Source organism: Domibacillus robiginosus (assembly GCF_000966195.1).
Taxonomy (GTDB): domain Bacteria; phylum Bacillota; class Bacilli; order Bacillales; family Domibacillaceae; genus Domibacillus; species Domibacillus robiginosus.
The window spans coordinates 1-41,513 of sequence record NZ_LAHL01000060.1 but is presented as its reverse complement, the minus strand read 5'-3'; the positions used below and the strand labels follow the sequence as shown (position 1 = coordinate 41,513).

The 41,513-nt window shown below is 38.3% G+C and carries 28 protein-coding genes; 8 read left to right on the top strand and 20 right to left on the bottom strand.

Annotation, left to right across the window (positions count from 1 at the left end; genetic code table 11):
- Window positions 1-217 precede the first annotated feature (217 nt).
- The 3 genes from VP97_RS20880 (at window position 218) to VP97_RS20870 (ending at window position 3,161) form a co-directional block, all read left to right on the top strand.
- Window positions 218-994 (top strand): IclR family transcriptional regulator, encoded by a 777-nt coding sequence (locus VP97_RS20880; protein ID WP_050184097.1) that lies wholly within the window; start codon window positions 218-220, stop codon window positions 992-994.
- Window positions 994-1,764, top strand: a complete 771-nt coding sequence (locus tag VP97_RS20875; protein WP_050184096.1) for an IclR family transcriptional regulator — start codon at window positions 994-996, stop codon at window positions 1,762-1,764. Before VP97_RS20880 ends, VP97_RS20875 begins: the two co-directional genes overlap by 1 nt.
- A 116-nt stretch (window positions 1,765-1,880) precedes the next feature.
- Complete coding sequence (locus tag VP97_RS20870) at window positions 1,881-3,161, top strand: phenylacetate--CoA ligase family protein (protein WP_050184095.1); 1,281 nt, start codon at window positions 1,881-1,883, stop codon at window positions 3,159-3,161.
- 227 nt (window positions 3,162-3,388) lie between these two features.
- On the opposite strand, the gene VP97_RS20865 is transcribed toward VP97_RS20870, so the two are convergent.
- From VP97_RS20865 to VP97_RS20815, 11 genes are all read right to left on the bottom strand, one after another.
- Window positions 3,389-3,808 carry an acyl-CoA thioesterase gene (locus tag VP97_RS20865; protein WP_050184094.1) on the bottom strand — a complete coding sequence of 140 codons (420 nt, stop codon included), beginning with the start codon at window positions 3,806-3,808 and terminating at the stop codon, window positions 3,389-3,391.
- Between the two features lie 16 nt (window positions 3,809-3,824).
- Entirely contained in the window at window positions 3,825-4,937 is a 1,113-nt protein-coding gene (locus tag VP97_RS20860) for a cupin domain-containing protein (protein ID WP_050184093.1), read from the bottom strand.
- A gap of 19 nt (window positions 4,938-4,956) precedes the next feature.
- Entirely contained in the window at window positions 4,957-5,448 is a 492-nt protein-coding gene (locus VP97_RS20855; protein WP_050184092.1) for a DinB family protein, read from the bottom strand.
- On the bottom strand, window positions 5,448-6,392 hold the full coding sequence (locus tag VP97_RS20850) for a fumarylacetoacetate hydrolase family protein (protein ID WP_050184091.1): 945 nt from the start codon (window positions 6,390-6,392) through the stop codon (window positions 5,448-5,450). Before VP97_RS20850 ends, VP97_RS20855 begins: the two co-directional genes overlap by 1 nt.
- 28 nt (window positions 6,393-6,420) lie before the next feature.
- The gene (locus VP97_RS20845; RefSeq protein WP_050184090.1) at window positions 6,421-6,972 is read right to left on the bottom strand and encodes a hypothetical protein; all 552 of its coding nucleotides are present in this window, start codon (window positions 6,970-6,972) and stop codon (window positions 6,421-6,423) included.
- A 37-nt stretch (window positions 6,973-7,009) separates the two neighbouring features.
- Window positions 7,010-8,245, bottom strand: a complete 1,236-nt coding sequence (locus VP97_RS20840) for an FAD-dependent monooxygenase (RefSeq protein WP_050184089.1) — start codon at window positions 8,243-8,245, stop codon at window positions 7,010-7,012.
- Between the two features lie 1,075 nt (window positions 8,246-9,320).
- The gene (locus VP97_RS20835) at window positions 9,321-10,664 is read right to left on the bottom strand and encodes an aspartate aminotransferase family protein (protein ID WP_050184088.1); all 1,344 of its coding nucleotides are present in this window, start codon (window positions 10,662-10,664) and stop codon (window positions 9,321-9,323) included.
- A gap of 710 nt (window positions 10,665-11,374) precedes the next feature.
- On the bottom strand, window positions 11,375-12,226 hold the full coding sequence (locus VP97_RS20830) for a TIM barrel protein (RefSeq protein WP_050184087.1): 852 nt from the start codon (window positions 12,224-12,226) through the stop codon (window positions 11,375-11,377).
- A gap of 43 nt (window positions 12,227-12,269) precedes the next feature.
- On the bottom strand, window positions 12,270-12,644 hold the full coding sequence (locus tag VP97_RS20825; RefSeq protein WP_050184086.1) for a VOC family protein: 375 nt from the start codon (window positions 12,642-12,644) through the stop codon (window positions 12,270-12,272).
- Window positions 12,645-12,725: 81 nt separating this feature from the next.
- The gene (locus VP97_RS20820; protein ID WP_050184085.1) at window positions 12,726-14,102 is read right to left on the bottom strand and encodes a Na+/H+ antiporter NhaC family protein; all 1,377 of its coding nucleotides are present in this window, start codon (window positions 14,100-14,102) and stop codon (window positions 12,726-12,728) included.
- A gap of 438 nt (window positions 14,103-14,540) precedes the next feature.
- Window positions 14,541-17,579: a family 78 glycoside hydrolase catalytic domain gene (locus VP97_RS20815; protein ID WP_050184084.1), complete on the bottom strand. Its 3,039-nt coding sequence runs from the start codon at window positions 17,577-17,579 to the stop codon at window positions 14,541-14,543.
- A gap of 796 nt (window positions 17,580-18,375) precedes the next feature.
- On the opposite strand from VP97_RS20815, the gene VP97_RS20810 reads away from it, so the two are divergent.
- Both VP97_RS20810 and VP97_RS20805 read left to right on the top strand, forming a co-directional pair.
- On the top strand, window positions 18,376-19,134 hold the full coding sequence (locus tag VP97_RS20810) for an MBL fold metallo-hydrolase (protein WP_050184099.1): 759 nt from the start codon (window positions 18,376-18,378) through the stop codon (window positions 19,132-19,134).
- 283 nt (window positions 19,135-19,417) lie between these two features.
- The gene (locus VP97_RS20805) at window positions 19,418-20,623 is read left to right on the top strand and encodes an MFS transporter (RefSeq protein ID WP_050184083.1); all 1,206 of its coding nucleotides are present in this window, start codon (window positions 19,418-19,420) and stop codon (window positions 20,621-20,623) included.
- A 541-nt stretch (window positions 20,624-21,164) separates the two neighbouring features.
- Here VP97_RS20805 and VP97_RS20800 read toward each other — a convergent pair.
- Window positions 21,165-22,184, bottom strand: a complete 1,020-nt coding sequence (locus tag VP97_RS20800; RefSeq protein ID WP_050184082.1) for an AraC family transcriptional regulator — start codon at window positions 22,182-22,184, stop codon at window positions 21,165-21,167.
- 730 nt (window positions 22,185-22,914) lie between these two features.
- Here VP97_RS20800 and VP97_RS20795 point away from each other — a divergent pair.
- From VP97_RS20795 to VP97_RS20785, 3 genes are all read left to right on the top strand, one after another.
- The gene (locus VP97_RS20795; RefSeq protein ID WP_050184081.1) at window positions 22,915-24,309 is read left to right on the top strand and encodes an MFS transporter; all 1,395 of its coding nucleotides are present in this window, start codon (window positions 22,915-22,917) and stop codon (window positions 24,307-24,309) included.
- Between the two features lie 282 nt (window positions 24,310-24,591).
- Window positions 24,592-25,662 (top strand): family 43 glycosylhydrolase, encoded by a 1,071-nt coding sequence (locus tag VP97_RS20790; RefSeq protein ID WP_050184080.1) that lies wholly within the window; start codon window positions 24,592-24,594, stop codon window positions 25,660-25,662.
- Window positions 25,663-25,975: 313 nt separating this feature from the next.
- Window positions 25,976-28,855: an alpha-L-rhamnosidase gene (locus VP97_RS20785; RefSeq protein ID WP_050184079.1), complete on the top strand. Its 2,880-nt coding sequence runs from the start codon at window positions 25,976-25,978 to the stop codon at window positions 28,853-28,855.
- A gap of 597 nt (window positions 28,856-29,452) precedes the next feature.
- On the opposite strand, the gene VP97_RS20780 is transcribed toward VP97_RS20785, so the two are convergent.
- The 8 genes from VP97_RS20780 to VP97_RS20745 form a co-directional block, all read right to left on the bottom strand.
- On the bottom strand, window positions 29,453-30,202 hold the full coding sequence (locus VP97_RS20780) for a response regulator transcription factor (RefSeq protein ID WP_050184078.1): 750 nt from the start codon (window positions 30,200-30,202) through the stop codon (window positions 29,453-29,455).
- Between the two features lie 14 nt (window positions 30,203-30,216).
- Window positions 30,217-31,974: a cache domain-containing sensor histidine kinase gene (locus VP97_RS20775; RefSeq protein WP_050184077.1), complete on the bottom strand. Its 1,758-nt coding sequence runs from the start codon at window positions 31,972-31,974 to the stop codon at window positions 30,217-30,219.
- Window positions 31,964-32,920, bottom strand: a complete 957-nt coding sequence (locus VP97_RS20770) for an autoinducer 2 ABC transporter substrate-binding protein (RefSeq protein ID WP_245629951.1) — start codon at window positions 32,918-32,920, stop codon at window positions 31,964-31,966. The genes VP97_RS20775 and VP97_RS20770 overlap by 11 nt, the downstream gene beginning before the upstream one ends.
- Window positions 32,921-33,808: 888 nt before the next feature.
- Complete coding sequence (locus VP97_RS20765; RefSeq protein WP_050184075.1) at window positions 33,809-35,545, bottom strand: methyl-accepting chemotaxis protein; 1,737 nt, start codon at window positions 35,543-35,545, stop codon at window positions 33,809-33,811.
- 624 nt (window positions 35,546-36,169) lie between these two features.
- Entirely contained in the window at window positions 36,170-37,303 is a 1,134-nt protein-coding gene (ald, locus tag VP97_RS20760) for an alanine dehydrogenase (protein WP_050184098.1), read from the bottom strand.
- A 47-nt stretch (window positions 37,304-37,350) separates the two neighbouring features.
- Complete coding sequence (locus tag VP97_RS20755; RefSeq protein ID WP_050184074.1) at window positions 37,351-38,715, bottom strand: APC family permease; 1,365 nt, start codon at window positions 38,713-38,715, stop codon at window positions 37,351-37,353.
- Window positions 38,716-38,763: 48 nt separating this feature from the next.
- On the bottom strand, window positions 38,764-40,188 hold the full coding sequence (locus VP97_RS20750; RefSeq protein WP_050184073.1) for a class-III pyridoxal-phosphate-dependent aminotransferase: 1,425 nt from the start codon (window positions 40,186-40,188) through the stop codon (window positions 38,764-38,766).
- Between the two features lie 251 nt (window positions 40,189-40,439).
- Window positions 40,440-41,273 carry a helix-turn-helix transcriptional regulator gene (locus tag VP97_RS20745; RefSeq protein WP_050184072.1) on the bottom strand — a complete coding sequence of 278 codons (834 nt, stop codon included), beginning with the start codon at window positions 41,271-41,273 and terminating at the stop codon, window positions 40,440-40,442.
- Window positions 41,274-41,513: the final 240 nt, after the last annotated feature.

The following is a 41,513-nucleotide window of genomic DNA, read 5'->3' as shown; positions in this document are numbered from 1 at the left end:
AGACAAAATCAAGTCTTTTGCCGGTTTAACTTGATTAATGAAAGAGTTGGATTAAATGTTAGGTAACATAGTAGATAGACTATCCAAAAGCCAGAGAAACACTGCAAAGCTCACCCAACAGGACAAGCTATTTCATTCAGCTAGAGTTGCTAACTTAGAGAATAGTTACAATACAGCCTATTAATTTGCATAAAAACAAAAAAGTGAGTTGACTGTTATGAAAGATGCCCTTAAAAAAAGAACTTCCTTGGAAAATGCTCTTACCATTTTACGAATTTTTTCTATCGACCATCCAGAATGGAGTACAACAGACATTGCTAAAGAATTAGGAATCGCAAAAAGTACAGCTCATCGCCTTTTACTATCATTATCCGAAGTGGGCTTTGTTATAAAGGACCATTATTCGAAGTTATACAGTCTTGGATCAACTGCTTTATCTTTAACAACCCTTGTTCAATCTCAAATTCCTATTACCCATGAGGCTCTTCCAATTTTAAATAAACTAACAGAATTCACTGGCGAAAGTGCTCACCTTTCTATTTTGGAGGGGTCAGATATTTTTTATTTGCAGACAATAAACGGTGTCTATGAAGTTGAAGATGCCATTCACTTAGGAAAACGCCATCCAGCCTTTTGCACAAGTTCTGGACAGGCTATCCTTGCTTTTCACCAGCAATTAGCAGAAGAAGCATCACATACGCTGAGACCTTATACATCAAAAACGATTTTATCACCTACTTTATTTTCCGAAAGGCTCGAATATGTGAGAAAAAACGGCTACTCATTTTGTGTAGAGGAATATCGTGACAATACAGTGGGCATCGCAGCACCTGTTTATAACGAAAAAGGAGATGTGTTTGCTTCCTTAAATGTGACCTCTACACCCAAAAGAGCAGCTTCTTCAGTTATACAAAAAAAATACATATCAGCTGTAAAAGAAGCGGCCGGCCAATTGTCTAATATAGTGTCGCGAAGAAAGAGAGCGTTAAAATAATGACCACAGAAAAATCTAGTTCATTATCCTCCGTTACCAATGCTATGAAAATTTTGCGTTTATTCAGTCCAAAGCAAATGGAACTCAGCGTTGCTGAAATTTCCCAACAGATGAATTTGCCAACAAGCAGCGCTCACCGGCTTATTACGAGTCTGACAAAAGAAGGATTTCTTTCTAAAAACCCCCGATCTAAGAAGTACCGGCTTGGATTAGCTTTTTTGTCAATCGGGGGAGTAATTTTCAGCCATCGTGATTTATATCAAGCTTCTCTTTCGCCTGTCCGGCGGCTATCTAAAGAAATAGAAGAAACCGTCCACATTTGTCTAATGGAAGATCGTTATGTTGTTTATTTGTTTCGAACAGAGGTTCTTCAGCAAGATCGGCTTCTGACGCAAATCGGCAGACAAAGCCCTCTTTTTTGTACAAGCGAGGGGTTATGTATCCTCGCATTTCAAGAAGAAAAAGTTATTAAATATGCTCTGAATGGAGACTTATATGCTTATACATCTCACACCGAAACAGATAAGGAAACATTGCTTGTGATGATGAAAGATATAAAAGAAGACGGTCATTGCATACTGTCTGACTCCTACTATGAAACATATACAGGCATCTCGGTTCCTATAAGAAATTGGACTGGAGCAGTAATTTCTTCTCTTTCGGCTATAGGGCCAACAAACCGGCTAACCGGTGAACGGCAACAATTTATAGTGGACAGCATGAAAAAGGCGGCCGAAGAAATATCAGCCGAACTTGGCTATCTCGGTTGATAAATATTTTTTTCCTATAAATCAGTAAAATCCCATATAGCGGAACAACTTCTTTTTCGAAGCGCTTACAAATGTATAAGATTACAAGTAAGTTAAAAATGAAAGGGGATTGAATAATGGGTTTAGAAACACTTTATAAGGTTCAGGGAATGGAAACACCTCTCGCTGACTATCAATTGCAGAACCTGAATCAAATGCTTGTATTTGTCGCGCAATACAATGAATTTTACCAAAGCAAGCTGTCGAATATTCATTTGCCGCTTCGTTCAAAAGAAGAACTATCCCGGCTGCCTTTTACTACGAAAAAAGAACTTGTTGAGGACCAAAAGAGCTTTCCTCCGCATGGGAAAAACCATTCTTATCCACTACAAAACTATATTCGCTATCATCAGACATCAGGAACTTCAGGACGCCCGCTCAAAGTATTAGATACACAGGAAAGCTGGGGTTGGTGGGAAACATGCTGGAAAGAAGTATACCGCTCAAGCGGCATCAGCAACAATGATCGTATTTTCCTTGCTTTTTCATTTGGCCCGTTTATTGGTTTTTGGGGAGCCTTTGAAGCAGGAAAACAAATTGGCGCGTTAGTAATTACAGGAGGAAGCCAGACTTCAAAAGAACGGCTGACAAGTATACTGGAAAATGAGGCTACCGTTCTTCTTTGTACACCAAGTTATGCACTGCATCTCATTGAAGTGGCAGAAGCCATGGGTATTGATCTGAAGAATACCTCCGTCTCCAAAATTATTACAGCTGGTGAACCTGGTGGTTCAGTTCCTTCGATCCGTAGCCAAATTGAGTCGAGCTGGGGTGCTTCACTTTATGATCATGTCGGCATGACTGAGATTGGCGCTTACGGATATTCCTGTAGTGAGCAACAAGGTATCCATATTAATGACATGCAATTTATTTCTGAGATCATTAATCCCGATACACTTGCACCGGCCCAAGAAGGAGAAAAAGGAGAACTTGTGCTGACGAATCTAGGCCGGTACGGCTATCCTTTAATTCGCTACCGGACAGGTGATATTGTTCTAAATCAGCCTGGATTGTGCAAGTGTGGAAACCCTTTTACATTTTTGCCTGGAGGTATAATTGGACGCGCAGATGATATGGCTGTAATTCGCGGCATTAATATTTATCCCTCATCTATTGAATCGATTGTCCGTGAGTTTCCTGAAGTCAAAGAGTTTCGTATTGTTTTTTATACCTTGGATAACATGGACCAAGTAAAATTACAGGTCGAAGTTGAAAATGAAAGCGCGATCAAAACATTAATAGACAGATTACGCGAGCGGGTTGGTCTTCGCATCGATGTAGAAAGGGTCCCTTATGAAAGTCTGCCACGCTTTTCTATGAAAGCAAAGCGGGTTATGGACCAGCGTAATAAAAGGTAATACCCTTCCTAAAGAAACGTCTCAGAAATACATCGCTGAGACGTTTCAAAGTGTAGAAATTCCCCATTTCCCAAAAGGACTCTTGATAAAATAAGGTTTTTACCTTTTTAATTTAGCTGACCTTAAAGTGATACAAATTTTAGATTCTAATTTACATTAAAAAGGGCTGTCGACTTTATCGACAGCCTAAAACGTCTCAAGGATAAATCCTTGAGACGTTTCTATAATTATACAATTTCTTTTTGTTGGTTCTCGAGCACATTCCTTACGGCATTTGGAATATTAACTGCTGCAATCGATCCATTTGTAAGAGAAGCCCATGCCCGTGTCTCATAGCCCTCAGCTATCAGTTGACCTTCTTTTTTAAAGGCGTGCTTTATTTTAAGGACTTTGCTTTTTAGTTCTATGACTTCTGAATGCACTTCTACTTTGTCTTCAAAATGCAATGGCTGCCTGAACTGACAGGATGCTTCCAAAAGCGGCAACACAATATTTTCCTCGCTTTGCAGCCGGGAAACGGGCATTACCGCTTTTCCGATCAGCTCATGAGTCGCCTGATCCATCCACCGATAGTAGTTTGGATAAAACACAATTCCTGCTGCATCCGTATCTCCAAACACCACTTTAATTGAATAAATGTTTTCCATCGGAGCCTCCTTGGGATTAGACTATCACCGGTTTAAATTCACTTTGGACTTCCTGATACCCGTTATTGGCTTCCAGCTGCTGCTTCCGCTCCAGGCCGAAACGTTCCAGGATTGGCAGGTCGTTCGTCTGGAAAAGGTAGCTGTCCTGCTCAGCCACATGCTCATGCCAAGCCCAGTTCGGCACAACAAAATAGTCACCTTTTTCCCAATCAAACCGCACGCCGTTAATGATCGTATACCCTGATCCTTCATGCACATGGTAGATTGAAGCATGTGTATGGCGATGTGCTTTAGAATGGAACCCTTTTGGCAGTTTCTGCATCCAGGCCGCAATAGTCGGGCAGGCTGTCTCGCCATTCGATGGATTGATAAATTCCACTGCATAGCCATCGTACGGATCCGGATCAAATCGGCTCAATCCAACCAATGCTGCTTCAGTCTTTGCCCATTTGTATGATCCAACAGGTGCTTTTTTTGCATAGCGGTCCCCAATCGGACGCATCATGCCACCTTCATAATGCTGAGCTGAGAAATTATCCGGCAAAGAAGGCTTCTCCAGCCGGTCTGGATACGGTTCAAAAAAGGTACCGCCTAAATAGTAGACTGTAGGAATGTCCAGGCAGTCCATCCAGATCATCGGCTTGTCCCCTGTATGCCCATGTCCGTGCCAAAGCCCGTTTGGTGTCGTCAGAAAGTCTCCTCTTTCCATAAACATCCGCTGTCCGTCTACAATTGAATACGCCCCTTCTCCTTCCATCACAAAGCGAAGGGCGTTCTGTACGTGACGGTGGGACGGCGCTTCTTCACCCGGCAAGATGAGCTGAACAGCCGCGTACAATGTTTGCGTTGTGGACGCCCAGCCCCACGGCTTCCGGTAGTTCAGCCCTGGATTTTGAAGGTAAATCGCGCGGCGTTCACCCCCACGGTCCGGCGTGAAAATTTGTGTGGCTTCCATTAATTTTTTATGAAGCAGATCATATTTCCATAAATACGCCTGTGCATGCGGTTCCGGCGTATGTTTCATCAAGTCCGGAATTGCATTCCAAAGTGGACCGAGATGATACTGCTCGATATCCCGGTTAAATTCCTGTACGATTTCACTTTCAAAAAAGGCTAATTTTTCTGCCATGCTAAATTCCCCTTCCGTTTTATCGTTTGGATAGGTTGCGCTGAATTTGTCCAAAGTGCTTAGCTGTATGCTCGACAATCAAGTGGTCGACAATAAACGCGATGGGCTTTCCGTCAAACTTCGGATTTCGGCTCGGTGCTGTAATCGTCAGCTCTTCCGCTGTTAAAGCACCGATTGTTTCCTCCACAAGCGAAGGGACCTTGTTTAAGTCTGACAAAACCTTATCAATCGTTAAGCCGCTAATGTTTTCATCTGAAACGGTTTGGAGACGTGTTTCATCCATTAATCCGCGGCCCCATGCTTCTGTCGGCTGCTCTTTAATACGGTTAATTTCGCCTGCCCAGTATGGAATGGCTTCCGCCAAGTGGGTGATAATCTGCATGATGGACCATTCATCCTCAGAAGGTTTCCAGTACACAGTTTCTTCCGGTAGCTTTTCTACCTGGCTGATGATGCTTTCAATAGAATCGTAAACAGAACGAACAGCTTCCTGCTGGATGAGTTCTGCCATTATACCGTCACCTCCGAAGTACTTTTCACCTTGTTTTCCAAAACACCAACCCGATCGACTTCAATACGGACCACATCGCCCTCTTTCAGGAACTGCTGCGGCTCCATCGCTACACCGACACCGCCTGGTGTTCCTGTTAATATCACATCACCCGGCTCTAGTGTCATCAGCTCCGACAAAAACTCGACAAGTCGCTGAACGGAAAATACAAGGTTCGCCGTATTGGAGCGCTGTCTTTCTTCGCCATTAACAGTCAGGGAGATCTCCAGGCCAGACGGATTTGTTAATTCATCTGACGTGATCAGCCACGGACCCATAGGCGCACTGCCATCCACTGTTTTTCCCTGAAGCCACTGGATGGTTCGGCGCTGAATATCGCGGTATGTCACATCATTGACAATCGTATAGCCGGCAACATAGTCCAGTGCCTCTTCCTGCGATACATTCCGTGCCCGCTTTCCGATCACAAAAGCGAACTCCGCTTCATAATCAAGCTGTTCTGAAATCGGGTGGAATGGAATGTTGTCTTCCGGACCGACAATCGTATTGGCAAACTTGGCAAAAACCACTGGATGCGAAGGCAGCTCCCGCTTCATTTCCAAAATATGCTCGCGATAGTTGTGGCCGACGCAGATCATTTTTCCTGGATTCGTCACAGGAGCACCTATTTTCACATCTGACTTGTTGAAAATAAGTGGCACTGCTTGTTTAGGATTCTCTAAAGCAAACTCAATCGCTTCCTTGGCATACTTCATGCTTTCATTGCCGCCCTGCAAAAAGCCATTCATATCTGCCGGGACGTACGCTTCGGCAATGTGACTAGCACGGATTTTCCCTTCTGATTCCAGCTTTGCTTTAAAAGCAGCATGCAAATCAATGATTCTTTCACCTTCCTGTGCAGCAATGCGGGTAATACCGTTGTGTGTAAATGTGACTAGCTTCATCTATAAACACTCCTATTCTTTAATGAAATTAAGCGATGTAAAAAATATTTCCTTCAGGCCCAAGCGGAATGTGACCAGCTTCCATAATGTTTAAAATCGGCTCAAACAGCTCTTTTTCCCCTGCGAGTACAGCCGTACATGACATGACGCTGATATACATCGCATGGCCAATAAGAAATTGAACCGTTTTCGAATCCCGAAATGCTTGATGTGCGCCTGTAAATGCTGGATGAAATACAGCTTCCGGCACAACATCAACCACTTTTTGAAGAAGTTCCTCTTTGCCGGACACTGCTAATTTTTCTTTTAAACGATCCGGCTCTTCTTTTAAAACGGACCACAATTCACTGCCGTTAAAGGTGAGCTTTTGAATAATGTTTGGGATTTCTTCTTTTGACACAGTTCTGACTTCGTAATGAGATACACCAATTGACTCGATAAACTGAACCGCTTTTTCAGCTGATCCAGCACATTGCTTTCCTGCCTGGCTGTACCAGTCAATCGATGTCAGCCGTTCTATCATTTCATTCACTAATTGAGCCTCGGTGCTTTGATTTTCTTCACTAATCATGACAGCCATTTCTTTTTACTCCTTTCCAATCTTTCTATTAACTTCATTAGTATTTTGTTGTCAGTTCAGGAGGACCAAATTTCGGCCCATATGGCCCTTCGTCAAGCCATCTTCCCAGCCGTGGCACGATCGATGCTAATGAAGCGGCAACGGCCCGTTTCATATCGATTTCGGGCTCATCCCCCTGCAAATGATGCAATGCTGTTGTTGAGCCGGCTCTGTTCCACTGCGCGGCAATTCTCCGTTCAGTTGCTGCTGCCGCAACCCCTTCACGACGTTTTTCTTCTGTCTCAGCTTTCAGTGCCGCTTCAATTCCACGTACAGCGATAAGCGCATCTGGAACCCCTGAATTCAAGCCGCGTGCACCAAATGGGGCAAATAAATGAGCCGCTTCGCCGGCTAACAAAACACGATGCTTCTCATCGGTAAACGAATTGGCGACCACTTGATGAAACCGGTAAGAAGAAACCCATGTGATCCGCTCCGCATATTTCGGGTCCATTACTTTCGGCAGCCATTTTTTTACTCCTTCAATATCGGTAAACTCCTCCACGTCATCGTCTTCTAAAAGCTGAAGATCCACCCGCCAGCCCCCTTTAAACGGAACGTGCATCACATTTCTGCGGCCCATTGCCGGGTGATGGTAATGGAAAACACGCTCAAGCGGCAGCGGGTTTTCTTCATCTTCTTTTACATCAACAACAAGGAACGTATCATTCGTGCGCGGTCCCTCAAATTTAAGGCCTGCCTGCTCACGGACAACAGACCGGGCACCATCTGCACCAATAATGTATTGAGCTTTCCATGTCTCGCCTTTTTCCGTTGTTAATGTCACACCGCTGTCCTGGATATCAAGTGTTCTCACCGGTGAGTCCCATACAAATTCAACCCCTGCTTTGATGCACGCATTATAAATATGCGTTTCGATGTGATCCTGGTGAAGCGCCGTAAAATGAGGCAGCTTGTTTGGATCCTGATTATTCGTAATGCCGTAATTTTTCACATACACTTCTTTTCCTTTATAAAGCGTCCGTTTCACCGGCCAGATAATACCGTTTTTCGCTAGTTCGAAACCCAGCCCTTTTGACGTTTCTTCCAGCAGCTTTAATGTTGCACTGTGCAGGTAAATAGCCCGGCTTCCCGGACGCGGTCTCCCTTTCGGATCTGCCTCCATCACTACGCAGGAAATTCCTTTTTTCTGCAAAGCCAAGCCCGCTGTCAGTCCAACTGGACCTGCACCTACAACGATTACGTCACATTCGCGTACAGTTACCATTGTCATCTCTTCCTTTCATCACTTTGATAGTTATTACAATCATTATAAAGCGCTTCCATTATTGTTCGAAAACTCATTGTTCCGCTATACGGGATAAATCATTTTCTTTTTAAAATTTCTCAGTAACAAAAAAGAACCAGCAAATAAATTTTGCTGGTTCTCTTTTGTTACCTTGCTTTCCAAACCGTTGTCACCCCCTGATCTCCATCAGCTCTGCGGTTATTCAAAAACTGGCTCTTCAACTGGATACTTTATCTGAAGGAAACCCGAATTTTGCCCAAGACTACTTGATTTATCCTAAAATTCACAAAGAAAACCATACCAAGTGGCTGCTATTCCTACTGCCCGGTTAATAAATTAAGTGACACTAACGTTAAAAATTGGATCAGATTTTTAATCTCTTTATTTCTAAAGTTAGTCTTTTCTTAAATAAAGTTATCTAGAGTGTTCACTCATTTCCTCCGTCCCTATAACCACGGTCACTTTCATTAGAACGTTATTAAATACATATCTGATACACGGCTTTGCTTTATCACCTGTTTTCTCCTTCTGACTTGTCCCATCCGTTAAGCTACTGCTAAAGTAGAGCCGTTTCAGTTTCTCTAATTAATTCCATAGTTAAACTTCATTCCAACTTCACTAGATTCAATTCACTTTCATTAACTTAATTTATACCTAAAGTTTGAAACCTCTGCCTTTTAGGCAGAGGTTTCAATTTCTAAAGCATTATTAGAATAAGTTTTCCGTATAAAAACTAAAAGTGCTATAGACCCTGTTAAAACAGCTGCAAATCATGACGAGTCCAGCACAATATATATCTTTGAAGTTGTCGTCCAGGTCTATTTTTACTAACTCTATCAAAATTCAAAATGGTGCATAGGTTGGTCCAATAATTAAGATGGACAGTATCTCTCCAATTACCGATACTTTAATGACATAATTAATCGGAACTCTACTCTTTTACACCTTTGCCGTACTAGTAACGCACATCATCCTTTGATATTAAGAAAATAAGCGAAGGGCTTTAAAAGAGAGCCATCCATCTTAAAGGAAAAATTATGCACCTTAGATTTCTCAAAAGTTATTCCATTATACCTTTGACAATATCCTTTGTTGTTTCTATGAAAGCCGTAATATCTTCATCAGTCATTGGCAATGAAAGAGAAAACTGTCCTCTGTAGACCGGAAAAAACCCTCGTGTAGCTATTTCTAAGGAATATATATTTGTTTTATTATTATCTGTATAATTCCAGAAGTCTCTGTGCGTTTTTATTTCCCTTCCAACTTTGTCAGTAAATGTATAAGCAAGGAAAGAGAACCCTTTACCATAAATCATAAATGGGTAGTTTTTAATGTTGGCCCATTCATTGATTTCTTGTTTTATTCTTTCAGCCTGATTATTCAATTTATTTATGGCAGCCTCATTCATTGTTTCCATACAGGCTATTCCTGCTGCTGCTGCAAGAGGATGACCGTGATGTGTACCTGAAATCATAACCTGGTCAGTTTCAAGCACCTCAAAAATCTTGGATGACCCCCCTACTGCACCAATAGGAATACCTCCCCCAATCATCTTGCCCATTATAGTTAAATCCGGTTTTACTCCATATATGCCCTGCAATCCATTATAGCCAGCACGAAGAGTGATTGTTTCATCAAAAATCAGGACAATACCAAGTTCTTCTGTGAGCTTACGAATGTCTTCAACAAAGCCCTGCTCCAGAACTACAATTCCACCAGCACCAGATTGTAATTCCATAATAACACATGCGATATCATCAGCATTTTCCCTTAAAATCTTTTCACAAACAGCAATATCATTTTGCTTTAATAATATAGTGCTTTCTGTAACGAAAGAAGGAATTCCACCAGAGTCAGGAAGAGGTTTTGGGTTATGATCTGGACCTGGATCCATGTCTGGGCTAGGGTGCGCTGATATAGCAAGATCATCTATAAAACCATGATAACCGCCTTCAAATTTGGCTATTTTAGTCTTTCCGGTATATCCCCTTGCAATCCTAATTGCGCTAAGACAGGATTCACTAGCCGAACATGAAAATTTTACTTTTTCTACTGATTCCAGGCGATCGATAAGAATTCCTGCTAGTTTACTCTCATATTCCGTAGGATTTCCAAAGGAGAACCCTTTTGGAATAGTCTCCATAATAGCTTTTGAAATACTTGGATGATTATGTCCAAGAATATTTACTGTAAAATTATTATTCATATCAAGCAGCTTATGTCCATCGACTGTATAAATATATTGCCCTTCACCACGCTCAACAAAAATTCCATGAGGACCATAATTGAAAGTTTTTCTACTAAAACCTCCAGGGATATTACCTTTGCATTTTTCCGCTAATTCCTTGGACTTTTCAAATTTTTTCAAAAAACCTGCCATACTACTTTCTAAAGTTATTTTCATAAAACACTTTCCCCTTTAATTAATATTAATGGATGGCGAAATTTTCGCCCTTTATTTTATCTAGCTTCATTAAAGAATCATCCTAATTATTTAAAACTTACCCATAGAATGATTTTTCTCTTCGCTTTTTCTTCCTTAAGAGCACACTCGTATGCTTCTTCGATATCTTCTCTACTTGTAAACAAGATTTCTGTTATATTCAAATTGACATGCATATACGTCCTTTCTCCCATTGATCAACATTATTCCACATCAAATGTTCCAATCGTTTTTTCACCTTATACCCTCTAGTGTTGGAGGGCATAATTAAATTAAACATGTACAATAACAATAATTGAATTTGCTCTTATTTTATTGTAAAAATCGGAACACTTTTTTATTTAATACTTATTTTTACCAATTTATTAAAATATTTACAAAAGTCCACAAACACTTATTAGAAAATATTTTCACCTCTAAATTCCAATGAAAGTGTACCTAAGCAATAATTGTTGTTCAGGTATATCTGTACCTACTAATCCTTTTGTTTATCTAAGTAAGTATGGACAGATCTTCTAAAGAATTAAAAAAGGAGTGGAAATCCCACTCCCTTTCAGACATATCTTTGATTTTTCAGGATAACTTGTTGTAGTTATTTATCTATAAAATTCTAATCTGTCTTACACCTTTTGCCTCAAAAATATTCCTCAATGATTCTGCTGGTATCTTCGTTATCTTATTTTGTTATTTAAAAGGATAATTTTGTTAATTTCAACTAATGACTTTTTTAAAGCCTCTTCTGGCTCGAAATAGTAGCGTGGATTAACTATCTCTAAAGTTAGGTAACCCTCATAGTCAAAATACTCCATCGCCTCTATATAATGTGAAAGCGGTAATGATCCATCTCCCCATGCTAAGTGGCCAGAAGAATTCCCATCAATAAGGTGGATATGAATCAAGTCGCTCCCTAGTACATTAAAATAATCCTCAAGTGTATTTCCAGCAACCGCCATTGCCACTGTGTCAACATTTCCCTTTAGAAATGGTGAGTTAATCCCTAAAAGCATTTGTTTTACCTGGTTTACATTTGTCACAAGATTAGACTCAAAAGGCTGGAGAGGCTCTAATAATAAGCATACTCCCGATTGTTCAGCTTTCTCAGCCAAAATACTAAGCGATTCTTTTGATCTTTTCCAAGCTTCTTCAAATGGTTCATTGTAATAGCCTTTACCTGATGTAATTAGCATTCGATTTGTTCCTAATGCAGTAGCAATTTCAATATTTTTCATAAAGTAGCTAAGGCTTCTTCTCCAAATAATAGGCTCTTTAGCTGCTAAATTGTATGGATACATACATTGTTCAGGAGTATAACAAACAACTTTTAAATTCCTTTGTTCTATTGAGTTTCGAATTTGCCCGACTTCTTTGAATGTAATGTCTTCACTAAATAAGTGAGGTGATCCTCCCCATAGTTCTATGTTTTGAATTTCTAAACTCCTCATTGAATCTAAAAAATATTCAAAGGGAAAATTTAAGTAATGAAGATTCATACCTGCAATTTGTTTCATTTGTATTTTGCCCATTCTCTTCTCCTTTCACTTAATTTTCCATAATCTCTAATACAAACTATTCTTCAACGCATAATCGATTTCCATCTGGATCTTCAAAGAAAAAGTATTTTTGTATTCCTTCATAAAGTAGAATATCCGACACAGAAACTTCATATTTTTTTAGTAATTTATGTGCCGCATCGGCATCAGGCGTCTTGAATATAAAGAAATTTCCATTTATATGAAGATTCTTTGGAAAGACTGCTGGGGCTTGGTCAGTTTGAAAAAGTACTAAAACCGGGTCTCCATTACTTACCTTGAACTCTATTGTTATGTCACCCCTTTTAAACTCCTCTAGCCCTAATACATTACGGTACCAATCAGCTGATTGATCTAAGTTTTTAACAGGTACAAAAACACCTGGAATTCCAGTAAATAAAGTTTGATCCATAAAAAAAATCCTCTATCTTTAATTCGCTAATAATTATCAATATTCTGAAAAAGATAATTGGAATTTAACTTAAATAATTAATCACAAGAATAAACCACATACAAGATAACCAATAGCGGCTAGAACAAAAGCAAAAATGCTATAAGGTAATTTTGTACGGAAATGTTGGTAAGCAGTTGTCTTCGTAGAATAAGCCGTAAGAAAACCAATATCTGATGTGATACATGTAGTTGCTCCCCATAATCCTGCTGACACGAGAGCAGCAATTGTTAAAGAAGTATTAGCACCTACAGAATTTGAGAGTTCTATTAATACAGGAATAGCCATAATGTACAAGCTCCAGTTTAATGTAACTAAAAATTCAGTAGCAGAAAAAACTAAGAAGATAATAAACGGAAGAAGTTTAGGAATAACAAGAGTTGATACAACCCCAACAATATAAGAAGTAAATCCAATATCTGTAATAGAATTAGCAAGTACAAAAGCCGCCGCCATAATAACTGCAAGCTCAACCATATCTTTCATGCCATCTAGTACAGTACTAATATATTTTTCAGCTGTAAAAATGCCTTGCACTACAAAAATAACACCAGATGTTAGTATTGTGACAAAGGCTCCTAACTGGGTATTGGACTCAAAGTAAATTGTTGAAGCAATGAAAATTAGAATAGGGATAAAGAAATTGATCAGATGCGGCGACTTTTTACCACTCGGTTGATCTAATACATTCGCTTCCACTGTAGCTGCCAGTTCGTCTTTGACTGCGTCCATTTCTGTTACTGAAGGATTCAAATTTTCAGGTTCATTTGATTGGTCATTTCCTTCTGAAAAATTATCGTTTTTTGAATAAGCTTTTTTCATTTGGCCTATATTTGGGATAACACCTACAATATTAAGAAATACAACGATAAGAAACGCTATTGGAAAAAACAGCAAAGGCATTAAATCCATAAAAGCACTTATTCCTTTTCCTTCAGCAGCATAACCGCTTGTTACCAATAATCCACCTATAAAAATAGAACCTGTCCCAATTGGATATAGATGGGACAAGGAACCAGCTGTTGAAATCGTTACCAATGCCGTTTTTTCTCTAGGCGTTTTATATTTATCGTTAACAGGGGCCATACATGTTGCTACAGTTGAAGTGCTTAAATAAGGGTCAAAAGATAAAAAATATCCCATAAAATAATTGATGAGAAGGCCCATTTTACCACTTTTCGCCTTACTTCCAGCCCACAATCCAAATTGTTTTGATAAACCACTTTTATCTAGTACTGCTACAATACTTCCAATTGTTAACAAGACAAGGATCAGCCAAAGATTTCCTTCTGTTGTCACTTGAGTAAGTAATTTTTCATTATAAGTGAGTAGAAACGAGACGAGGATCAATTGAGTAATGATAAGTAAGAAGCGGCAGGCGATGTCATAAAAAATACATAGAAGGATAAGAAGAATCAAGACCTTAGCACCTAACCCCCACTAAATCGGAGATATTGAAGGGGAATGCGGCGCTAATTTTTTGTTCAAAAGGGATCGGTCGCAAGACGGACTTGTATTGATGCAAAAGCATGGAGCTATTTCAATGGTCGTCCGAAGAAAATCAGGATGAAGGATATTGAAATGGTGAAATCGCGGATTAAAATTGTAATATCGATTAAAGATGTGGCAGAAGGAGGAGCTTGTCTCATACAACAGTTTATTGCTATTTAGGGTCAACAGAGAAACAATGTATAAATAGCTTACAATAAAGAACAGCAACAAACCATAATGAACAAAAAACGAATAACAGCCTAGCTAATACCCTGGTATACAAATTAGTATTAGCTAGGCTAGTTACTATTTGATATTTAATATAGTAATAACATGTGTCAGGATTCTAGAAACCCCGCTATTCTCTTACTTTGAGGCAGGCTGTTTAATAGAAGATTTGAAATCGTAAGTACCAGACTGAACCTCATAAACCGCCTTTCCATCTTCATGTTTTATGAACTTTACTCCCTTAACCTTTGTTATAGGGTTTCCACCTTCCGTTACTGTATCGACGTCAGAAGTTGGAATATAAACAGTAGCTGTTGTATTCGCCGGCACTGTCGCTTGATAAATAAACTCTTTTTTATCCATTCTCCATTTACTTTTAATCGTTCCGTATACTGAATCATACGATCCATCTACCCATGTTATACGTTTATCCGCATCTATTGTTGGCTGCAATACAAAATGCTGGAATCCCGGTAAGTTTGGATCATTTGAGATGCCGGCCATGTATTTATACATCCATTCCGCGACTGCGCCATATGAGTAATGGTTGAAAGAATTCATAGAAGCATCCCCAAAGCTGTCTTGGATAGAGTAGGAGTTCCATCTTTCCCAAATTGTTGTGGCACCATTTTTTACGCTGTACAACCAAGATGGCATGTCATCCTGCAACAACAATGTATACGCTAATTTATCAGCCCCTACATCTGATAAAACAGGCAGTATAACATTAACACCCAAAAAGCCAACAGCTAAAGTATTTTCCGGCTGGTCTTTACGAATCAAATGATTTTCATTTTTAATGTTCGCAGTAAGATTATTAATCATTGTTTCTTTTTGCTTTTCTGTTTCATATAAGCCAAGCTTTAATGCCCATAATAGTCCCGTTTGAGCGTTATCCGCTCCTTGATATCCATGTCTTGATTTTTCAAAATTGTCAGCAGTAGCTGTTAAAAGGTTTGCATCTTTATCAAGGTATTTTTTTATGAAATCTGCTTTGATTCTCACAAAAAGTGCGTCGTATTTTTTTACCATCGACTCGTTTCCGATTGCTTTTGCCATTTTGCTCATGAGCTGAGCATCATAGGCATGGTAAACAGTATTTAAGTACTGAGTAGACGTTGGCTGAAACGCAAGCCAATCTCCGAACCATTGTGTATCGTATCCATTCGCTCCGACATAATCCATATACTTGTCCATTTGCGGGAAGCTTTTTTCGATTACGGTTGTATCCCCAGTTTGCTGGTATAGTACCCAAGGAATGATGACACCAACATCGCTCCATCCTGAGGCAACAGTCGTTGAGAAAAATCCTACAAATCCTGCAGGCATAATGCTTCCATACTTTCCATTCTGCTCTTGATTGTGAGCATCAATAATTTCATTGTAATTCTCCAAAAATGGAACATCTTGAAAATTGTAAAGAGCGGTCTGTGCAAACAATTGAGCATCTCCTGTCCAGCCAACACGCTCTGCTCTTTGAGGAGAATCAGTAGGGATAGACAGGTAATTGCCTCTTTGTCCCCACAATACATTGTTAAACAATTGGTTTACGTCCGCATCAGAAGTAGAAATATCACCAGTTTGCTTACCCACTGACGTAATCACTTTACCTGTCACAGATTTAATGATTATATCTTGGTCTGCAGTAATCTCCATATATCTATATCCATGAAAAGTAAAGAACGGCTGATATTCTTCTACACTGTCTCCAGATAAAATATATTTATCTGTTTGGGCAGCAGTTGTTAGTGCTTTCCTATAGAGAGTATCCTTTGGACCATCGCTGCCCCCTTGTTCAATATTTGGATTTTTCTTTCCGTCGTTTAGCATTTCAGCATATTTCATCGTGATAGTGCTTCCTTTAGCGCCGGCCGCTTTTATATTTGGAATCCCTGCCATATTCTGCCCCATATCAAGGATAAGAGTTTCCCCAGCTTTTAAAGAAATATCTTTTTTTACATTGACGTTACTTGTCACTGCATGGCCAAAATCATACGTTGAATCCCCACCGCCTGCTATAGATTTTTCAATTTGGCTGTATTTAAAACCGCTAATAGGAGATAAATTATATTCCTCTGCTATACGGGCAGCTGCTCCTCTGTTGGCTTTCACTTTTCCTTTGTAATTCAAAATGGAAACGTCATCCCAGTTTCTGTCATCATAGTTAACACGATTCCAACCGTTTATTTCTTTGGCAATATTTGCATCATAAGTCTCGCCATCATAAAAGTCATTTGCTAATACAGGACTGCGGTTACTAGATTTCCAATTTTTTTCATCGGTAACAATAACTGTTTGGCTGCCATCTTTATACGTTACAACCAATTTAGCAAGTAACGCTAATTCTTTCCCTACTACTTTTGAATACTCTCCAACTGCTCCGACTCGCCCGGCAAACCAGCCCTTTCCAAGCATAACACCTAGGCTAATTTTTGAATTACTGGAAATATAGGGGGTTACATCATAGGCTTGATAATTTACATAAGACTTATAATCTGTCCAGCCTGGATTAAATATCTCGTCAACAGGCTCCCCTTCTGTTTGGATTTTTTTAACCTTTTGCCCATTGATGAAAGCATTGTAAACACCCAGCGAAGTCATGTATAATTGTGCACTTTCAACAGGTTTATGACTCAGACTTCTTTCAGTTCTCATTAATGTAACATTCGGCAGTTCAGCGTCGTCCGGTGTCTCTGTGATCCACTTTGCACCATCCCAGTTTGTTTTGCCATCTGTACTCATTAATCCTGTTTCAAAATAAGCTGCTTCTCTTGATTCTAAAACTTTATTACTTTGATCCCAAACTTTTACTTTCCAATAGTATCGGGTGCTGGGCTTAAGCTGCTTATTGGCCGTACCCGTATATTTTACACTAACAGAACTTTCTGATACTTGCTTTCCACTGCGCCAAATATATTTGCCTGTTTTTAAGCTCTTGGCACTGTCTGCGACAAAGATTTCGTAGGCCGTTTGTTTGGCTCCGCGAATATTTGATTGCATATTCCAACTGAAGCGCGGCTTTTCTGAATCTATACCTATTGGATTCTGCATGTATTCTACAGTTAAATTAGTTATTGAAGATTTTATGGATGCTTTTGCACTTGAGGAGCTAGGAAGTAAAATGTTTATAAATAAAATTGTTATTAAAAAGTAAATGAACTTACGTTTACTAGCCAAGTAAAATCCCCCTTTGCTTTCATTAGTTTAAACACCTCTCTTGTTTACGTAGTCTTTTGCTTTAATTTTAAAATTGCTGTAGTGAATGCTCGACACTTTACCATTGAACTATCTCACCTCCTTTATCATTCTGCCTGGTATACTCCCTTTCGACATTAAAGCGCTTTCATAAATACTAATCAAAATGAATTTATTGCATAAGGGGATAATCTTCGGAAAAAGGGGGAGAAATTTCAGGATTTTTATTGCCGTTTAAATTTCACTTATATTTAGGATTACTAATTCAAATAGGATCATTCATATAGCCCCTTCATTAGCTGCTATTCCTTTGAAAAGGTGATGAAGGACATTGTGAGGAAGCTGTTTATTTATGAGTTGCTCAGCATATTCCACTACAATTTTCACTTGATTAAATTTAATAGTTATATCCCTCAACAATGTCCCTTTCCTCTGTGTTAACCCCTCCTGCTAAAGCAGCTTACTGTGATAAATGGATTTTCCACTTGATTCCCATGTTGTGATACAACTGCTGTTGGAAGTTCAATTCGAAAATATATTCGTATTATTTAACTCCTTTCATTAATCAAGTCAAACTGCTAAAAGACTTGATTTAATGTATGTATTCGATAAACAACAATGGTATAGACTATACGTACACCAAAGAAAAGGAGTTACAAACATGAAGAGTTTAAAATTAATGCTGGCAGCATTATTATTAATGGCCGTAGCATTGGCTGGGTGCGGCAATCCTAAAGAGTCTGGCGAGGAGAAAAATAGTGCTAATAAAGAAGAACAAATCACTATACACCATATTCGAAATGCTACAGAAGTTGTCGAATATGCAGGGAAAAAGTTTTTAATTGACCCAATGTTAGCAGCAAAGGGGACTTATGAACCTTTCCCAAATGCATTAAGAAACGATCCAAACCCTTTAGTTGACTTGCCAACATCCATTGATAGCATTATTAAAGATGTAGATGCTATCCTTTTAACACATTTGCATTATGACCACTTTGATGATGCGGCCAAAACAGTATTGCCAAAGGACATAAAAATATTTGTGCAAAGTGAAGCAGATGCTAAAGAAGTAAAAAAATCTGGTTTCCAAGATGTTGAAGTTTTACAAGAAGATACAGTTTTTGAAGATGTCCAATTGATTAAAACAGAAGCTCAGCATGGAAGAGGAGAGATGGCCGTAGCTGCTGGTTCAGTCATGGGCTTTGTTTTCAAGCACCCTGATGAGAAAACTTTATATGTAGCTGGAGATACGGTTTGGTATGAAGCAGTACAAAAAGTAATCGATACACATAAACCAGAAATCATTATAGTGAATGGCGGGGACAACCAGTTCTTACAAGGCGGTTCTCTAATTATGGGGAAAGAAGATATCCATAAAGTTTACCAGGCTGCCCCTGATTCAAAAATTATTGTTGTTCATATGGAGGCTGTCAACCATTGGGCATTATCCAGAAAGGAATTAAAAGCCTTTATTAAAGAAAAAGAAATGTCTTCTAATGTTTTAGTACCAGATGATGGAGAAGCATACTCATTTTAAGCTAAATTAAAGCCTTCCTTTTTAAAAAAGAGCTAGCCATTCAATAAGGATAAACAATATATAATGAACTTTTCCCACTAAACCTTTTACTCCTGTTACGGAGTAAAAGGTTTTATAAAGTTAGAAAAGAAAAACTTTGATGTTTTTCGGCTTCAAAATGTCGATTCACGCAAAGATTGCTGAAGAAGAAAAGGAGCCGGCTACAACAGAATGGGCTGAACACCCTCTACTTTATGTACATTTTAAGGCGAACATCAAGTACCATAGAGAAGGAGAATAAACAATGAATCAAACAAAACCTAAATTGTGGACGAAAGATTTTATCATTCTTTCCTTAGTCAATTTTTTCTTAACGTTAATATTCTTTTTATTAAATGCAACAATTGCTGTGTTTGCTATAAATGAATTCAGTGCCTCTACTAGCCAAGCTGGTCTTACAGCAGGGATATTTATTATCGGTGCTTTGATCGGCCGCTTATTTACCGGACGGATCATTAATTCAACCGACCCAAAACGAATATTAGTTATCGGATTAATCTTTTTTACATTAACAATATTGTTATACTTTGTAGATTACGGGATCGCCTTTCTCATTTTGAGCCGATTAGTAAACGGTATTGCAATGGGTACAGCGTCCACAGTAATCGGTACGGTTGTAGCCTTCACCCTACCGGCATCACGGAAAGGTGAAGGAATTGGCTACTTTGCTGTAAGTACAGCACTAGCTACTGGAATTGGTCCATTCATTGGCCTTTATATGAGCCAGCATACAACCTTTAACATGATTTTCATTTTCTGTCTTCTACTAGGGATTATTAGTTTGGCAACAGCATTTTTCATCAATGTCCCTATAATGAAAACAACAGAAACAAAACATGAAAATGTAGGATTTAAGCTTTCCAGCTTCATTGAACCAAAAGCACTTCCCATTTCCATTATTATTCTTGCAATGACCTTGTGTTTCTCCAGCATTCTTTCTTATATAAATTTATATGCTATTGAGTTAGGTTTGGTAGAAACAGCAAGCTTTTTCTTTGTTGTATACACAGCTTCCGTCTTGATATCGCGACCATTCACCGGCCGCTTGATGGACAAAAAAGGAGCGAATGTTATTATGTATCCGGCCTTTATCGTTTTTGGAGCCGGAATGCTACTGCTCAGTTCAGCAAGCAACAGTGTAACCCTTTTATTAGCAGGCGCTTTAATTGGTCTCGGCTTTGGCAATATTTCATCAATCGCTCAGACAATAGCGGTTAACTCGGCTGCACCTCACCGCTTGGGGCTTGCCACAGCTACTTTCTTTATATTTTTTGAAATCGGCTCTGGATTTGGACCTTCACTCCTTGGATTGGTTATACCAACAACCGGCTATCAGGCCCTGTATGCGATTTTGGGAATCATCGGTCTTACAGTGTCGGTACTCTACTACTTCCTGCACGGCAAAAAAGAACGTGCAGATCGGATGCGTATAGCTGCATCAAAAGGATAAACGTTTGACAAAAGACATCCTGAACCAACACAGGATGTCTTTTTAGTTTGTCCTCATTCCTTAAATAGAATAATACATTTTATATGAAATAAACATATCTTAATCTTATCCTAAAAGCTATTTTGCTGGAGTATAATACAGGGCTGCATATATTATATGTTGGACCAACGAAGTCTATGGATGTGTTTGTGTGTACCAGCAAGACAAGCCAGTTTTATTAAGAAATAACTGGCTTCTCACACTAAAACAATCGTTTTCAACATGGGTAGGATATCAGCGACGTTACGATGTAGTTTAGCGCTTCTTCCACATACTTTCTATGCCCCGTTTTCAAGGGTCAACTATCTCAAGATGTTCCAAATATTTTTTTCTCCCAGTGGTAATAAAACCTTTTTTCTTTTAATGTAAGTGCCTTACCTACAATTGCATTTGAGTGATGGGGCCACTAGACAAATAATTTCTCCTTTAAATTTTCATTTTAAAATACATGAACCGCCTTTTTTCATTATCTCTGTGATGAAAAATTTAACTTTCTCAACTTCTACAGTTGAGCTTTAAATTTCTTCCGATATTCCGAGGGGGTTAAACCATATTTTTCCTTGAAGATTCGATAAAAGAAATAAATATTGCTAAATCCTACTTCGTTTGCAATTCTGTTTACAGGCAGATCATGCATTTCAAGTAAGTGACTGGCTTGTTTCAACCTAATTTCTTGTAGTAAAGGAGCGAAGGTTAAACCGAAATATTTCTTTAATATTTTACTTAAATAATTAGGGTGAAAATGGAAATGTTCTGCGGTCGAAACGAGAGAAACATCCCGATAATTCTCTTCCATGAAGTGTAAAATGTCTGCAACGTTATACTGTTTTATATTATTAGGTTGTTGAATTAGTTGTTCTTTCTCATATTCACGTAAAATCTCAGTAAAAATAAGAAGCATATAGCTATTGATCGCTTCCTCGGAACATAGTTGTTTATTAAAAAACTCACACATCAATTCGGACATGAACATGTCTATTTTGCGATTATTGCTCGTTTGCAAAACAATATAATCGTGGTAGCCCTTTTCTTGATACAAGGCGCGTATAAAGAAATTTGTAAGTAAGCTGTTGCCGGATAAACGCCCAAGCATAGTTTTATCAAAATAAGCCTTTCTCATTAAAATGTTTATGATAATGTCGTTTTCTCCAGCAACTTTAATATCGTGTACTACATTCAAATCTAAAATGCATAGAGCTCCTTGACTCATGGTTATAGTTTCGCCATTAATCGTCTGTGTACATGTACCGGAATAAACATAAATCATTTCGATAAAAGGGTGATAGTGCGGAACTAATTTCAAAAAACGATAATGCTGGTTGCATGTAATATTTTGATCCGGCTTCATAATTAATTTATCCGAAAGATGATGCACCTGTCTTGATACTTCTTCGTAATTATCCTCAATAATAAATTCTCTATCATCGTGAAAAGCTAGCAGCGGCGGGTTGGTGGAATTGAAATAAGCTAATTCGTAATCTTTATACGAGCGAAGATATTGATCTAACTCTGCACTATTCACTAAACTGTCCTCCTGTGAGATTTGAATCTGACATAAAAGATTATTCAAACTGACATAGATAATCATTCGAAAACCGGTAATACTGTATTTAAAGCGCTTGCATTAAATGCGCTATGTGTGGATTTTGTTATTCCTATTGTATGTTTTATTCTTAGGATTTTCAATTTGTTTAGATCAGTGGTCGAATTGTATTTCAGAAGTTGAATATAGAAAGGAGATGATAAGCACGGTAACAGCATCGAAGATCCATAGTAATTTTGCTTGTTTTATGAGCTGCCTGCTTAGAATTCTGTTTATTCCAATTTTTGTTAAACAAGGATCAAAGAAGACCCAAAGCATTTTTTGTGGTGAATTATTCATAATTCATACCTATTCAATCTCAAATTTTTATTCTGAATATAAGATAAATAAAAAATAATTAGGTTTCGTGTAAGAAAATATAACACACGTTGTTTGTACTCTGTTTATTGTTCCGTTTTTTACAAGGAAGTATACAGATAAATAAATTATATTGAGAATAAGCAAAAATTGAAGAAAGGAACGCAATATATTCATCAAAGTAACTGACACAATTATTAGTACTATAAATCGTGGATTGAAATCTTTACATGCCGAAGAGATAAAAATAAGTTAATTAGATAATCATATGGTAATTTGATTGTTTTCAATTTTTGGAGATCGGTGCATTGAATTGTATTTAGGAAGATGAAGATAAAGGGGGATAATTACTGTGGCAGCATCCAAAATTCATAGTAATTTAGAAGGTTTTGAAAAGATAAAGTTTCGTGAAAAGTTTTCTTATGGCTTAGGATTTTTCGGCTTAAATTCCATACAAGGGATGATTATGTATTTCTTGATTTTCTTCTATACAGACATTGCAGGATTACCAGCGTCGGTTGCAGGTACGTTAGTATTTGTGTCCAGGTTGATTGACGGAGCCCTTACACCATTTATCGGATACAAATTAGATAATACACATACAAAATGGGGAAAGTTCCGCCCCTATTTGCTTTATGGAGCTTTTCCGCTGGGCATCCTTTTCATTTTAACTTTTACTAATCCAGAGCTTGGACAGACTGGACATATGATTTTTATTTTTACCACCTATTTACTGCTTAGTACCCTAATAAGTGTGATAGGAATCCCGCTCACTGGACTAAATACCATGATAACAGCGGATCCAAAGCAGCGAGCAAGTCTTACGGCCTTTATGCTTGTTTTTACAAGCCTTGGACTTTTATTGGCCTCACAGTTAACGACAGTAATTGATTTTTTTGAAAACCCTGCCACGGGCTTCTTTGTAACAGCTATATCTATAGGAATACTGGCTATCTTCTTTATATGGCTTTGCTTCCATAATACAAAGGAAAGAGTAGTTCCTCAACAAGAAGCCGAAAAAATTACGCTTAAGGAAATGCTGTTTGCTATTGCCCGAAATAGAGCTCTGCTTATCATTACTCTAATAATGTTTTTGATCTCTATAATTTTAAATGTCAGATTAGGAGCGCTAATTTATTATTTTACCTATAATTTGAATGCAGTTGCATTATTTGCTGTATTCAATCTGGTATATACTTTAATCACAGTTTTCATTCAATTTGGAATCGGAGAGACGTTAACCAAAATTGGTAAAGTAAGGATGTATAATATTTCTGCTATTGTTTGTTCAGTAGGATTTCTTGGTGCATTCCTTATTGGCGGTTCTAACATTACATTAGCTCTAGTGTTTACGACTATAGGAAATATCGGAATGGATTTATTATTTTTGTGTATTTGGGCAATGGTACCTGACACGGTTGATTACGGAGAGCAGACAACTGGCCGACGTTCAGAGGGCACTATTTATTCCATACAGGCATTGAGTGGAAAAGTGGCGGCAGCACTGGCTGGAGCCCTACTTGGTTGGCTCCTAGCGACTTCTGGTTATAATCCGAATGGAGAACAAACAAAGCAAGCCTTAGATGGAATCATGCATATTACTAATACGATTCCACTTGTCCTTACAGTCATCACTTTTGGAGTTATGTTCCTATATCCAAGAAATAATAGCATACAGGAACAATTAACGGACGACGAATTAACAAAACCTTTCATTGAGAATGGTCATTCAAACAAAGTACAATAAATTTTCAAAATAGTCAGTTCCAAATCAGGAGCATGTTATCGACCTCTCAATTAAATATTAACCCACTCCTCTATGAACTTTTTGGGACTCAGGTTACGTATAGCGAAGACCAAAAGGTTCACAGAGGAGAAAACAATGTGCATTAAACGTTCGAGAATCCCTATTTCTAAAGTATAAAAACATGTGAAGAGAGACAAAGGGCTAGAAGCAGATCAGTTTTAATTGATAAACTTTAAAACTAATGGATTAGGTCAGAATAGAAACTCATAGGAGACAGTAATAATGAAATATAATTCAATACGCCCTGGTCAAGTATGGCTGGATACAACAGGAAAAAGGATACACGCTCATGGTGGTTCAATAATGTACATTGATGGAGTCTATTATTGGTACGGAGAGAATAAAGAGAAGACCTTACCGGAAACAAATATCTGGCATTGGGGAGTACGTTGCTATACTTCTACAGATCTTTATAACTGGGAAGATAGAGGATTAATTATACCGCCTGAACCATACAATCCAGAGTCCTCCCTTCACCCTGAATCCATGATGGATAGACCGCACATTATTTACAATAAGAGAACAAAAAAATATGTATGCTGGCTGAAAGTAATGGAAAAAGATGATACACAGACTGAAACTGTGTTAACGGCTGACCATATATTAGGACCCTATACGAAGGTGAAAGAGCGATTACGTCCACTTGGAATGAGTGCTGGAGACTTTGACTTGGTGGTAGCACCTGACGGTAAAGCGTATTATTATTTCGAGCGAGTTCATAGCGAAACTATTTGTGCAGATTTAACGGATGATTATACGGATGTATCTGGGTATTATAGCACCCACTTCCCCCGTGTATCACCACCAGATGTAAGAGAAGCAACAGCTCATTTTTATAGAAAAGGACTTCATTATTTAGTGACCTCTGGAACTACGGGATATTTTCCAAATCCTTCAGAAGTGGCATGTGGTAAGACTTGGCACGGTTCTTTTAAAGTGCTCGGGGATCCACATGTGAATGATTCTTCTTGCACTTCTTTTAATTCTCAGATTACATCTGTATTTAAGCATCCTCAAAAAAAGGATCTATATATTGCTTTGGCGGATAGATGGCTGCCTGCCCTTCCTGAAATAGAAGGAGAGAATTTTAAGAGTGGAGCTTCGTATAAAAGAATTGCAAAAATGATGAACTCTTTTTTTAACGAGGAGAATGTTGAAACAACGGACGATATAGAGATATTGCTAAATGCCAATACCTCAATTGCCGATTATGTATGGCTGCCATTCAGATTTGATGGGGAGAAACCTTATCTTGAATGGAAGGATGAGTGGAAGATAGAGGATTATGAATAAAAACTAGTCAAAATAGCTTGGATAGTATTTTCGATTAGACATGGGTAACTGAGGTTCATTTCCCAAAATGAGACGTAATGTTACCTTGGATACAAAGTAAAAATGGTATTTAATACGTTTGATTATGGAAAGTGGAAAACTAGCCGACGTTCAGAGGGTACTAATTATTCTAATACAGGTAATAAGGTGTGCCCTGCTGGTCTGGCAACCATCGGTTAAAACGATAATGGAGAACAAATGAAGTAATTGTTAGGATGGTCATTCAAATAAAATTTAGTAAATTTACGAAATAATAGCAGGAGGTATAGTTTTTATGCAAATCAATATTACCGATCTCACAGTTGAATATCAATCTAGTCTTTTAGGAACGGATATTCTAACTCCTAGATTCAGTTGGAGAATCAAAGCTGATAGACGAGGAGTGGTTCAGCAAGCTTACCAGATTCAAGTTAGTATAGAAAAAGATGATTTCTCCTCAGTTTATTGGGATTCAGGGAAAGTATTATCCAATGAATCAATTCAAGTTGAATATAGTGGACCTCCTGTTTCCTCTCGAACGAGATACTATTTTAGAGTAAAGGTATGGGACGGGCTGGGGATAGAATCGAATTGGAGCGAGACGACGTATTGGGAAACCGGATTGCTTAATGCTGATGAGTGGCAGGCAGAATGGATAACACCACACCCTGATGATATTGATTCTTTGTCCCCAGAAGCATTCATGCTTCGTAAGGAATTTACACTTGGAAGCAATATTACCTCTGCACGGATTTATGCAACTGCCGCTGGATTGTATGAACTGCATTTAAATGGCGAGCGTGTGGGTAATGAATTTTTGACACCAGGATGGACAAGCTACCAACACCGCCTTCAATACCAAACCTATGATGTTACAGATGCTGTTCAATCAGGAAAGAATGCAGTAGGTATTATATTGGGAGACGGCTGGTTTAAAGGAGAGCTTTTGCTGGGCCGTCATCAGTATGGCGATTTTCGTTCCGCCCTGCTTCAACTACATGTAAAGTATGAAGATGGATCTGAATTATTGATTGGAACAGATTCTACCTGGAAAGCTACAATTGGTCCTATCCTATTTTCAGAGTTGTATGACGGTGAGATATACGATGCACGTAAAGAAATAAAGGGTTGGGACCAAGCGGGATTAGAAGATTCAAACTGGGCCAGAACAATTCCACACAGCTGGAGACCAGAACGTCTAGTAGCACAGGAAAATTGGCCGTGTCGTGTGGTAGAAACCATACATCCAATTGAAGTCATTCAAACTCCGGCCGGAGATAGAGTGCTAGACATGGGACAGAATATGGTAGGGCGAATGAAATTTATAGTTGATATTCCCCAAGGCTCTGCTATTACGTTGAAGCATGCTGAAGTATTGGACAAGGATGGAAACTTCTATACTGGAAACCTGAATCCTGCAAAGCAGCAAATTGAGTTTATTTCTAATGGAAAAGGCAACGTTACTTATTTTCCGCATTTTACATTCCAAGGGTTTAGATATGTGAAAATAGAAGGCCTACCAAATTACTCGGATGAAGCATTGATGGATGCTTTTGTAGGTGAAGTTATTCATTCAGATATGAAACAAACAGGCTTTTTTGAATGCTCTGATAGACGGGTTAATCAACTTCAGAAAAACATCGTATGGGGTCAGCGAGGCAACTTTGTTGATGTACCAACGGATTGCCCACAGCGTGCTGAGCGTCTTGGTTGGACAGGTGATGCACAGGTTTTTATCGGTACTGCCCTATTTAATTATCACGTGGGACCTTTTTTCACCAAATGGCTTCGCGATGTTTCAGCAGAACAGCTTCCTGATGGAAGTATTCCGGTTGTTGTGCCGGATGTTCTATCCATCTACTCGTCTTCAGGATGGGGTGATGTTATTACAATTGTCCCTTGGAACATGTATCAGGCCTATGCTGATAAGCGCATCTTAACCGAGCAATATGACAGCATGAAAAAATGGGTAGATTACATCAGATATCAAGGAGAAAATGAATATTTATGGAACACCGGATTTCACTTGGGTGATTGGCTAGCACTTGATGCCAAAGAGGATAGTTATGAAGGAGCAACACCAAAAGATTTAATCGCTACAGCTTTCTTTGCTCATTCTGTTAGAATTGTGCGTGATACAGCCCGTGTTATAGGAAAAATGGATGATGCAAAATTCTATGATGAAGTGCTGCATAATATCATTAAAGAGTTTCATTCTGAATTTGTGTCCCCCTCTGGCAGGCTGGCAGCACATACTCAAACAGCTTATGTTCTGGCACTTGTCTTCGACCTTGTTGAAGGTCCTGTACGGGAACGGGCAGCAAAAGAATTGAACCATATGATTGTAGTAAATGATTATCATCTTTCTACCGGATTTATCGGCACACCTTATTTATGTTTTGCCTTATCAGCAAACGGTTATCATGATACAGCGGTAAAACTTTTACTTCAAGAAAGTTACCCTTCATGGTTATACTCGGTTTCTAAAGGTGCTACTACCATTTGGGAACATTGGGACAGCATTAAACCCGATGGCTCATTCTGGAGCGAAGACATGAATTCTTTTAACCATTATGCCTATGGAGCAATCGGCGAATGGCTTTACCGGGTAGTCGCGGGTCTTGATCAGGTTAAGGGAGTATCCGGCTATAAAAAGATTCATATCCGTCCGCAAATTGGTCATGGTGAATTAACATATGCAAAAGCTTCTCTTATTTCGCCTTATGGAGAGATTGTTTCATCTTGGCGTATGTCTGGTAACAAGGTTGAACTTGAGGTGCATATACCGCCAAATACATCAGGCACCATTACCCTTCCGCATAGCGACAGTTCAACTATTTTCGAAAGTGGCAAACGTTTAGAATTAGTGGAAGGAATTGAGTCATTTACCATCAAGGATAATCATGCAGAAATTATAGTCGGTTCTGGAGTTTACCGTTTCTCTTGTGCATATCAATGTGCTCCTAAGCTCATTACCGAAGAGACTTTACTATCCGAACTATATGAAAACCCTGATGCAATGAAAGTAATTGAACAATATTTTCCAGAGTTTACGATATTCCTTATAAAATCAATGAGTATTGGAGAAGCAGCTCGACTGCCAGGGAGTCCTCTGACAGAAGATAGCCTACAGTTAATGCTTGACCGGTTAAACAAATCTAAAAGTCTTGTTTGAACTACCCCCCATTACTTAGTGAATTCTTTGACCAAGAGGATTTCTACGTGTAGAGGCTTGTCAGCCTCTAAAAAATCAGGCTATGTTCCTTACAAACAGGCAAAGCTTTTTGCATCGCAAAGCTGGTAGTGGAAACCAAAATCAATTGTTTATAGATTGCATAATTTAATCAAAAAAGAAAAGGTCTTCTCCCTCGAACGAAATAATAACGTTTTAAGACCCTATTATTCCATGCCTCCTATAACGTTTTGAATTGTATTTGCACCTTTGATGTGTTAGCAAAATTCAAGCCTGTTTGGTGATTTATATATTCACATAAAAAATTGATAATGATAATAAAGTAAAAAGACGAGAAATTAATAAGCTTCTCGTCTTTTTTGTTGCCCTGAATACGGGTTTTTCCCTTGCTCTATATTACTTTTAAGAACTATTAATTATTTTGGTTAAAAAAATCTTCCTTCAATTCATTCCTCAGCAATTTAGGTTCTCGTTTATCTCTCTCCAACTTTACACATACCTAGTAATCTTATTGTTGGTCTATTATGAGCCAGGATTAAAAAAGCTGATCCGAAAGCTGGAACAGCTTAACCACTAGTATCACAAATGATCCTGTCTGTATTTCGAAGGCAGTTCTCCATAATACTTTTTAAATAGCTTGCTGAAATACTTTTTATCCGTATAGCCGACCGCTTCCGCAATTTCATAAATTTTCATCGGGGATGCAAGCAAGAGAGTCCGTGCTTTTTCCATTCGTTTGCGCGTTACATAATCGAGGATAGTTTCTCCTGTATGCTGCTTGAAAAACTCACTAAAATAGGTCGGATTCATATACACAAGAGATGCAATTTTATCAATGGTAATAGGGTCCGATAAATGCCCGTCAATCCATTGCTTAGCAGTTTGAATCGGTCCTGACATGTTTTCTTCTGAATGAGTCTCTTCAACCCGCTTTTTTTGTACCTCTTCTTTTATTTTAGCGAGCCTTTTCTTCAGTTCCATGCGGTCAATGGGCTTTACCAAGTAATCAACTGCTCCTTCACGCAAGGCAGTCTGCACATATGAAAAATCGTTATATCCGCTAATAATGACAGCAAAAAACTCATAGCTTGTTTTACTCTTTAACTCCTTCAGCATGGACAGCCCGTCCATGACCGGCATGCGTACATCTGTAAACACAGCGTCAAACGATAGATTCATGGAAATAATCATATCGATACATTGCTTTCCTGATCCGAAGCTACCGATAATTTCCCACTCTTCCCCGTTCGCTTGGATAAGCCTTTCAATACCTCTTCGAAGTTTTGGTTCATCATCAACTACAATTACCCGAATTGGTTGATCACTCATACCCCTTTTTCCCCCTAGTTTATCGGCACCCGGATCAGCATCGTTGTACCAACGCTTTTTTCGCTATTTACCTGCAGCATATAATCTTCCCCATAATGAAGCACAAGCCGTCCATTTACGTTCAAAATACCAAAATGATGATCACGATTTAGATCAGTCTGCAGTGTAAGCAGCTGCTTGATCTCTAGCAGCTTAATTTTGCTCATCCCTGCCCCGTTGTCCGATACATTCATATGAATTTCATTGCCCACCCGCTTAATCAGGATTTTTATAATCAGCTGCTGTTCCGGAACAAAGGCATGTTCAAGCGCATTTTCCACAAGCGGCTGTAAAATAAATTTCGGAATATACTCCTTGTTTCCATCCATTTGCACATTAATCTCAAACGTTAAGTCATCCTCAAAACGGTACGATTGAATGGTCAGGTAATCACGAATATGCTGAAGTTCCTGATGAATTGTTACAAGATTTTCCTTGTTGCTTAAGGAATAGCGAAGCATTCTGCCCAAAATGGTAACCATATCCACTACCGTGTTTTTATCATCTTCTTCCACCGTCATGGCTATCGTTTCAAGCGTATTGTACATAAAGTGTGGATTAATCTGAGATTGAAGAGCGTACATTTGCGCTTCTTTTTGCTTCAATTCAATTTGATATTTTTCGCGAATGAGCTCTTGGATTTCCTTGATCATCGTTTGAAAGCTTTCAGACAGTAATCCTACTTCATCATTCGACTGCCTGTTTAATTTAATATTGAAATCTCCTTTTTCTACCCGCTTCATCTGCCCGGTTAAGTTTTGAATCGGCTTGGCGACTCCCCATGCCAGCAAAGCAGCTATAACAAGTGCAACGGCTGTGACAGCAGCAAATAATAAAATCGTAATGTTGCGAACAAAATTCGTTTCAGCCGTCAGCTGATCAAGTGAAATCCGATGCGTTAAAATCCAATGATACTGCTCGGACAGATCCATCCCAAATAACATCTCTTTTGTTTTAAAGCTTCCGTTTGATGTCGGATACTCTGCCACTTCCTTGTCGATTCTTCCGATTTGATCCGTCTTTGTGTGGTAGAATATATACCCCTCTTCATTCATCAGCCAGATGTCCGCTTCTTCCTTCTCATCAATAGGCCGGACAATCCGATCGATAAATGATAAATCCAGCGCAATAAACATCGTGCCAAGACTGAGTCGGTTTTCCACATCATTGAGAGGCTTCGCAATTAAAATAAACGGACGCCTATCTTCAAACTCAAGCGACGTTTCATTTGGCAACAACAATGTTTCTTGGCTCCACAAATCAAGGTTTTGCCCGTAAAGCCCAACAGCTTCCTTCATTGGAAATCCCGAAAAATAATGGGCTTTGGTACTGCTAAACAGCCTGTTATTTGAAGAAATAAAGATGCCGAGAACATCTTGCTGGCTGCCGTGGATAAATGTATTTGATAAGTAGGTATTGACAATAAATTCATCCTGACGCATCGCCGAAACAGTTTGGTATGCATCTTTTCGCAATATTTCAATAATTTTAGGCGCATTATAAATCTGGTCAGGCATTTGAAAAAATTCATTGATCTGCCGCTCAATATTATCATTTGCCTGATTAAGCAGCCGCGGAATATACGTGCCGACCTGCCGCTCAATAGAAGAAACATACTGGCTGTAAGCCAAGCAGCCAAGCAAAGCAATAGGAATAACAGTAATGGAAATATAAGTAATAAATAATTTTGTCTGTAACCGGTAGTCACGGAAGGAACGCCATTTAAAAATCATATTGATCCACATTTTCTTTAGTAAAATCAATCGGTTCGCCCATAATGACAGTATCTTTCCCACTCACACGAATCGTTCCAACCCCAGGAACATATTGAAAATCGATCGTCTCTGACCCATCGATTAAGCTTTTCGCCATGGCAACTGTTAAATAACCTAGCTTTTTTGGGCTCCAGAGTGTCACAACTTGGGCAGAGCCATTTTTTAAATAATCGCGCATTAAATCTGGTGTCGATATACCCACCACCGCAATTTCCCCTGTTTTTCCTGCTTCTTCTACTGCTTTAGCCGCCGCAGGCGGTCCTACCGATGAATTGCCAATGATGCCCGCGAGGTCAGGATATTTCTTAATAAGTATTTGTGCCTGAATAAAGGCATTGCGTGAATCATCGTTTGTTGCTACTACCTCTACCAATTTCATATTCGGATAATATTCTTTCCATTGTGCCTGTATCCACTTAAGCCATGCATTGTGATTTGAGGCGGAAAAAGAGCCGGTCATAATGGCAAAAGTCCCATGCTCACCGGTATTCCACGCGAGAGTATCCATAACATGCCGCCCAAGAACTTCGGGATTTACCATATCAATGAATAAGTCCCGTGCTGCTGGTTCTGTATCTGAATCCCACGTTATAATAGCAATTCCTGTTGCTCTTGCCTGTTTTAAAACTGGTGCCAGCTGGATTGGATCATTGGCGGAAACAGCGATAGCATCCACTTTTTGATTAATAAACTTTTCAATAATCACTTGCTGGCCTTTTGTATTTGCCACAGTAGGACCTTCATACAAAACCTCCACTTCTAATTCCTCCGCCGCTTCCATTACACCGTCTTTTACCGAATTAAAATAAGGGATATTATCTAATTTAGAAACTATACCAATCGTGTACTGATTCTTCTCTTGTTCCTCCGGCTGCAGGTTAGAATATGAACTGTTTGATCCCAAAAGCTCATAAGAATCCTCATATGAGCAACCGCTTACAAAAAGAAGGATCCATATGGTAGATAATCTTTTTTTTATGGCACTCATACCTTTTGTATTATTTATTGTTTGTCCTCGTTATAACCCAAAAATTACCGATACTCCTACAGCTAAAACAGATGGAATTCTAAATCTCACAAGCGTTAAATCTTCTAATCTCACGACGAGAATGCTTGAACTGTGTCTTTTCCCATGTCATATGAATCTCCTCCCCATAGGGAAAAATTTCAAATTAACACTACCTATATTTCTCTAGCCTTATGAAACCTTCTGAAAATGCCAACTTATTAACGAACCGCTTCTTTATAACTTTACAACTATTTCGAAAAATTTATAATGGCTTTAAGAAACCTATTTTATAACAAAATCAAACCTCGAAATTTTAGAGTAAAGGAGATTCATACAACTATCGAAAGTATATTATGATGAGTTCAATCAACTGAACGAATGGAAAAATATTTCATTTATTTTATATAAATTTAATTCTTAATTACTCTCAAGAAAGGAGGAGGGCTTGAACTAAGACTCGTTTAATGGACAGTCTAATAAAAAAAGACCTGCAATTTATGTTGTAATCAAATGACTAAATACCCATACCCTATTCAGGAAACAAGACTACACACAGCATAGTTAATTTCATTCTATAGTTGGAAACTATATCGACTATTACAATCACAAAAAGATCAAGGAATAATTAAAAGGATTAAACCCAGTACTATATAGGGTTCAATCCTCGTTATTTACATAATTTATTGTCTAACTTTTGAGTTCACTTCAATGGAGTTTTTTTTATATAAACAAATTCGATTTTTAGTTCATTAATATAAATAGCCTTTTTCCTGTTTTAATCATTTACACTTTAAATTTGGAGATATTCCCCTGAAGGCCTTGTGCCATAATGCTTAGTTCATTGGTTGAAGCTGCAATTTCTTCCATTGTTGCATTTTGTTCTTCTGTTGCTAAAGCAACGTGTTGTGTATTTTCTGCAGATCGTTTAGAGATACTTGTTATAGCAGAAATTATTTGCACTATTTCTTCGGAACTTGCATTTACTTCTTCTACAGCAACAGATACTTCTCGAGCTTGATCGGTAATACCCGCAACCATTTTTGCAATTTCATTAAAAGATTTTTCCGTTTTATTTACCTTATTGACACCTGCTTTCAAGGAGGTTGAGCCTTCTTCCATTGAAAAAGATACCTGGGTGATTTGTTTTTGAATTTCTTCTATGAGCGTTCGGATATTCTTCGTTTCTTTCCCCGATTCTTCTGCAAGCTTTCTGACTTCATTTGCTACAACAGAAAACCCTTTTCCCTGTTCTCCTGCGCGAGCTGCTTCAATGGCTGCATTTAAAGCCAGTAAGTTTGTTTGGTCAGAAACATTTGAAATTAAATCTACTACTCTCCCAATTTCTTTGGAACGTTCTTTTAATGCATGAATAATGATAGCTGTCTTTGTTATATTTTCTTGAACAACATCCATTTGTTCTATCGTTTCTTTAATGGCAACTGTACCGGCTTCTGCTTTTTGATTGGTTTCCATACTTAATTCCGATACGGTTTGAATAGAATAAGCAACCTGTCTCATTCCTTCTGAAATTTCAACAACTGATTGTTCTGCGGAGTTAATACTTGTTACTTGGCTCTCTGATCCAGATGCCACCTCTTGAATAGCAAGATTGACTTGTTGAGTTAATTGAGATGTTTGTTCAGAGCTCGCGAGAAGTTGTTCGGATGATGCAGCCAAAGACTCTGATGTTTGAATAGCGTGACCAATTAACAGTCCAAGATTGTTCGTCATTTCGTTAATAGATTGAGCCAGGTCACCAATTTCATCTTTATTTTTCACATGCACAGGATCAATTTTTAAATTTCCATTTGCTACTTCTCTTACATTTTCAGTAACAAGTTGAAGTGGCTTCGATATCGTACGTCCAATAATATAAGCAGTAATAAGACCGCCAATAATTCCAATTACAAAAATAATTATAATGAGGTTAAATGATGAGGCAAAGAGCTGACCACTCTCAACACTCGCATTTTTGACTCCATCACCATTCAAATTAACCAGAAAGTCCAGGTTTTTTTGCATATCAGAAAAAATAATCTGCGACTCATCCAGTATTTCTGTTAATCTATCATCATCTGCCTTACCTGCACCATTTATTACATCAGTTTTAGAACCAATCTGGAGAAAGGTTTTATGTAACTGTTCGTATTCTAACCATTTTTGCTTCAATTCCTCAAAATTTTGTCTCTCTTCTTCCAAAAAAATTGTGGCTTCATATTCTTCAAATGTTTTTTGAACAGTGGAAAAGGTGCTATCCATCTCTTCCTCTAATTTTATCAGCTCATTTTTATCAGGCTCTGAAATATATTTGTATTCAAGCGCCAAAATATGTTCTCTAAGATAATTAATGTTATTGATAGCTTGAACACCTGGAAGCAAGAGTGTTGTAATCTCTATTGACTTTTTATTTATCTTATCCATACTATAAATAGCACTTCCACCTAAAAAACCCAAAAGAATAATTAAAAATAAAAATCCTGTGTATAATTTCTTTGACACTGTAAATCCAGACACTTTCACTACACTCCCTCATTTCAGATAACCTGCTGAACAATATTTTATGTTGTTATTAGTACACTCATTTTCAATATATAAATGCAATCGTGCTGGTTATGAATACTTTGTCCCCAAATTCGATTTAAAAGTTTATTTCAGATCAAGAATTTCAATTCTTAATCAAACTGATTGGTTACGAAAATATCGCACGCAAACTTAATATAGAAATGTTGATCCCATATCGAGGAACGGTTACCATTTAAAAGTGGAAAAATCTGTGTTTACACTAAAATATTGGCTCATTTTCGGTCTCACTGTTGCCAATTACTCAACGTTATCAAAAAAGCTAGGACATCTGAATTATGCTCTGATGAAAGAGATCTTTACTTTTATCGCCCGCAAGTGTAATTGAATTCCGCGCTAGTCACCATTAGAAAATACGTCTTTCATGGGCTCAACCCGGCATTAAGCTTCATATCAGATTTTCATTGGAAACTGTATAATTCTGATTAATCAATACGCATGTTTCACTATAGATTAATCTATATTTCAGGGATAAAAACAGCCAGGACTCTAATACGAGTACCTGGCTATTTTTTCTTTTTACTCAGCAAAATGAGATTTATTTTAACTATTTAAATGTAACATTTAAACAGTTGTAAGTTCGCTTTCAAAGACCTTTTCTGGTGAAACAAAACTATAGCCAAGATCAGCCGCGATAGCTTTATACGTAATCTCACCGTTTGCTACGTTTAATCCACATTTTAATGACTCGTTTTCAGAAATTGCTTTGTACACACCTTTATTAGCAATTTGTAATGCATAAGGCACTGTTACATTTGTTAAAGCAATCGTAGATGTTCTTGGAACTGCTCCTGGCATATTTGCCACGGCATAGTGCACTACACCGTGTTTTTCATATATTGGATTATCATGTGTTGTAATCTGGTCAACTGTCTCCACAATGCCGCCTTGGTCAATCGCAACATCGACAATAACAGAACCAGGCTTCATTGTTTTTACCATCTCTTCTGTTACCAATTTAGGTGCTTTTGCGCCAGGGATTAGCACTGCACCAATTAAGAGGTCCGCTTCCGCTACAGCTTCTGCAATGTTTAATGAATTAGACATTAATGTCTTGATTTGGTTTCCAAAAATATCATCTATTTGGCGTAAACGATCTGCACTTAAGTCTAGAAGGGTGACATCAGCACCTAGACCAATAGCAAGTTTTGCTGCGTTTGTACCTACAACACCGCCGCCAATAATGGTCACTTTTCCGCGGCTGACACCGGGAACACCCGCAAGAAGGATTCCTTTGCCCCCGTTTGCTTTTTGTAGGAATTGAGCCCCGATTTGCGCAGACATACGGCCCGCAACTTCACTCATTGGAGTGAGAAGCGGAAGAGCACGACCCGTGGCCACTGTTTCATAGGCAATGGCAGTAACACCTTTATTCTTAAGAGCCTGCGCTAAAGACGGCTCAGCTGCTAAGTGCAGGTAAGTAAATAGGATTAATCCTTTACGGAAGTAACCATACTCGCTAGGAAGGGGTTCTTTCACTTTCATAATCATTTCAGCTCTAGACCATATATCCTTTACACTTTCAACAATCTCTGCACCAGCCTTGGCATAATCTTCATTTGTAAAACTGCTTCCGATCCCAGCATCTTTCTCAACTAAGACTTTATGGCCAGCATGTAAAAATGAAATAACTCCGCTTGGGGTCAGGGCAACACGGTTTTCATTATTTTTAATTTCTTTTGGAATTCCGACAATCATCATTCATATTCTCCCTTTTTTATTTTATATTTTTTATTTAATAGGAATTAATGTTTCTCCTTCACATCGATCAAATCCTCATTCACATTTGAAACTGGTACTTTCGAGTTTTTTTCTATTATCTCTTTCACTAATAGAAATACAATTCCAGCTAGTAACCATGCTCCTCCAACTAACTTGCCGGTTGTAGAAAGACCGATTAAAAGATAAGAACATACAGCAACCCCTATGACTGGTACTAATAAATAAGCAAATACATTTTTTTGTTTGTTTTTAACAAAGTAATGGCTGATAACCGATAGATTCACACATACAAAACCAAACAATCCACCAAATGCCAGCAAATCAGATACCAACTGCAAACTAAGTGTCATAGCTCCAACAATGCCGAGTCCTGCCATGAGCAGAATATTGTACACTGGTGTTTTGAATGTTGGATGAAGATAAGTAAAAAACTTTTTCGGAATTGCGTCCTCCCTTCCCATTCCGTATAACAAACGACTTGATGCAGACTGGCTTGCTAAGCCACTCGCTACGTTTGCAGCAATAATGATCAGGGTAATAAAAGTTTGAATAAAGTGACCGGAAACAATGGATAAGACTTCAGAAAATGCTGAATCAGGATTAGTAATCCTTATATGATCTTCTAGTACAACAATCCCGAAATAAGTTACAGATATAAAGAAAACAGTTTGTATAGCACAAGAGATAATAATCGAAAGTCCGATCTTTTTCCCACTTTCATTTGTTTCTTCCGCCAATGTGGTTATGGCATCAAAGCCTAAATAAGCTACTGTTACGAGAGCAGCACCGCCAATAACCGCACCAAATGAAAAAGTATCCGGGTTATATAATGCATTCATATCTAATAGGTTGAATCCACCTGTAACTAGGTAATTGATAGTTGAAATCACAAAGGCCAGGATAGCCAAGACCATAAGAGTTACAAGTACAAAATTTACCTTTGCCGCTACCTCGATACCAATTATATTGACAATCAGGACTGGGATAGCAAAAATGAGAACCCAAGCCCAAATCGGAATACTAGGCATAAGAACATTAGCAAAGGTGGAACCTATCAAAAATGTTAGCATTGGTAAAAAAAGATAATCTAGTAACATTCCCCACCCAGCAATAAAACCTATTTTCGGATGCAGTGAACGTTTTGCGTAAATATAGGTGGAGCCGGAAACCGGGTATGCCTCCACCATTTTTCCAAAACTATATGCGGTAAACAGCATTGCTACAAAACCTATTAAATAAGATAGTACAGAGTGGCCTTCGGAAACAGACGTTATAACTCCAAAAAGAGACATTGCCGCTACTGGTGACATAAAAGTCAATCCAAAAATCACGAGATCCTTTAGCTTCAATGCTCGTTTCAACTCTTGTTTATGACTATATGATTCCATTACAAGCCCCCTTAAGTTTTCTATCAAGCAGCACAGAGATCATTTATATTAAGACTCCTGGAATACTCGACTCTCCAGATGAGATAATGCATAATCAAGTGCATCCATCGCTTTATCAATATCTTCTCTAGATACATTTAAAGATGTGCCAATCCGCATGGTATTCGGCATAGATCCACCCATTAGCACACCCTTTTCCAGTGCTTTTTCCTTAATAATTTCAACAGGAAATGTATGCGCATCCGCTCCATGTGTGAAATTCCTGTCTATTTCTACAAATGGAGTCATCTTGTCATCTTTAACAAGCTCAACTAGCCAGAGAACTCCGTAGCCTGCCGCATGACCTATTGATCTGTGTTTAGCCTTTAACTCTAGGAACTTTTGTTGAATATATTGTCCAGCTTCCTTTGCTTTTTCTACTAAATTTTCATTTATAATATATTCTATGTTTGCACAAACAGCTGCCATGGCAATCGGATGGCCTGAATAGGTTGAAACTGTCTCCCAGCGATATTCGTCCATGAACTTTGCAATTTCTTTATTAACGACTACGGCACCCGCAGGAATGGCCGAACTTGAAATCCCTTTAGCCATCGTGACAATATCAGGCTCTACTCCATAATGCTGATAAGCAAACCATTCCCCAGTACGCCCAAATCCAGTTAATACTTCATCAGCAATCCACAAAATATCGAGTTCTTTTGTCATCTTGCGAATTTGTGGAATATATTCATCCGGAGGATGAACGGAACCTGCTCCTTGCGTAATTTCTGTAATAATGGCCGCTACTTGTTCGGGACCTTGGTTTTCAATCATGCGTCTTGTATACTTCACACAAGCCAGTTCCCCATTTTCGTCGTGACAAGAACCGTATTTGTGCCCTAATGAACAACGCATACAGTTTGGAGCAGGTGCAACAGCAACGATTCCGCTATCTTGTCCTGGTATTTGTTGTGGACGAGCATTTGGATTCGTCTCTGCCATACCGCCTTTAACTCCTTTAATTCTTGTAACAGAGGCAGAACCTTTCGTCCATCCATGGTAAGCATACTCCCGAGTGACAACAAGCGGCCGATTTTTATATAACCTCGCAATCATCAGAGCAGTCTCAACTGCTTCACTTCCTGTGGAAACAAACCGAACTTTTCCTGGCCAAGCTTCATTTCCAAGTACATCTTCAATAATAAGTTTGGCTGCTTTAGATTTATAATCTGTAGCGTAGGCATCTTGTAAAAAACCATAGCGGTCAAGAGCTTCTTTAATAGCATTATTAATGGTTTCATTCCTTTGACCGACATTTACACAGTACAATTGATTAAAACAATCCAATAACCTTGTTCCATCGGGCTTAATAAGGTAATCACCTTCAGTTGACTCAATTGGTATAGGTTGATATTCGTCTTGTGTAGAGAATGTTCTTAAAATATACTTTTTATCCCATTCCTCAATTTGTTTCCAGTTAATCTCCTTCATAATTTTTCCCCCTCTATGATTGATTAACTCTGTAATTAAACAATAGTCGAATTTACTTTTTTCTTATTGTAAAAATGGGAACATTCTATTTTTTCTGAACTAATAGAGATTACTTTTTCATAAAAATCTCAAAAAACTCCCTACCACCAAGCAATTGTTTCATAGAAAAAGGCTGCAAAAGACTTCCTAGGAAGTCTTTTGCAGCCTTTTTGAGCATCCAAGCTTTTATTTCTTATTTAATTTTTCACTATTCAAACTACATTCAAACTAGAATATTCTAACTTTTCAGAAGGTAAATTAGAAAGTTTATTAGGTGTTATAGAAGCAAACTTTTGAAATTCATGTATTAAATGCGCTTGATCATGGTATCCATTCTCGCTAATGACATCCCAAATTGTATAATGATTTTTTTTTGTAAGCATATATAATGAATGCTGAAAACGTACAATATTACTGAATAATTTTGGTGGAATACCAACATGCTCTTGAAATTGCTTACGTAAGTATCTAGTAGAATACCCAGTTTCCTCTGCTAACTGGTTTATGGTTATATTTCCTTTTAAAGAATAGATTCTATCCATGGCATATACCATAGCATTTTGTGAACTGTCAGAACTAAAAATGTGACTCCCAATTAGTTCTTTAAATAAAGTTATTCTTTCATAGAAATTTTCCCCATGTATTATTCTTTCCATAGCAGTAGAATGAACTGAAATTACGTCAGTTAACGGTACTGTACTTCCTATCATTTCTTTCATTGAATAATTTAAGTGTCGATTCTCTAGTTTCGGCAGAAATCTAACACCAAAATATTCACAATTAGCCTGAAGGTTTAGTATTTCCTTTTGGAGAACACTACCACCTATAGAGGCAGAAGTATTTTGATTACTGCAGCAAAACAATATCTCTACACATCCATCTGGAATAATTGATATCAAATTCGTAGAATTTTTATTCACTTTGAGTTGGTAGAACAGCAGGTTTGATTGGCTTCTTATATCTTTTTCTTTTTGTTCAATATAATAATCAGTGTTGATTTCAAATTCAGGTTGCAAAGGAAGATGCATTTTCGAATATCTAGTCATGATGATCTACTCTCCTTTTGATTTCGGGATTACACAACGCCTATGAAGATGAAATTAATTATGATATACAAAATTCTATCAAGATAGCTTTGTGTTAGATTTTCTTACAATAAATTGTTTTTCGAGTTGCAAAATTCTATCTAATTATCTCTCAGCCAAAAAGTATGTACAATCCTGTTTTACGGAAAAGCGTCCCGTTACTTTTTGTTAATGGTTTGACGATAGAAAACTAATCTAGAC

Coding starts and splice junctions, on each gene's coding strand:
- VP97_RS20880 (WP_050184097.1), top strand. CDS start 218: ATGAAAGATGCCCTTAAAAAAAGAACTTCCTTGGAAAATGCTCTTACC.
- VP97_RS20875 (WP_050184096.1), top strand. CDS start 994: ATGACCACAGAAAAATCTAGTTCATTATCCTCCGTTACCAATGCTATG.
- VP97_RS20870 (WP_050184095.1), top strand. CDS start 1,881: ATGGGTTTAGAAACACTTTATAAGGTTCAGGGAATGGAAACACCTCTC.
- VP97_RS20865 (WP_050184094.1), bottom strand. CDS start 3,808: ATGGAAAACATTTATTCAATTAAAGTGGTGTTTGGAGATACGGATGCA.
- VP97_RS20860 (WP_050184093.1), bottom strand. CDS start 4,937: ATGGCAGAAAAATTAGCCTTTTTTGAAAGTGAAATCGTACAGGAATTT.
- VP97_RS20855 (WP_050184092.1), bottom strand. CDS start 5,448: ATGGCAGAACTCATCCAGCAGGAAGCTGTTCGTTCTGTTTACGATTCT.
- VP97_RS20850 (WP_050184091.1), bottom strand. CDS start 6,392: ATGAAGCTAGTCACATTTACACACAACGGTATTACCCGCATTGCTGCA.
- VP97_RS20845 (WP_050184090.1), bottom strand. CDS start 6,972: ATGGCTGTCATGATTAGTGAAGAAAATCAAAGCACCGAGGCTCAATTA.
- VP97_RS20840 (WP_050184089.1), bottom strand. CDS start 8,245: ATGACAATGGTAACTGTACGCGAATGTGACGTAATCGTTGTAGGTGCA.
- VP97_RS20835 (WP_050184088.1), bottom strand. CDS start 10,664: ATGAAAATAACTTTAGAAAGTAGTATGGCAGGTTTTTTGAAAAAATTT.
- VP97_RS20830 (WP_050184087.1), bottom strand. CDS start 12,226: ATGGGCAAAATACAAATGAAACAAATTGCAGGTATGAATCTTCATTAC.
- VP97_RS20825 (WP_050184086.1), bottom strand. CDS start 12,644: ATGGATCAAACTTTATTTACTGGAATTCCAGGTGTTTTTGTACCTGTT.
- VP97_RS20805 (WP_050184083.1), top strand. CDS start 19,418: ATGAATCAAACAAAACCTAAATTGTGGACGAAAGATTTTATCATTCTT.
- VP97_RS20790 (WP_050184080.1), top strand. CDS start 24,592: ATGAAATATAATTCAATACGCCCTGGTCAAGTATGGCTGGATACAACA.
- VP97_RS20785 (WP_050184079.1), top strand. CDS start 25,976: ATGCAAATCAATATTACCGATCTCACAGTTGAATATCAATCTAGTCTT.
- VP97_RS20780 (WP_050184078.1), bottom strand. CDS start 30,202: ATGAGTGATCAACCAATTCGGGTAATTGTAGTTGATGATGAACCAAAA.
- VP97_RS20775 (WP_050184077.1), bottom strand. CDS start 31,974: ATGATTTTTAAATGGCGTTCCTTCCGTGACTACCGGTTACAGACAAAA.
- ald (WP_050184098.1), bottom strand. CDS start 37,303: ATGATTGTCGGAATTCCAAAAGAAATTAAAAATAATGAAAACCGTGTT.
- VP97_RS20755 (WP_050184074.1), bottom strand. CDS start 38,715: ATGGAATCATATAGTCATAAACAAGAGTTGAAACGAGCATTGAAGCTA.
- VP97_RS20750 (WP_050184073.1), bottom strand. CDS start 40,188: ATGAAGGAGATTAACTGGAAACAAATTGAGGAATGGGATAAAAAGTAT.
- VP97_RS20745 (WP_050184072.1), bottom strand. CDS start 41,273: ATGACTAGATATTCGAAAATGCATCTTCCTTTGCAACCTGAATTTGAA.